Raw genomic sequence first — 56,170 nt, 5'->3', positions numbered from 1 at the left:
GCGCACGCGCCGAAGGCGCAAGTCTCGACGGCTCGGAAGCGAGACCAAGGGGGCCGCGAACACGCAGCGCCGCAGGCGCTGCCAAAAAACACAGCCAAAATTACGGCCGATCGAACTCGCCGTCGTGCACACCCGCGGTGAATGCGGCCCATTCGCCCGGGGTGAAGATCAGTACGTCGCCGTCGGGATTCTTGCCGTCGCGTAGGCCGACATGGCCGTCCTCGAGCAGGGCGACTTCCACACTGTCCTTGCCTGCGCCACTGCCTGCCTTGCGCCAGACCGCGCCGGACAGATCAACCTTCGAACCACGATCGATGCTCACGATTCGGACTCCTTCAGAATTCGCCACTCACCACGCGTGCGGTAAAACTTTCCCACTCGCCCTGGGTGAACAACAGCGCGGGTCCACCGGGATTCTTGCTGTCTCGGACGCCGATCCGGCCGCGTTCGAGGAATGCCACTTCCACGCAGTCCTTGCCCGCGCCGCTGCGCGTGCTCTTGAACCACTGCGCACCAACCAGATCCGTACTCATGCCACATACTCCTTCGCTACCTGTCGCAACAGGTGTCTACTGGGTTGAATATCCAGCGCGCTGCGCTGGAGGCACTCGTGAGCCCGACCGTACCGCCGCACATCAGCACATCTTTCGAGGTAGAGATCCCCGGTGAAACCCTCTGCGTAAACCACCGGCGGTTCGATCGGCTGGCCCTTGCTATCGGTTCCGAACTCCAGAACCGTGAACGGGCCGGTGGAAACTCCGAGCGGAACACCGGCCGCGAACGGCAGAATACGCAGTGAAATGTTGTCGCGGGTACTGAAATCGGCAAGATGACGAAGCTGCGCCGCCATCACTTTGGCGCAACCGACCACGCGGTGCAACACCGACTCGTGCAGCACCACATCGACAGTGGCAGGTGAGGCTTTCCTGGTGATCAATGCCTGGCGTTGCAACCGTAGCTGCACGCGCCGATCCAACTCCGCGTCGGAATCGTTCGGATAGCCGAGTCGATTGAGCGCCAAGGCGTAGTCGGCGGTCTGCAGCAGGCCGAGGACCAGTTCGGATTGGTAGGAGGTCAATTGCTGCGCGGAGGCCTCCAAACCGACGTAGACGTCGAAGTTTTCGGGGATCAGATCGCCATAGGCGTGCCACCAGCTCTTGACCGCCGCCTGCTGAGCGAGGCCCTTGAGCCCGTCGGCGAGTTCGTCGGGGATGCCGTAGATGCGGCAGAGCTCTTGGATGTCGATGGTGCGGATGCGGTCGGCCTGGCCTTTTTCCAAGCGCTGCAAGGTACTTGCGCCCCATTCCATGAGCTTGGACGCCTCGGCGATGGTCAGGCCCGCCTGGGTGCGCCAGTCACGCAGATATCTGCCCAGCTGGCGCCTGGGTAGCGTGGACGATGCGCTGTCAGTGGACAGTCGATCCGAACCTCCCGACGCTGTTGCGTAAGTCGTGGATCCGTTCGAAGATGCTTCCGAAATTGCCGATGATCTGGCCGAACTCGCTGACGCTCCTGCTGAACTCGCTGACACAGCACGCTCCGTTCTGCGCTCGGATGCTCACCCAAAGGGCGGTCCGGGGCGACCCGCACGCTCGGCTCCCCGTCACTTTGCTTGGGCAGAGGGCTCTTTCGTCCACTATGGAGAATCCTCCCCTCCCGGCTGGATTTCGTGCTGGGAATTCGCCTCAAATCTTTGGATATCCACCAAGGACGCCATCTGAGCCCAACCTCAATGGTGTGCTGGAAGTGTGCCCGAAGCCGAGCAGGTCCTCTCCCCTCCCCCTGCGAAACCTCCGGGCACACCAACTGAATCGCCCGTAGGAAACGAGGAGTCATGGCCGTACATGTCATAGCGTCTTCCTTGATGACCAGCGATTTGACCTCGCACAGCGCCCGCAGCGTCGGCCAGGAGAACTGGGTGGTTTCCTACCTACCAGGACGCACGCTGACCTGCGCGCAGGCAGTGGCCGCACTACAGGTTGCTGAAGTGGTGCCAACCCTGTTGGACACGGTCGGCGAGCTTGCCGACGAGGTCGGTCTCACCGCGCTGGAGGCAGTCGGGATGGCCGTCCGGCAATCACCGTGGGACGACCAGACCAGGCGACATCCGCGCCGACTACGGGCCGACCGGTGCCAGGCGGAGGTCGCGTGATGCAGCTACCCCACCTGAACATGCATGTAGCCGGACTGCTGATCTGCGGACGCGACCCCGGCATCATGACGAACGAACAAGCTCACGCCGCAATGCAATTGCACATCGACTGCACCGTCGACCTCTGCCGCGTTCGCCGCAGGGCCCGCACCACGCTGGTCGAAGCGGGCAAATGCGTGCTCGACGAGCGCGCGCTGCCATGCTGACCAGCGCTCGACCGCGCCTCGCCGGCATTCCTCGCGCCGTGCCCCTCCGTCTCCCGCACTGATCGGCCGATCCGCCTCGCAGTGCCACCCCGCACCTCGATCGCCACCCGGCAGCGATCGCGGGCCACGCGCGGGTCGCGTCCACCGACGCGATCCCGCGCGGCGGGTGTCAGTGCCAGGTGTGATCGGTGAGCGGGGTGCGCGGGCCGAACTTCGGTTTGTGGGCATGGCCGCTGATCTCCAGCAAGCGAACCGCCCGATAGCGGTGCGGGCGCAGCGGTTCCAGGTATTCGACCATGGCGTCGTCATCGAGGGGGTGACCGAGCAGCGTCCAGCCGACGACCGCGGCGAGGTGGTAGTCGCCGACCGACAACGCGTCGGCGTCGCCGAAGGCGCGTTGGCCGATCTCGGCCGCGGTCCACACACCGATCCCGGGCACCGTCTGCAGGCGGCGGGCGGCCTCGACCGGATCGTGGGCGGCAGCCTGCTCCAGCGCATCCGCGAGCCGGGCCGCGCGGACGATCGTCTGCGAACGTTGCGGACCGACGTTCGCGCGATGGAAGGTCCAGGACGGAATGCGCCGCCAGGTATCAGCGTCCGGAGGGAGCAGCAGGCCCGCGGGTGCGGGGCCCGGCGCGGGCGAACCGAACTGCCGCACCAGCTTCCGCCACGACGCGCGGGCGGAGACGGTGTGCACCTTCTGTTCCAGGACCGCGGGAACCAGCGCCTCGAAGACCAGACCGGTGCGCAGCATCCGCAGACCGGGAAATCGGCGGTGCGCGTCGGCGAGCTTCGGATGTTCGGGGGCGAACTCGGAGAGGTCCTCGTCGAGACACAGCATGTGGTCGAGGCGCTCGAGGAACTCGGCCGCGCCGTCACCCCACGCGTGGGCTTGTACCGAACAAAGGCCCGACTGGACGAGTCGGTAGGTGACCGGACCGGTCGGCATTCGAGATGCGTGCCAGTGCGCGCCGTCGGATGTCACGTGATGACAGGGGTCACCTCGGCCACGCGACAGGGGGGCGAGTGTCGGCGCGAGATCGATGGGCCGCGCGGCCGCCACCGTACGGCTCAGCCCGCCTCGGCTCACTTCCGGCTCGACCATTTGTTTGCGCACTGGTTCATTGTGCGCGGCGGGATCGGGCGGTGGGCCGGGGGTCACCGGAGTCACACCGGCATTCACCGGAATACCCGATATCGATTCGGCATCATCGCAGCTCCGCGCTATTTCGTAACGTGATCAATTAATGTGGCGATATCGGAGACGATTGGCAAACGATCGGCAGTCGCCGCGATGGAGGATTCGAATGATCACCAATGTGCTCAATTGGTTGCTCAATGCCTGGGGTGGCGTCTCCGCAGGTAGCTCGGGTTACCACATTCCGCCCGGCACGCTGCCCTTCGGCAGCTGACTGCTGTGCGTGCTCGCCGCGAGACGCGCGGCGAGTGCGTGAAAGCCTCACTCGTCCAGCAGGAATTGCACCAGGTGTCGGCTTTGCCGGTGCGCGAGCTGCGCGGCTTGGGCGCGGCACGAGAAGCCGTCGGCGATCAAGATCGAATCGTCTTGTGCGCCACGCAATGCGGGTAAGAGACCATTCTCGGCGACCGCGACCGATATGTCGTAGTGACCGGATTGCATTCCGAAATTTCCCGCGAGCCCGCAACACCCGGTGATCTCGGTCACCTCAACTCCCATTGCGGCAAATACTCGGCGATCCGCATCGAACCCGAGAATCGCATGATGATGACAATGCGGTTGCACCACAACCGAGCGACCGTGCCGCTGCGGCGGTCGCCACTGCGGCTGCTCGGCCAGGAACTCCGCCACCGTGCGCACGGCCGCGGCGGTGGCCGCCGACCTCGGATCCTCCGGCAGTAGCTCGAGCAGGTCCGAGCGCAGCACCGCGGTGCACGACGGCTCGAGGCCGACGACGACCCCGCCCTTGCGCACATGCTCGTCGAGCGCGGCCAAGCTCGCCCGCAATCGAGCGCGCGCGCCGTCCAGCTGCCCGGTGCTGATCCAGGTGAGGCCGCAGCACACAGTGCGTTCCGGTATCCGGACCCGATAGCCGAGCGATGTCACCAATTCTGCTGCGGCAAGGGCGATCTCGGGTGCGAAGGCGTCGGTGAACGTATCTATCCACAGCATCACCTCGCGCGCGGCCACCATCGGATCAGCGTCGGGCGGGGCGGCCTCGACCCGCGCGTTCATGTCGCGCCAGATCCGGCGAAAGCTGCGTTCCGCGAATCGCGGCAGCTCGCGGCGCGGATCGATTCCGGCGGCGCGCAACCCTATTCGACGCAGCCATCGGACATCGGCCAGCCGATTCGCGACGCGCGGCATCCGTTTCGCGACAGCCGACCATCGCGGCAGCCACCCGAGCGCATAGTGATCGATCGGCCGCGGACGGCGGTGATAGCGACGGTGGAGCGCCTCCGACTTGTAGGTCGCGACGTCGACGCCCGCAGGACAATCGGAACGACAGGCTTTGCAGGACAGGCACAAATCGAGGGACTGCGCGACAGCCTCCGACGACCACGGCAGCGCACCACGCACTACCTCCTGCAATACCCGGGCCCGGCCCCGGGTGCTGTCCTTCTCGTCCGCGGTGGCCAGGTACGACGGGCACATGAAACCGCCACTCGCACGAGTATCCGCGCGGCACTTGCCGACTCCGACGCACCGGTGGACCGCGGCCCCGAGGTCGCCGCCGTCGTGCGGAAAGGCGAAACCGCCGCCCCGTGGAGTGTTGGGTAATCCGACCAGGCGCAGATCACTGTCGACCGGCTGTGGCGCCACGAGGACTCCGGGGTTCAGCACGTTACCCGGGTCGAATAGCGCCTTGTACCCGGCGAATACGTCGAGCACGGCGGGGGAGTACATGACCGAGAGCAATTCCGAGCGGGCTCGGCCGTCGCCGTGTTCACCCGACAGTGAGCCCCCGTAGCCGACCACCAGTTCCGCGGCATCGAACAGGAAGGCGCGAAAGCGTTTCGGAGCCTGCGCGATCGGCAGATCCAAGCGGACGTGGATGCAGCCGTCGCCGAGATGGCCGTAGAGCAGACCGTCCACACCGTGCTGTCGCGTCAGCGCGCTGAAGTCACGCAGGTAGGCGCCGAGCCGTTCCGGCGGCACCGCGGCATCCTCCCAGCCGGGCCAGGCAGGCTGCCCGTCCGGCGTACGGCCTGCCAGCCCCGCGCCTTCGGCCCGAATATTCCAGAGTGCCTTGGCCACACCGGGATCGGTGACGATTCGTGATTCCAGCGCGCCGACCGATCGGCACAATATTTCCGCCGCGGCACGCGCCTCGGCCCGGTTCTCGCCCGCTGTTTCCACGAATAGCCAGCCGCTGCCGCGCGGCAGATCGGGCACCGCGCCGGAGCGCGCGCCGTGATGCACGCGCACGATGTCCACGAGACGCGCGTCGATACCCTCGACCGCGATAGGGGCGCACGCCAGCACCGCGGCCACATCGTCGGCCGCGCATGCCATGTCGGGATAACCGAGCACTGTGAGCACCGTGGCCGGTGGCAGTGCGACCAGATCGACGGTGGCATCGAGCAGCAGTCCGCAGGTGCCCTCGGTGCCCGCGAACGATTTCGCTACCGCCGAACCCTGTTCCGGCAGCAGGTGTTCGAGGCCGTAGCCGGATGCCTGCCGACCGAACCTGCCGAGCTCGGTGCGAATCACGGCGAGGCTCGCCCTGGTGAATTCGGGAAGTCCGGGAACTGCGGATGGGTCGGCCGCGAGGGTTCGCTGCGCACCTGTCCCGTCGAGGATGCGCAGTTCGCGCACGTTGTCCGAGGTGCGACCCCAGGCCAGGGCATGAGGTCCGCAGGCGTTGTTGCCGATCATGCCGCCGAGGGTGCAGCGATTCTCCGTCGATGGATCGGGTCCGAACCGCAGGCCGTGCGGACGAGCTCGGCGCTGCAGTTCCGAGAGCACCACTCCTGGCTGAACCCGCGCCACTCGTCGCTGCGGGTCCAGTTCCAGGACCGAGTTCATGTGCCTGCTGAAGTCGAGCACGATGCCCGCGCCGATCGCATTGCCTGCCACCGAGGTTCCCGCGCCGCGCGCGGTCACCGGCAGACCGTTGTCGCGCGCGAATTCGATTGTGGCCGCGACGTCGGCCTCGACCTGCGGAAATACCACCGCGGCGGGGAGAACACGGTAGTTCGAGGCATCCGAGGAGTACTCCGCACGGCGTCGTGCGGAGGCGTCGACCTCGCCGCGGAGTTCGCCCCGCAGCGCCTGCGCGATTCGGTCCTCGGTCACCCCGTCAGCCTAGGTGCGGTGGTGGGTGGGCCGCCTTATCCACGCTCGGACGAAGACGGGCCGGAAAGGCTCGCCCACTGGGGTTCGCCGAGCAGTGCGGGGCGCGTCGAGCGGGAGGGGGGGGGGTGGGGAATGAGCTTGCCCTCAACCTTTGTTTAGGTCCTAGTGTCGGTGGTCAGAGGTTTGATGGGTGGGGAGCGAGAGGGAGTTACGACGTGAGTATCGAGTCGGTGGCTTACAGCCAAATGTATCGGCGGATGAACGCGCCCGATGAACAGCGGCCGTTCCGGCTGGCCACCGCCAAGCGGATCCTGCGATTCGCCGGGCCGCATCGGCGCCGGATCAGCGCGTTCCTGCTGTTCAGTGTGGTTTCCGCGCTGTTGGCGGTGGCCACGCCGGTGCTGGCGGGGCGGGTGGTCAACGACATCGTCGGCGGCGCCGCACCGCGAATCGTGGTCACTCTCGCGCTCGTGATCGGCGGGCTCGCGGTGATCGACGCCGCGCTCGGCGTGATCGTGCGGTGGCTGTCCTCGCGGATCGGCGAGGGGCTGATCCTGGATCTGCGCACGTCGGTGTTCGATCACGTGCAGAAGATGCCGGTGGCGTTCTTCACCCGGACGCGGACCGGCGCGCTGGTCAGCAGGCTCAACAGCGATGTGATCGGCGCGCAGCGCGCATTCAGCGACACGCTCTCCGGGGTGGTGACCAATCTGGTGACGCTGGCGCTCACGCTCGCGGTGATGGTGCGGATCTCCTGGCAGATCACGGTGCTCGCGCTGGTGCTGCTCCCGGTCTTCGTGATTCCCGCCCGTCGCATGGGCAACCGGCTCGCCGGTCTGCAGCGCGAGGCGGCCGGTCTCAACGCCGCCATGAGCACGCAGATGACCGAGCGATTCTCCGCGCCGGGCGCGACCCTGGTGAAGCTGTTCGGCCGGCCGCAGCAGGAGTCCGACGAGTTCGCGCTGCGGGCCCGCCGGGTGCGCGATATCGGCGTGCGCACCGCGATGCTGCAGACCGTGTTCGTCACCTCGCTCACGCTGGTCTCGGCGCTCGCGCTCGCACTGGTCTACGGACTCGGCGGCTGGTACGCGCTGCGCGGCCAACTGGACGCGGGCGCGGTTGTGTCACTGTCGCTGCTGTTGACCAGGCTCTACACACCGCTGACGGCGCTGGCGAGCGCCCGGATGGAGGTCATGGCCGCGCTGGTGAGTTTCGAGCGGGTGTTCGAGGTGCTCGACCTGAAGCCGCTGATCGAGGACGCGCCGGGCGCTGTCTCGGTGCCCGAAGGCCCGGTCGCGGTGGAGTTGGACAATGTCACCTTCGGCTATCCCTCCGCCGACAAAGTGTCGCTGGCCTCGCTGGAAGATGTTGCGACGCTGGACAGTCGCGGCGGGGTGGAAGTGCTGCACCAGGTGTCGCTTCGGGCCGAGCCCGGTCAGCTGGTCGCATTGGTCGGGTCCTCGGGGGCGGGGAAGTCCACTGTGGCCCAGCTCGTTTCCCGGCTCTACGACGTGGACGGCGGCGCGGTGCGATTGAACGGCGCCGACGTGCGCGACCTGACCACGACCTCGATCCGCGAGACGGTCGGGCTCGTCACCCAGGACGGGCATCTGTTCCACGACACGGTACGCGCCAACCTGCTGCTCGCGCGGCCGGAGGCGACGGAAGCCGAGCTGTGGGACGCCTTGGAGCGGGCCAGGTTACGCACTCTGGTGGACTCGCTGCAGGACGGGCTGGACACTGTCGTCGGTGAGCGCGGCTACCGGCTCTCCGGTGGCGAACGTCAGCGTCTGACCATCGCACGACTGCTGCTGAAGCAGCCGCGGGTGGTAATCCTCGACGAGGCGACCGCCTCGCTGGATTCGACCTCCGAAGCCGCTGTCCAGGAAGCGCTTTCCGAGGCGCTGGCGGGACGGACCGCGCTGGTCATCGCGCACCGGCTGTCCACGATTCGCGCCGCCGACCAGATCCTGGTGCTGGAGGACGGCCGAATCGTTGAGCGCGGCACGCATACTCAGTTGCTGGCAGCCGATGGGCGCTACGCCGAGCTGTACCGCACCCAGTTCGCGGAGGATCCGGTCACCGTCGCGGCCTGAGCTCAGCGGTCGCGCCGGGAATCCAGCCCGTCCAGGATTCGATCGAGCCCGTAGGTGAACTGGCGGTCGCGCGCGACCGCCGGGTCCTGGTTCCACGTGCCGGTCGCGTCCGTCTGCTGCAATCTCGGGTAGTCGGTAGCTGCCTGCTCGGCGGCGGGCCGCAGGCTGGCGACCAGTTCCGTCTCGGTCTGACCACTGCGGGTCAGTAGGGTCAGCCACGCGGCCTCGCTGATGCCGATGCCGATGACATAGCTGATGACGGCGCCGATGGCGTCGCTGCGTTCATCCGCCGCGAATCTGCCCACTTCGAACAGCGCGAGCATGCGGTCGTTGAGCCGCATGACATTCGGGCCCAGGTAAGAGAGGCCGACCTGACCGAGCGTCGAGGCCATCCACGGGTGACGCAGGATCATCGCCCGCAGACTCGCCGCGCACTGCTCGGTGGCAGCGCGCCAGTCCGACCGCACCTCGATCTCGGGGACACGGATCTCGCCGTACACCTCGTCGACGACCAGTTCGATGAGCTCGTCACGGTTGGCCACATGCCGGTACAGCGAGGTGGCGCCCGCATTGAGGCGGGCGCCGAGCTGACGCATGCTCAGCGCTTCCATGCCTTCGGCGTCCAATAGCGCGACTGCCTCCGCCACGATCTGCTCTCTGGTCAGCGCGGGCTGTTCCCTGCCGCGCCGCGGGCGCGTCCACACCGATCCGACCTGCTGCTTCTCGACGGGCATGTCGACTCCTTTCGATGCCGCCAGCATAGCGCACAACGTTCCCCATTGCGAACGCTCAACATCTATGCGTACAGTGTTCGCAATACGAGAACATAGTACGCAACACCGTTGAGAGAGAGTTTCCGATGGACGCGATCGAAGCCCGTAACCCACGGCGCTGGTGGATCCTGATCGTGCTGTGCCTCAGCACCCTGGTCCTGGTCATCGACAACTTCGTGCTGGCGGTCGCGGTGCCGCCGCTGGCCGAGGATCTGGACGCGAGCGCCCAGGACATCCAATGGATCCTGGACTCCTACATCCTCGTGTTCGCGGGCATGCTGCTCACGGCGGGCAGCCTCGCCGACCGGTTCGGCAGGCGCCGGGTGATGATCATCGGCCTGAGCCTCTTCGGACTCGCCTCGCTGGTCGCCACCCTGGCCGCCAACCCCACCGAGCTGATCGCCGCGCGGGCCGTGATGGGTATCGGCGGCGCGCTGGTGCTGCCGAGCACGCTGTCGATCCTGATCACCGTGTTCGACGACGAGGAACGGCGCAAGGCCATGGGCGCATGGAGTGCCGCTTCGGTGCTCGGCCTGGTCGGCGGCCCCGTCCTCGGCGGCGTGCTGATCGCGCACTTCTGGTGGGGCGCGGCCTTTTTGATCAACATCCCGGTCGCGGCCATTGCGATCGTCGCGGCGCTGGTGCTGATGCCGGAATCCAGGGGCCCGTGGACCAAGCCGGACGTCCCCGGCGCGCTACTCTCCGCGATCGGCATGACCTCGCTGGTCTGGACCATCATCGAGTTCCCCCAGGGCGGTTTCGATCATGTCGGCACCCTGACCACGCTCACCATCGCCGTTGTCAGCCTGGCCACGTTCATCGTCTGGGAAAAGCGCGTCGAGCACCCGATGGTGCCACTGCGGCTGTTCGGCAACCGGGACTTCGCGGGCGGCAGCCTCTCGCTGACCCTGGTCCAGGTCGCCAATGGCGGTCTGCTGCTGGTGCTGACCCAGTACCTGCAGTTCGTGCTCGACTACTCACCGACAGCGGCCGGACTCGCCTTCATCCCGATGATGTTCGCCTCCATCATGTTCAACGGCCTCGGCGCGGGCCTGGGCACCAAGATCGGCAACCGCACCCTCGCGGTCACCGGCATGCTCACCACCGCCGCCGGTCTCGTCCTGCTGGCCAACCTGTCCGCCGACAGCGGCTTCCCCATGGTCGCGATCGCACTGGTTGTGCTCGGCGCGGGCGCGGGACTCGCGCAGCCCGCCGCCATCTCCGCACTGATGGGTGCCGTGCCCGCCGAGCAGGCAGGCGTGGGCTCCGCACTGAACGACACCATCCAGCAGGCAGGCGCCGCGCTCGGCATCGCTGTCCTCGGCAGCATCCTGTCCAGCACCTTCACCGGCGCAATGCCGGACTCGGCTCCGGAAGCGGCGCACCGCTCCATCAGTGACGCCCTCACGGTGGCCACGAGCACCGGCGACAACGCACTGGTCACCACAGCTCGCGAAGCTTTCGCTACCGCCATGTCGGCCAGCTTCATCGCAGGCGCCGCCGGTGTCCTCGCCGCCGCCGTCGTCGCCCTGTTCGTCATGCGCAACACCAAAACCGCCCACGAACCAGAGCCCCAGGAAGCAGACCCGGCTACCGAAGAACCCCGCTCTGAGCTGCCGATCACCAAGTAGCCCAACCCAAATGCACCGAAGCCAGGGTCGATCCCGATCGACCCTGGCTTTGGCCGATCGAAGGTAGTCGAATGGTGGTTCCGAATCGCCAGTCAACCGCCATTTCACTACCCTCGATAGAGAAAGCCCGAGAACGCCACCATTCGCTGATGTCGGACCGTCATAGTCGCAGCTCCGCACCAGATGTCCGCAGCCTGATCAGGCAGGCACACGGCTTCCAGCAGGCGGAACGGCCGTGGTTACGTTGTCGGACTGTCCGACTTGATCAGAATTCGCCCGCGACGCCGAAAACCGTTCGACCGGAGTGGGTGCCGCTCTGGATGGAGCGCACTACTTGTTCGGCGTCGGTGATGGGGGCGTAGTGCTCGATCGTCGAAAGATGCTGGGGGCGTAACTCGTTGCCGAGGCGGGCCCACAGGGCGCGGCGCTTGTCGCTGGGGACATAGGCGGAGTCGATGCCGAGGAGGGCGACGCCGCGCAGGATGAAGGGCATGACGGTGGTCGGCAGATCCGAGCCGCCGGTGAGGCCGCTGACCGCCACCGCGCCGCCGTAGCCGATGGCGCTGAGAATGTAGGCGAGGGATTTGCCGCCGACACTGTCCACGGCACCGGCCCACTTGGCCTTGGTCAGGGGGCGCAGTGTGGCGTCCGGGTCCTCCGGCAGCCTGCCGATCACTTCGTTGGCGCCCAGGTCGGCGAGTAGGTCGGCCGCGTCGGTTTTGCCGGTGGAGGCGACCACCTCGAAACCGAGACCGGACAGGATGTCGATGGCGACGCTGCCGACGCCGCCGGTCGCGCCGGTGACGAGCACCGGGCCGGTTTCCGGGGTGAGCTCGCGATCGAGCAGCCCTTGCACGCTCAATGCGGCGGTGAAACCGGCGGTGCCGAGCACGGCGGCGTCGCGGGTGCTCAGGCCGTCGAGCTTCACGACCCAATCGGCGGGCACCCTGGCATACTCGGCGAAGCCGCCGTTGTGCGAGACGCCGATGTCGTAGCCGTGCGCCACCACCAGATCACCGGGGGCGAAGTCGTCGTCCTCGGAAGAGACGACCTCACCGGTGATATCGATGCCGGGGATGATCGGGTATTTCCGGACGACGCCGCCGCCGGGGGTGATCGCCAGGCCGTCCTTGAAGTTCGCACTCGAGTAATGCACTTTGATCGTCACATCGCCGGGCCCGAGGAAGTCCTCGTCGACCTGTTGCCGCGTGAGCACGATCCCACTGTCCGATTCGTGTGCCACCATCGCCCAGAACTCCATGTCGACGAGCATACGAGCGTCCGAGTGCGCTGGGGCAGAACTTGCCGTCGAACCGGGTCGGCGGCAGGTCGCTCATTCCGGCACGAGTTCGAGACGAACACCGAGCAGCCGAATGGGGCGGTCCAGGTCGAAGCGGTCGATGATGCGGAGCGCCGTTTCCACGATCCTGGCGATATCGGCGGTCGGCTCCGGGAGCTTCGCCTGTTTGCTGCGGGTGTAGAAGGTGTTGGTGCGAACAGTGACCGAGACCCGGATGCTGATGCGACCGGCCTCGGCCATCTCCTCGGCGACCTCGGTGGCCAAGCGCGCGACCTGGGCGCGGATGTCGCCGGGATCGGTGAGGTCGTGCGGGAAGGTCTCGGACTTGCTGCGGCCCACCGGAACTCGCGGCTCGGTCGTCACCTCGGTGTCGCCCCTACCGTGCCCGAGCACCCAGAGGTACGGGCCGGTGTTGGGGCCGAACTCGCCGGCGAGGCGATGCCGGTCCGCCGCCATCAGATCGGCGACCGTCTCGATGCCGAGTTCGGCCATGCGGGCCGCGATCCGATTTCCGATGCCCCACAGGGCATTCGTCGGCCGGTGCGCCATCACCTCGGTCCAGTTCGCCGCGGTGAGCCGGAAGACGCCCTCAGCCGCGCCCGCGCCGTCGTCCGGTTCCGCCGAGGACTTGCCCGCGGACTTGGCGAAACCGGTGGCGAGTTTGGCGGTCAGCTTGTTGTCGCCGACACCGATGGAGCAGGTGAGATCCAATTCCGCGATGGCTCTGCGGATCTCGCGAGCCAATGCCTCCGGGTCGTCGGTGTCGGCGGCGAGGAATGCCTCGTCCCAGCCCCACACTTCGACGCGCCCAGGAAAGGTCCGCAGCAGCGACATCACCTCGTCGGACGCCTCCTCATAGGTGGCCATGTCCAAGGGCAGGAACACGCCGTCGGGGCATTTGCGCTGTGCACTGCGCAGGGCCATCCCGGCACGGACGCCGAACGCGCGGGCTGGGTAGGACGCGCAGGTCACCACCTTGCGTGGTTCGGTCGGGTCACCATTGCCGCCGACGATCACCGGCAGCCCGCGCAGCTCCGGATGACGGCGGAACTCCACCGCCGCCTGGAATTGATCGAGATCGACGTGCAACAGCCATCTGGCCACCTGTCCGTCATACCGCACGACACCGACAAGCAGCGGCTATTCCATCCAGACCCATTGCGTCACCCAGAAAACAGAACTAAATTCTGGATATGAAGATTCGAGATCGGTTGCTGCTGGCGGCCGAGCGGCAGTTCGCGGAACGGGGGGCGCTCGAGACGACGCTGACCCAGATCCGCGACGCGGCGGGTGCGAGCGTCGGCGCGCTCTACCACCACTTCCCGGACAAGGCCGATCTGTACCGCGAGGTGTGGGCGCACGCACTCGCCGACTATCAGCAGCACTTCTGGCACGCGGTCGGCGACAGCACCGACGCCAGGGAGGGCATCACAGCGGGCGTGCGCGAGCATCTGCGCTGGGTCACCGAAAATCAGTACCGGGCAAAGGTTCTCACCGCAGCCCGGCCGCCGGGAGTGCGCGAGAGCGAGAGCAACCGCGAATTCATGACGAATGTGACGCGCTGGTGGCGGACCCATGCCGGATACGGCGCGGTACGCGATCTGAGCCTCGATCTCGTCTACGCCCTGTGGCTGGGCCCCGCCCAGGAATACACGCGGCAGTGGCTCGGCGGTGACATGCGCATCGCACCACGGGATGTCGCCGACGAACTGGCCGAGGCCGCCTGGCAGGCGCTCGGCGTTTCGAATCACTGAGCAACCGGAACCGAAATCCGCACGAACGGAGGACCGATGACTGCCGATACGTTCACCCTCGACATCGAACTCGCCAAGCAGGTACTGGCGGGCCAGCCCTTCGCCCAACTGGTCGGCACCGAGATCACCGCGTTCGGCGACGGCGCCGCCACGCTGGTGGTCCCGATCCGCAAGGAACTCGGCCAGCAGTTCGGTTTCGTGCACGGCGGCGTGCTGTCCTATCTCGCCGACAATGCGCTGACCTTCGCGGCCGGAACCGTCCTCGGGGCGAACGTGCTGACCGGCGGTTTCACCATCACCTACCTGCGTCCGGCCGCGGGCGTACGGCTGCGCGCCGAGGCGGTCGTCAGCGGGTCGACCCGCCGCCAAGCCGTCGTCAACTGTGAAATCTTCGCCGAGAGCGACGATTCCGAGCCGGTGCTGTGCGCCCTCGCCCAGGGCACCACCCGCGCCGTGGAACGGGATCTGCCGAACAACGGCAGCTGATCGGTCCGCGATACGAAAAACGGGCCGTGCACGGAAATTCTCGTGCACGGCCCTTTCGGCCGGATCAGGCGGTGGCCGCCAGGGTGCGGCCGTCCAGCGCCGGCTCGGCGACCGGTTCGATGGCGTAGGCCAGGATGTCGGCGACGTCGGCGACGGGGCGAACATCCAAGGCGGCCAGCACATCTGCGGGGACATCGTCCAGGTCCGGCTCGTTGCGGGCCGGGATGAACACCGTCTTCAGACCGGCGCGCTGAGCGGCGAGCAACTTCTGCTTCACGCCGCCGATCGGCAGCACCCTGCCGTTCAGCGTGACCTCGCCGGTCATGCCGACATCGGCACGGACCTGCCTGCCCAATGCGAGCGACACCAGCGCGGTGACCATGGTGACGCCCGCCGAAGGACCGTCCTTCGGCACCGCGCCCGCCGGGAAGTGCACGTGGATATTGCGATCGAGCACCGACGGTTCGATGCCGATCTCTTCCAGGTGCGAGCGCACGTAGGTGAGGGCGATCTGCGCCGACTCCTTCATCACGTCGCCGAGTTGACCGGTCAGGGTGAGCGACCGCTCGCCCTCCGCGGCGTTGGCCTCGATGTAGAGGACATCGCCGCCGAGACCGGTCACCGCCAGTCCGGTCGCCACACCCGGCACCGCGGTGCGTTCCACCGAGTCGGGAGTGAATCGCGGACGGCCCAGGTATTCCTTCAGATCACCCAGGTCGATCGTCAGCGCGTCATCCGGAGCGGACTTCACCAGTGCCTCATAGCCCAGCTCTGCGCCATAACCCAGATCGGTCACCACCGATTCGGCCGCGGCCGAGTCGGTTCCGACCTCCGACAGCCGAGTCGCCGCCTTGCGCAATGCCTTCGCGATCAGCCGTTCCATCTGCCGCACACCGGCTTCCCTGGTGTAGTTCGCGGCGATCTCACGCAGCGCCGCGTCGGTGATGGTCACCTCGTCCGTGGTCAGCGCGTTGCGTTCCAACTGCCTCGGCACCAGGAAGTCGCGGGCGATGTCGACCTTGTCGTCCTCGGTGTAGCCGTCGACGGTGATCAGCTCCATCCGGTCCAGCAGCGGGCCGGGGATGGTGTCCATGACATTGGCCGTCGCGATGAACAGCACGTCCGACAGGTCCAGATCGAGGTCGAGGTAGTGGTCGCGGAAGGTGTGGTTCTGCGCCGGATCCAGCACCTCGAGCAATGCGGCCGCCGGATCGCCGCGGAAGTCGGAGCCGACCTTGTCGATCTCGTCGAGCAGGACAACGGGATTCATCGAACCCGCCTCCTTCATCGCACGCACGATCCGACCGGGCAGCGCGCCGACGTAGGTGCGCCGGTGGCCACGGATCTCGGCCTCATCACGCACGCCGCCGAGGGCGACGCGAACGAACTTGCGGCCCATGGCGCGTGCCACGGACTCACCCAGCGAGGTCTTGCCGACACCGGGCGGACCGACCAGCGCGAGCACCGCGCCGGAGCCGCGCCCGCCGACGACCTCCAGACCACGCGAGGCCCGCCGGGAACGCACCGCCAGGTACTCGACCATGCGGTCCTTCACCTCGTCGAGGCCGTGATGATCGGCGTCCAGTACCGCACGTGCGGCCGAGACATCGGCGCTATCGGTGGTCTTCACCGTCCACGGCAGCTCGAGCACGGTGTCGAGCCAGGTTCGGATCCAGCCGGATTCCGGGCTCTGATCGCTGGCCCGCTCCAGCCTGCCGACCTCGCGCAAGGCCTCCGCGCGGACGTCGTCGGGCAGATCCGCCTGCTCGACCCTGGTCCGGTAGTCGTCGGCGCCATCGGGCTCGTCTTCGCCCAGTTCCTTGCGAATGGCGTTGAGCTGCTGACGCAGCAGGAATTCGCGTTGGCTCTTCTCCAGGCCCTCGCGCACGTCGTCGCTGATCTTCTCGGTGACCTCGGCCTCGGCGATATGCGCCTTGGTCCATTCGATCAGCGTGGTCAAACGCTCGGCGGCCTCGGGGGTTTCGAGCAGTTCCCGCTTCTGGTCGTTGCTCAGGTACGGTGCGTAGCCCGCGGTGTCGGCGATCGCCGACGGGTCGGTCAGCTGATTGACCGCGTCGATGATCTGCCAGGCCTCGCGGCGCTGCAGCACCGAGACGACCAACTTCTTGTACTCGGCGGCAAGTTCTTTGGTGCGCCCGTCGGCCGCGGGCGGCTCGACCGCTTCGGCCTCGACCCACAGCGCGGCGCCGGGCCCGGTCACCCCGTGACCGATCTTCGCGCGCCGTTCGGCCTTCAGCACCGCGGCGGGTGCGCCGCCGCGCATCCGTCCGACCTGTTCGATGGTGGCGACGACGCCGTAGGAGGCGTAGCCCTCGGTCAGTCGCGGCGCGAGCAGCACCGCTTCGGTCTTCGCCGCCCGCGCGGCGTCGATGGCGGCCTGCGCCGATTCGTCCAGTTCGATGGGCACGACCATGCCCGGCAGCACGATCGGATCGGTCAGGAACAGCACCGGCAGGTTCTGTGGTGTAGTCACGTGTTCGACCCTTCCAAAAGTTGAGCGATGCCCAGTCAACCCCGGCGGTTCCACGTTTGTTCCGGCCTGCTCGCCGCGTTCGCTCAGGGCAAAAAGAACAAGAAGCGAGACTGGGAACTACTACCGGGCTCGGTACAGCGGATAGCTGCCGATCCGGGCGGCTTCTGCGGATGGCACAGGTCATGGCGACGGACATCCCGAGTAGTTCTCGTCACGGGAGGTCAGTAACGACTCGAGCCGTAACCCATGCGCGAGTGGATCGCGAAGCACGGGGAGCTCGGCTCAACCATGAGGTGTCGCGGCGATGGCTTGCAGTGCGGCGACAGCCGCCTGGCGCAGCGTCGACGCCAGTGCCGAGGGCGGCGTCTCGACCGTGCCGCGCACCCACTGCCTGCAGTATTCCTGGGCGGGACCGATCCAGATCGCGTGCGCGAGTGGGTAACCGATCGACGGGGTCAGGCCGAGCTGCTCGTAGCGGCTGCCGAGCGCCGCGAAGAATTCTCGATTCGGGTCGGTCAGTGCGGGCCGTGCCTCGCGTGCCACTTCCTCGGGGAGAGTCGCGAAGAGGAAGCGTGCCAGCTCGCGGTGCTGCTGCACCCAGTCCAGGTGGGCATCGAGCAGCGCGAGCAGCGCCGCCATCGGGTCAGTCGCCGAGTCCAGTGCCGCGAGCGCGGCGCGCTGGTAGTCGAGCATGCCGTCGACGTAGACGGCGGCGGCGAGTGCCTGCTTGGAGGGGAAGGCATGGAACATGCTGCCGCTGGACAGGCCGAGCGCTTCGCGGACAGCGGTGATGGTGAAGCGGGTGTAGCCGTTGTCGAGCATCTGCCGGGTCGCTTCGGCGCGGATCCGATCGCGAGTATTCATGTGGTGGAGGGGAATTCGGTGTCGATGCCGGAACGCACGGCGGCGAGCACGGCGGCGCGGACTCGTTGCTTGGTGCCCTGATGCGCGGCCATCACGAGGCCGGTCAACCGGGCCGCCTCCAACTGAGCCCTCGGTGCCAGTTCGGCCGGATCCGGCACCAGGTCGTCGAGGAAGCCGAGTCGCACCGCGTCCCGCGGGCCGTACAGCGAGCCGGTGAGGGTGGCGCGATCGAATCCGGGTGCGGTCAGCTTGTGACGGGCCACCTCGACGCCGTAGTGCGGAATCGTCAGTCCGATCGCGACCTCGTTGAGGCCGAATTTGAAACCGCCCTCGACCCCTATCCGCAGGTCGGCGGCCAGCATCAGGAACGCGCCCTGGGCAATGGCGTGACCGGTACAGGCGACCACGACCGGATGAGGGAAGCCGAGAATGCGATGTACCAGGTCGCCGCCGGCGCGCAGGGTCCTGGTGATCGCCTCGGGATCGCCCTCGAAGATGGCCAGGTCGTAGCCGGCGGAGAACACGCCGGGACGGCCCGTGAGCACCACCACCGCGGCGTCGGCCTCGGCGCGGTCCAAGGCGGACCGCAACGCGGCGAGCATCGGCTCCGTCATCACGTTGACCTTGCCGTCGTCCATTGTCAGCGTCGCGATTCCGTTGTCGAACCGGTAGTCCACGAGATCGGCCACGACTGCCTCCAGAATTAGAGTGACTCTCTAGAGAGACACTCTAGCCAGCTGGCAGGCAGAGGGGAAGGCCACCGGCGACCTGGCCGTGCTGCGCCAGAAAACGACCACGGCATCAGGGTTCGCGGGATCCGGTCTTGAACGGAACGGAGCATTCTGTTTTAATGAAACGGAACTAAACATTCCGCTCCATTCGGATCGGCTCGCTCCAGGAGGCGCACGTGACCGCTGTCATCGAAGATCCACAGGTCGAAACCACCACGGCCGCCGCCGAATCGGAGGTCGGGCAGCGCTACCCCCGCCGCTGGCTCGGCCTCATCGCGATCCTCGCCGCCACGCTGCTCAACCTGCTCGACGCCACCATCGTCAATGTCGCGGCGCCCTCGATCCGGGCCGAACTCGGCGGCTCGGCCGCCACCATTCAGTGGCTCGCCGCCGGATACACGCTGGCGCTCGCGGTCGGGCTGCTCACCGGTGGCCGGCTCGGCGACATGTTCGGACGCAAGCGGGTGATGCTGGTCGGACTGATCGGCTTTCTCGTCACGTCACTGCTGTGCGGCGTAGCAGGCTCGATCGAGACGCTGCTGATCGGCCGGGCGGCGCAGGGACTGTTCGCGGCGATCATGGTGCCGCAGTGCTTCGGACTCATCCGCGATCTGTTCGGCCGCGAACTCGGCAAGGCTTACGCGGCTTTCGGCCCGCTCATCGGCGTGGCGACCATCGCGGGACCGATCGTGGCCGGGTTGCTCGTCGACGCCGATCTGCTCGGCACGGGCTGGCGGTCGATCTTCCTGATGAACCTGCCGCTCGGCGCGGTCGCGCTGGCGCTGGGCAGCTGGATCCTGCCGTCCGGATCGCCGATCGAGGGGATGAAGCTGGACCTGCGTGGCGCGCTCATCGCGGGCGCCGGAATGAGCCTGCTGCTGTACCCGCTCGTCGAGGGTCGCGAGCTGGGCTGGCCGTGGTGGTCGGTGGCGATGTTGATCGCGTCGGTCCCGGTACTCGGCCTCTTCGCGCTCGATCAGGTTCGCCGGTCGCGCACCGGACGCACCGCGCTGATCGAGATGAGCGTCTTCGCCAAGCGGTCCTACACCTCCGGCATCGGATTCGTGATGGTCTTCTTCGGCGGCATTACCGGATTCTCGCTGTCGATCGGGCTGTTCCTGCAGCTCGGCCTCGGCTTCAGTCCGCTGAAGGCCAGCCTGACGATGGCGCCGTGGGCACTGGGCGCGTTCCTCGGATCCGGCGCGAGCGCCGCCCTAGCGCCCAAGCTCGGCCGCAAGGTGCTGCATGTGGGACTGCTCGGCATGATGATCGGTCTGGTGACGTTGTTCTTCCAACTCGGCGGCGGCGAGGCCCCGGCACCGTCGGCATTCGCACCGGCTCTGCTGGTTTACGGGCTCGGCATGGGTCTGATCTTCGTCCCGCTGTTCGGCATCATTGTCGGCGATCTGGAGGATCACGAGGTCGGCTCGGCCTCGGGGCTGCTCGAGTCCTTCCAGCAGGGCGCGGCGGCACTCGGCGTGGCGGGGCTCGGCTCGATCTTCTTCGGCCGGTTCGCCATCGGCGACGGCGTGGGCTCGGCATTGTCGGCGGCACAGACGATCACCGGGGTGGCGATCCTGCTCACCGTGGTGTCCTTCGCGGTGGTCTTCGGTCTGCCGAAGCAGGCCAACGAGCCGCACTGAGCCTGCGCCCGCATCGACGCGACCCCGGACTCCGACCGAGTTCGGGGTCGCGCCGCGAGCCGGTCACGACCGCATCGGGCCCGCGTTGACACCCCGCAGGAGCCAATGAGAATGTTGGGGCCTCGATATGTCACTACCCGGTCAGCACTAGGGGGACCCCGCGATGTCAGTGATCGCCTCCGGTGTATTCATAGACTGGGAAAATCTGACCGGGCAGTCCAAGTTCACCGTCGATCTGATTACATTCCCTATCTTCAGCGCATTGGCGGGCTGGCTCACCAACTGGACCGGCGTGCTGATGTTGTTCTGGCCGATCGTATTCCGCGGTATCCGAATCCCGGGCCTGCACGTGTTGTATCCCTATTTCCCGCGCCGGGTCCAGGTGCTGCCGACATTTTCGGGAGACGGTCGCAGGCTCGGATTCCAGGGATTCATTCCGGCACGCGCGGAAAAGATGGCGAGTATCTGTGTCGACAAGGCATTGATGCGGATCGGCAGCCCGAAGGATTTCATCCATGAACTGGATTTGGACGGAATCGCCGACTACATAGCGTTACTCGCGAGCAAACAGGTGCAGCCGTTGGTCGACGAGCTGATGTACCGGGAGAACCCGGAGCTGTGGCGCACCATGCCACGCGCGATGAAGCAGCTGGTCTATCAAAGAGTGGATCGCGAACTACCCGCACTGTGCAGGCGCGCCTTCGAATCGCTCGGCGACAATGTCGATCAGCTCATCGATATCAAGAGTTTCGTCATCCGGTACCTGCGGGAGAATCCATACATCCTGAAGGACCTGACCACCACCATCGCGGCGCCCGAGCTGAAGTTCATGGTGCGGGTCGGTTTGCTCGGCGCACCGTTCGGCCTGCTGCTCGCTCTGTATCTGCATGCGCACAGCCACATTCCGGTGCTCGGCTGGGTGCCGGGCTGGGTGATCGTGCTGCTCGCGGGTGCGGCGATCGGCGTCATCGTGAATGTCATCGCGGTCAAGATGGTGTTCGAGCCGGGTGATCCGCAACCGCGCTACAAGTACCTGTGGCGGCAGGCGCTGCTGGCCAAGCGACAGCCACAGGCCGCGACCGACCTCGCGCACATTCTGGCCTATCAGGTGCTGACCCTGCCGAATCTGTCGAAGGAACTCCTCGAGGGCCCCAACGGTGACAAGACTCGCCAGCTGCTGGAGCGGTTGATCGCCGACGAGATCCATCGCCAACTCGGCCCGACCACCTCGTTGGTGCGCGCGGCCTTCGGACGCCGCCAGTTCGACAACCTCAAGGTCGGCGCGGCAGGCGCGGCGGTCGGCTTGGCCCCGAGCCTGGTCGAGGACGAGGCGTTCACCCTCGAGCAGGCGAAGAAGATCGACGAATTCGCCGCCCGCAAGCTTCAGACCCTGACACCGGGTGAGTTCATGGAGATGTTCTACGCCTCGGTCGAGCAGGACGCCTGGCTGCTCTATCTGCACGGCGCGCTGCTCGGCCTGGTCGTCGGCGCGACCCACCTGCTCCTTTTCGGCTGGTAAGCACCTCACCCAAAATACAAGCACGCATGCTTGCATTTTTCTGAGCCCGCTGCGATGCTGAAGCGCGACGGCGCACCGAGCAGTGTGCCCGCGACCGGCAAGGAAACACATGGTTGACCTCGACGCGCTACTCGGCGACTTCGAAGCGGAATGCGCGGATCTCGAACTCCTGGTCGCGCCGCTGGCGTCGGCAGACTGGTCCACTCCCACGCCTGCGGCAGGGTGGAACATTTCGCATCAGATCGGCCATCTGGCCTGGACCGACGAGGTGGCCATCCTCGCCGCCGCCGACGGATCCGGCTTCGCGCACCTGCTGGCCGAGGCCGCACCGAAGGCGCTGACCTTTGTGGACGAGGCCGCCGAAGCCGCCGCCACCACGCCGCCACCGGAATTGCTCGACCGCTGGCGCCGGGGCCGGACCACCCTCGCCACCGCCCTGCGCGCGGTGCCCGCGGGCACCAAGCTGCCCTGGTTCGGCCCACCGATGAGCGCGGCGTCGATGATCAGCGCCAGGATCATGGAGACCTGGGCACACGGCCAAGACGTGGCCGACGCCCTCGGCGTGACCAGAACACCGACCGCAAGGCTGCGCACCGTGGCCCACCTCGGCGTGCGCACCCGAAACTTCGCCTACTCCGTGCACGGCAAGACCGCGCCTGCCGAAGAATTCCGAGTAGAACTCACCGCACCGGACAGCGCCCTGTGGACATGGGGCCCAGAGGATGCCGCACAGCGGGTCAGCGGATCTGCACTCGACTTCTGCCTACTGGCGACACAGCGCCGCCATCGCGACGACCTGGCGCTGGAGACCGTCGGCGCGGACGCCGCGGACTGGCTGGCGATCGCGCAGGCGTTTGCCGGAAACACCGGAGAGGGCCGAACAGCGGGTCAGTTCGCCTGACCCGCTGTACTTCCCGACCACCCGATCACAAGCTTCGGGAGCGGGCGAGCGCCACACTTGGGTGCGCCGTACGTGTCGACGGCCGGACGCCGTTGGCCGGGGTGTCTCGATGTGGCAGTCGAGAATGGCGCTCGCCAGCTATCTGGGTTTACCCGCCCGTCAGCTGCTGGAAACATCGAACACGCGAAAAATATGCGCGATCCCGGCGCTGATGACGCCCTTCGCCCGGCTTTGTGATGCTGCTCTCACCGATCGGCAGCCCCACAGGCAACACCGTAACCTGGACAAGTGTACGGCTTTCAACGATGCGGGCCGCGCTGCAAGGGGAGCAGGGGCGGAGGGAAGGAAAAAGCATCGTGACTGCACACAAGCCTGCTCAGGTCGTTCGGCATGCCGCGATCGTGCTCGCAGGCGCAGCCAGCCTCAGCCTCACCGTCGTCTCCGGGGCCTACATCGTGCACCAGATGGCCGACACCCACCGGGCAGGCAGCGAACTCTCAGCACCGCCCACCGCGACCGCCGAGGACATCACCCCCGACGCCGGCCCCACCATCTCCAAAGCCGTGCTGACCAGCGGAAGTCGCGATCTCCCTGCGCTATTCGTGCGCATACCCCCCGATACGACCGCCGCGTCCCCGAATATCGCTGCACCGCATAGTGATCCGGCCGTCGACACTTCGGCGGGCCTGGCCGGAAAGCTCCGGCTCGGCACCGCCTATGTCGGTGCGCAATTGACCCCGGTCCGCGCCGACACCGTCGTCTTCACCGTCGACACCAACGCACTGACCGTGCTGTCGGACTTCCTGCTGTCCGCACCGATCCGGGACCGGCTCGGCGTCGACAACGACCCCGCCGCGACGACGCAGGTGCGCACCGAACTCGACACCCACGGTCAGGTCACAGTGACGTTTTCCGACCCGGCCCTGGGTGAGCACGCGCTGCGGATGAACCGCTACCCCGCACCGACTCCAAAGGACGCGCCGAACGCGATGCCGCAGGAATCCGTAGTCACCAGCACGACGACAGGCGACACGGCGGCACCCGAAACTCCGGTCGCACCTGTGGACTCGACACCGCGCCCGACCCTGAAAACCGCGCCGAGCACCATCAACGTCTGACCTAAGCAGGACCACATCCAGTTGCCGACACACGGCAACAACTGATTTCGTATGCACATGGGTAACTCACCGGGCACGCCCAGAACCCAACCCCACCGCTCGACCGCCGGCCCGCGACGAAACGGTCACGGCACCGACGACCGGCAAGAATCGCGGAGAGGCGGGGGAGCTGACTCACCGGGCACGCCCAGAACCCGACCCAACCCCACGACCGCCGGCCCGCGACGAAAAAACCGTCGCGACACCCACGACCGGCAAGAATCGCGGAGAGGCGCGGGAGCAACAGACTTCTGCGTGATCGGTGGCGGGATCGTCGGCGTGGCGACGGCGCATCGGATTCTCGAGCGCCATCCTGGGGCCAGCCTGGTGCTCGTCGACAAGGCCGCGGCGTTGGCCACCCATCAGACCGGGCACAACAGCGGCGTCATCCATTCCGGCATCTACTATCCGCCGGACAGTTTGAAGGCGAAACTGTGCAGGCAGGGTGCGCAGTGGACGAAGGATTTCGCTGCGGCGCAAGGGATTCCGTTCGAGGTGTGCGGAAAGCTGCTGGTGGCCACCGACGCCGCGGAATACGAGCGAATGCTCGCGCTGCACGAGCGGTCAGTGACCAATGGGGTAGAGGTCGAACTGATCGACGGCGCCGAACTCATCCGCCGCGAACCGCACGTGACGGGGGTCGGGGCGCTGTTCGTGCCGAGCACCGGCATCGTCGACTACACCCGCATCACCACGGCGCTTGCCGAGGAGATCCGGCGGGCGGGCGGGCAGATCGTGCTCGGCGCCGAGATCGATGCGATCACCGAGACCGCTGACGCGGTGACGATCGCGGGCCCTTCCGGTTCCTGGACCGCGCGCACCCTGGTGGTGTGTGCCGGTCTCCAGGCCGATCGAATGGCCGCGCTCGCGGGCCTGCGCACCGATTTCCGTATCGTGCCGTTCCGCGGCGAGTACTACCAACTGCCTGCCGACCGCGCCGGGCTGGTTCGGACACTGATCTATCCGATCCCCGATCCGAACCTGCCGTTTCTCGGTGTACATCTGAGCCCGACCATCGACGGCGAGCTGACCGTCGGCCCGAACGCGGTGCTCGGCCTGGCCAGGGAGGGCTACCGCAAGGGCAGCGTCAATGTCCGCGACGCCCGCGAGGTGCTCGGGTTCCCCGGCGTCCACCGGGTGGCCCGCACCCATCTGCGCACGGGAGTGCGGGAGTTGCGCAACTCGCTGTTCAAACGCGGCTACCTGGCCGAATGCCGGCGTTACTGTCCCGAGCTGACGGTCGCGGACCTGCGGCCACGCGAGGCGGGGATCCGGGCGCAGGCGGTGCTGCGCGACGGCACTCTGGTGCACGACTTCATGATCGAGCGCACGCCGCGGTCGATCCACGTGCTCAATGCGCCGTCACCGGCGGCGACCTCGGCCATGCCGATCGCCGAGCATCTGGTCGATCAACTCTGATCCGACACCATCCGGCAACCAAGCAACCGCCCGGTTGCGACGCGGAAAGCCGTCCAACCGAATCCTCGGCAACCCCTCCAATAAAGAGGAGAACTGTAGTACTTTTAGCGGCAGCCGTGGAACAGGGAGGGCCTGATGGGCCACATCAAGTACGCGAGTGACGTCGGAGCGCCTGTCGAGGTTGCCTTCACCTACACGGACAACCATCTGTTCGTGCCGGACTGGATGTTCGCTGTCGCCGGCTTCGAGCCGACCGGGGAGATCGATCACGGCCTCGGGGCGAACTACACGACCACGGCGCGGCTGGCCTGGTGGCGGCCGACGGTGCTCTGCGAGATCACTGAGTACCGGCGCAATGTGGTGATCGGCTACACGCTGCGCGGACGGCTATCGGGAACACTGACACTCAGATTCGATCCACTCGGCTACGGACGGTCAGTACTGACGTCCGAGGCGGAGTACGCTCCACCGAGCGGCCTCGTCGGTCGCCTGTGCCTCGGTTTGGTCGACTCCGCCGTGAAATCGGCGCTGCGCCGCACCGAGTCTCAGTTGCGAAGGGAGATAGAGGAATTCCACGGTACCGATCTTGTCGGTCGGATTGCGTAGGGTGCCAGCCATGATCATCGTGAGCACCGACGGATCCTGCCTCCGCAACCCCGGTGGCGCCATCGGCTGGGCGTGGGTCAATCATCAGGGCTCTTCCCGCAGTGGCGGAGCCGCGTCCGGGACCAATCAGGTCGCGGAGCTACGCGCGGTGCTCGAGGCGATCCTCGCGCATCCCGGGGAAGAACCCCTGTTCATCGAGAGCGATTCGCTCTACGCGATCAAATGCGCGTCGGAGTGGATCTCGGGCTGGCGGGTCAACGGCTGGCGCACCTCCACCGGAGGCGCGGTGAAGAATGTCGAGCTCATCAGGCAGATCGATAGAGCCATCGCCTCCAGGCCAGGGCCGGTCCGGTTCCGCTGGGTCCGCGGCCATGTCGGCAATTACTTCAACGAGCAGGCCGACAAGCTGGCGGGCGAGGCGGCCAGACAGGCCGCGGTGACGGCCGCCGGCAGCGAAGTGGCGGCCGCGGAACTGCCAACGGTGCCCGAGCTGCCGACGGTGGTCGAACTGTCGAAGCCGGTCGAAATGGCCGAGCCCGTCAAAGAAAAGACTCCCGGGCCGCGGTCCGCGGGGAAGCCGGTCGCCCCGGCGGCGCCTCAGACATTGACCCTGTTCTGAGTCCGTCGGCGCGAACGGAGCGCAGGACCGCCCGAAAGACCTCCGGCGGTGGTGTCTCAACCCACCGCCGGAGGCGCTTCGACCGGGTCAGTTACTGCCGAGCTGCTTGAGGATCGGCAGGTCGAACTTGTTGACCAGCCACTTGTCGCCGTCCTTTTCCAGGCCCGCGACCACGACGAGTTCGACTCGGCTCGGCGGCTTGCCCGCCGCGGCGATGTTGACATTGGTGGTGGTCTGGCCGATCACCACAAGCACGGTGGCCTTGTCCGTGTCACCGGACTGGAAGCCGCACTGCATGTCGTAGGTCGACGACTTGGCCTTCGCATCGACGACCACACCTTTGAGGTCCTGGCCGAGCTTGCCGAAGGTTTCCTTCCACTCGCCGGTCGAGGCGGCGTCCACCTTCTTCAGATAGTCGTCGATGGTGTCCGGGTCATACGTGGAGATGAGACGGCCGTATTCGCAGGCCGCTTTGGTCGCGTCGGCTTGCGCGTCCAGCTTGTCGCCGCGGTCGGTGGCCTGCAGATAGAACACGACGACCGCGGCCACCGCGGCCACCAGCAGAATGCCCGCCACGAAGGCGGCGACCAACGGAACAGCCCCGAAGCCGCCCTTGGCGGTATCGGCGGCAGGCCTGGCGTTCGCCGTTTTCTTCTCGGCCGACTCGGTCTCGGCGGCAGCATCTTCGTCCGCGGCGGCAGTTGCCGCGGCCTCCGACTTTCCGGGCTCGACTGTCTTATCGTCGGCTACCGGGCTGTCGGGTGCTGCGGAGTCGGCGGCAGTGGTGTCCCCGGCCCCCGGGTCCCGCTTCGATTCGGGGTTGTCGGTTCCAGCATCATCGTTGGACATCGATACAATCCTGCACTTTCCCGGCGCGCTCTGGCACGCCGATTCAGCCTTGTCAGCTCGCATACGGCGAACCGTTCGCACTCTGCGGGCGAGTATCCCCGCCCGGCGCAAGCGCCGCCGAGGCGGGTTGTTCGAGCGACCTGCGAGCAGTCGCCAGCGGTGGTCGGCTCACCGCACCGGCGGGAGGGTCATTTCATTGGGATCCACGTTGGGCGGTATCTGGGCGCCATTGTCAGGAACGTTCGGTCGCGGTGCGTTCGCCGAACCACGAATCTGCAGTCCGGGCGGCGGGCTCTCGCAGTAGTTCCACTTGGGCAGCGAGCCGTCCTGGATGACCTCGTTGCGCAGTGGCACGTGCTTGTACTGGCAGATCGGCCGCACCCAGATGTCGGCGATGGTGAAGAATTCGCCGTCGTGCGCGGGCACACCCGCCGCCGACAGACCGACCGTCAACGAGGGGAACAGGGCCTGCAGCGCCGGGATGCGCAACTGCGCGGCCTTGGTCATCGCCGAGAAGTTGGCCGCCAGACTGGTAATCGGGTCCGCGGTCTTGTCCAGCACCGCGCCGAGACTGGTCAGCTGGCCGGGCGCCTGCTCGAGAATCGTCTGCAATTCGGCGTTGGCGTTGTTGAACTGAGTGAACAACGCACCCGAATTGCGGGTCAGCGTGGCCAGATCGGGCTGGGCGTGCGAGGTGGTGTCGGCGATGATGCGCAGATTGCTGATCAGGTTCTGCGTCTGCGGCAGCAGCGAATCGAAGCCGGCCATGGCCAGGCTGATGCCGTTCACCATGCCGCGCAACTGATCAGGGCCGCCGCTGAGCGCGATGTCGAGCTCGGAGAGGATGGCACCGAACTTGTCCGGGTCGATCTGCGCGATCAGCGCGCTGGAGTTGTCCAGCACCGACCACACCGGGGTCGGGGTCTTGATCTTCTCCGGATCGAACTTGATGACCGACCCGTCACGAAGATAGGGCCCCTGCTCGGTGCCGGGCCGGAAATCGACGTATTGCTCGCCCGCACCGGACAGCGCCTGCACCGCGATCGCGGTATCGACCGGAATCTTGTACTTCGAGTCGATCTGGGCCTTGGCGGCGATGGACTGGCCACGGTCGGTCAGCTCGATCGAGGTGACCTTGCCGATCCGGTATCCGCGCAGCGTCACATCGTTGCCTGGCTGCAGACCGCCCGAGCGGTCCAGATTCACCGTGACGGTGTAGTCGGACTTCAGCGGGTTCACCCGCATGACGCTCACCAGCAGATAGGAGGCGCCGACGAGGAACACCAGCACCAGACCGATGCTCGACAACAGGAGCTTGCGCCCGAACAGGTTCTTCAGCCAGGTCACTTGTAGGCCCCCGTCACTCGGGCTTGGATCAACTGCAGGACGGTGATCAGGCTGCCCGCGAGATCGCCCACGTCACGAAGATCCTGGATCTTGCCGTGCGCCGGGTCGCTCAGCACGCTGAGGTCGAGGTTCGTCGCGGTCGCGTAGACGGCGAGGCTGTTGCCGCGGAACGACGCGTCGACACCGGGTTTCATCGTGTGCAGCGCATCCAGCGCTGGTCCGAAATTCTGTTCGGTCCTGGCCAGCGCGTCCATCAGCTGGTGCACATTGTCGAGCAGGCTGGCGAGTTGACCGCCCGAGCTGCTGGAGTAGTCGCCCAGCGCCGCGCTGGTCGTCGAAATCTTGGTCAGCAAATCGCCGATGGCCCGGTTGTTCTCCGCGACGGCGCCGATCATCTGTGGCAGCGTGTCGGCGACCTGACCGAGTTCCGAGCGCCTTGTCTCGATGGTCGTCGCCAGCGCGCTGAACTGGTTGAGCACATTGTCGACGCGGGTGGTGTTGTCGTTCAAACTTGTGACGACACCGGTCATCTCGGTGATCAGATGTGCCATCTGTTCACCGCGACCGCCGACGATCGAATCCAGCTCCGAAGCCAGCTTGCTCAGCGCGGCGACACCGCCGCCGTTGAACAGCATGGAGACCGAGATGAGCAGCTCCTCGACCGTGGCGCCCGCCGAGGTCTTGTCGAGACCGAGCGTGTCACCTTGGTGCAGGATCTGCGTACCCGGCGCCGACTTCGGCTTGGACACCGAGATGAAGACATCACCGAGCGGTGTGGCCTGACGCAGCTCGGCGGTGCTGCCGAGGGGCAACTCGATGTCCTTGCGAATAGTCAGATCGACGATGGCCTGGAAATTCTTCGTCCTGATGTTGGAGACCACCCCGACATCCGAACCGCCGATCTTCACCTTGGCCTGATCCGGCAGGTTCAGCGCGTTCTCGAAAACCGCGTGCACGGTGTAGGTTTCGCCGCTCGCACCCGGCTTGGGCAGCGGCAGCTTCTCCACGGTCAATCCGCAACCGGAGGTCACGGCCACACCGGTCGCGACCGCCAGCGCGATCAGCGTGCGGCTTGCGTTCTTCATCAGCCGGTTGGTCATTTGGTCATCCCCAGCAGTGCCGCCGTAATTCCCAGGTCGGGTCCCAGGTCCTCGAGCCTCCCGGTTCGGCATCCGTCCGGCTTCATCTGAATCCGTTCGCAGAACACGCTCAACAGCTCGCCGTTGAGGAAGGTCTGGATATTTCCGTGCAGCCGGATGTAACCCATTTCCCTGTTCACCGACCGATCGAGGTTCTGCATGAGCAGCGGCGCGAGATCGACGACCTCGGTGACGCCGCGCGCATTGGCGCGCAGTTGGTCGGTCACCTTGGTCAGCCCGGCGAGCGAGCTCGACAGCTGATCCTGGTACTGCACGAACACCGAACTTGTGTTGTTCAGGAAGTCGTTGAGCTGCTGCAGCGTCGCCTGTAGGCCGGGCGCCTGATCCGCGAGCAGACCTGTCATCTGCGTCATCCGATTGCTGAAATCACGGACGGACTGGTCGTTTTCGGCCAACATCGTGGTCAGCTCGTTCAGCTGGACGATGATGTTGGAGACCGCGTCCTTGTTGTCGACACCGACCTTCAGCGCGCCGGAGAGCGCATTGAGTGTGTCGCGCATCTTCGCGCCCTGGCCGTTCACCATCGGGTAGAGCACCCGGCCCGAGAGTGGGCCGAGGCCTTCGGTACCGGGTTCGGGCTTCAGCGCGGCGGCGAACTGATCGATGGTCTTGATCATCGTGTCCAGCTCGACCGGCGTCCTGGTGCGCGCCTTCGGCAGGTGGGCGCCGTCGGACATGGCGGCGCCCTCGGTGTAGACCGGGGTGAGCTCGATGTGCCGATCGGTCACGATGGACGGCGAAACAATCGCGGCCATCGCGTCTTTCGGGATCTTCACCCCCGAGTCGATCGAGAGGTGAACCTCGACGAGAGTGCCCTTCGGAATGATCTTGTCTACCTTGCCGACTTCCAGTCCGAGCACCGTCACCGGATTGCCCTCGTACATACCCGCGATGTTCTCGAAGTCCGCGGTGATGTGCATTTGGTTGCCCAAGGCGTTGTTCAATGAGCTCGGCAGAATCGAGCAGCTGCCGACCGCGAGCGCCGCGGCGCTGATCGCGACGGTCTTGGCGATGGTCCTGAGGTTCATCCCTGGCATCCCTCGATCATGTGGGCGAAGCACAACCAGTTATCGGGGAACACCCACGGCAGGCCGACCTCACCGTAGGGACCGTTACCGAACGCATTGTTGAACTGGCGCACCGACACCGGCATGATCTGCAGCAGCCGGTCGAGATTGTCCTTGTTCTTCTGCAGACCCTCTGCCATGGTGTTCAGCTGCGTGATGGTCGGGCCGAGCTGGTTGTCGTTCGCGGCGCCGATCTCCTGCAACTGCCTGCTGAGCGTCGCGACATTGTCCAGCAGCTGGCGCAGCAGGCCCTGACGCTCCATCACCCGGTTGGCGATCGCCTCGCCCTGGGTGATCACCAGCAGCACGCTGTTGCGGTTGTCGCCGAGAATCTGGGTGACCCGGTTGAGATCCTTGAGCAGGCCGTCGACCTCGCCCTTGCGCGCGTCCATCACCTTCGCCAGCACGCCGATGCTGTCCAGCGCCTGTGCCGTGAGCTGCGGTGAATCGCCCATCTGCTTGTTGATCATGTCCAGCGAGGTGGCCAGCTTCTTGGTGTCGAGCGCCTCGAACTTCGGGGTGCCGATCTCGACCACATCGGCGAGGTTGTACGGAACCGAGGTGTTGGACAGCGGAATCCGATTGCCCTTCAAACCCGAACCGTCACCCGGCTCCAGATCCACGTACCTGGCGCCGAGCAGCGTGGCCATCTTGATGGAGGCCTTGGCGTCCGGTCCGAGCTCGATATCGTCATTGACGCTCAGGGAGAGCAGAATGTGCCCGCCCTCGAGCTTCGCATCCGCGACCCGGCCACTCGGAACGCCGGCCACATTGACCTTGTCGCCGACCTTGACTCCCGCGGTCTGGGCGAATTCGGCCTTCACCGTCTTCTCGCCGACACCGATCAGCCTGTAGGCACTCGAGCCGATCAGCAGCCCGAGGACGAGCACCGCGCCGATGACGCCGAGCCAGAAGTTCCGGTTGTTGTCGAACCTGGATCTGATTTTCGTCATCATGGGCGGCACACCGCCGACTGTCCGTTGCCGCCGATCTGGGTGAGCAGACCGCGCGGGAGCAGGATGCCGTACAGCGAGACATCCAGTTTGCACATATAGGCGTTCGCGTAGGCGCCGTCCTGGGTGGCCTTGCCGAGGTTCGAGAGCATCCCCGGCAGGTCGATGGCCGCTTGGTCGAGCTTGGCGCCGTTGGCGATCAGCAGCGTCAGCGCGGCGCTCGTCGAGTCCTGCGCCGTCTTCATCTTCGGCTGCACCACTGCGATCATGTCGACCAGGGCGCTGGTCGCATCCGCGATCTGCACGGTGGATTGCTGCAGGGACTGCCCCTGGTCGTACAGACCGCCGATCAGCGACCGCGTCTGGGTTACCAAGGTCTCCAATTCATCACCTCGCTTGGCCAACCCCTGCATCACGCCGCTGAGGTTGGTGATCACATCGCTGAGAATCGCGTCCCGGCGCTGGAAATCCGTGGCCAGGGTCGCGGCCTGAGTGATGAACGCGCTCAACGAGACACCGTCACCCTGCAATGCCTGGATGAAGGTCTCCGACAGCCTGTTCACCTGTTCGGGCTGCAATACCTGGAACAGCGGCTGGAATCCGTTGAGCAGCGCCGAAACGTCGAAGGACGGCTCGGTACGTTCCAGCGGAATGCTCGCCTTGTTCTTCAGTGCGGCCGGGCTCGCCGATTTGCCCGGCGCCAGCGCGATATACCGCTGGCCGATCAGGTTCTGGTAGCGGACAAGGGCTTTGGTGTCGTCGTACACCGTCTGGTTGCGCTGCACGATGAACGTCACCTTGGCGTCGTTCTTGCTGTCGAGTTCGATCTTCTCGACCTTGCCGACCCGCACGCCTGCTATGCGGACGTCGTCGCCCTCACGCAGACCGAGCACATCGGTGAACGTGGCCGTGTAGCTGTTGGTGTCACCGTCGACGACGCGCGCGAGGGTGTTCCAGATGACCACGGTCACCAGGATCGACACCAACGCGAACAGACCGAATCCGATCAGGGGTTTGCGAACGCTCACTTGCCCTCACCGCTCTCGGTGACCTGCAGGGTTCCCCCACGCAGCGCCGAACTCAGCAACAGATATTCGGCGGTCGTCGGTCGCCGCCCGAGCAGCGCGGTGATCGCGGCATCTCCTTCGTAGGCAATGGGACCGGCCGAGGGTACGCGGGCCGGCTGCGCGGGCAGCCCCGGCTCCGGCACCGGCACAGCCGCAGGCGCGGGGTTGGGGGAGCCGCCGGGTGCGGGCGGGAAAAGCTGGGGGAAAAGTCCTTCCAGCGGTGTGCCCGCGAACGGACTCGAGGATCTCGGCCCGTTCGGGCCTGGCACACCGGCGGCGTCCGCGGCGCCACCCGGAGTGGTCACACCCGGTATGTCCGGCAGACCCGCGGGCAGCGGCAGCCTCGGCAGGCCGGCCGCCGAATCCAGCGCCCGCGGCCGCATCGACTCCGGCAGGTAGCCCGGGTCGGCCAAGGTCGGTGCCGTGACGCAGCTCGGACCGGGCAGACTGCCGTAGCGAGGGCAGTCGTCCAAGGTGTACGGCTTGTACGGGGTGAACGTGACGCCTGCGTTCCACACCATCTGCCGCTGTGGGCCCCAATGGAAGGTCTGGTTCAGTTTGCGCAGCGAGGTGTTCAGGCTCTCGATCGCCTCCGGGATCGAGTTCGCATCGGCCGCGAGCGCGCCGAACATGTCGCTGGTGCCCGCGGTCACCTGCTTGCCCACGTCACCGTTGCGCGCGAAGAGCGCGTTCACGGTGTCCACCGTGCCCGCGCCGTTGGAGATCAGCGCGATCAGCGCGGTCCGCCGGTCGGCGATCGTCTGCGCGGTCTTCACCGAGCTGCCGAGCACGTCGAGCAGTTCCGGCGCGGACTGGTTGAGCGCCTGGAACGAGTGGGAGAAATCATCCAGCAGCACACCGAGATTCGGGATCGACTCGTCGACCGCGGTGAGCCAGCGATCCAGCCGTTCGACGGTGGAGCCGGGCATCCGGCCGCTGCCGTCGAGCGCCTGCGACAGCGTGCCGAGTACACGGCCGAACTGCACCGGGTCGATCTTGTCGAGGATGGTGCGGACCGTGGTCAGCGTGTCCTGCAGCGCGATGGTGCCCTGGCTGCGGTCCTCTTCGATCTGTGAGCCCTCGTGCAGGTACTGGTCAGCGGGTCCGTTGAAGACGAGCTCGACCGAGGTGACGGCGAACAGGTTGCTCGGCACGACGCGGGCGGTCACATTCGACGGGATGTCGCCTGCGAACTCCGGCTTCAGCTCGATCTGGACCTTCTGCTCTTCGCCCTTGGCGGCCACGTTGACGTTCTTGACGGCCCCGACGAGCACACCGCGGAACTTCACGTCGGCCTGGCTCGGCAGTCCGTCGCCCGTGGTGGTCAAATTGGCGACCACATTGACCTTCGGCACGAAATAGCCGCGGTAGCGGGCCATCAGGAAGCCCAGGATCAGCGCGAAGACGACCAAGCCGCAGACGCCCGCGATGAGCAACTGCCGCATGGTGGGTCCGCGCCCGCTCGGATCGATGATCATCTCGCCCTACCCAGAAATCCGGATGCCGGGGTTGACGCCCCAGATCGCCAACGTCATGAACAGGTCCGCGAACACCACCGCGATGATGGACATCTTGATCGCCCGGCCCGCGGCGACACCGACGCCTTCCGGCCCACCGGAGGCGAAGAAGCCGTAATAGCACTGGATGAACGTGGTGATCGCGACGAACAGCATGGCCTTGGCCAGTGAGTAGAGCACGTCCGTCGGTATGAGGAACTGATAGAAGTAGTGCGCGTAGGTGCCGCTCGACGTGCCTCCGATCAGCTGCACAGTCAGCGAGCACGAGATGTAGGCCATGGAGAGGCCGAGGCAGTAGAGCGGGACGATGGCGACCATCGCCGCGAACATCCGGGTGCTCACCAGGTAGGGCAGCGGCTTGATGGCGATGGAGTCGAGCGCGTCGATCTCCTCGGAGATGCGCATCGCACCCAGCTGCGCGGTGAATCGACAGCCCGCCTGTGCGGCAAATGCCAAGGCCGCCAACAGCGGTCCCAGTTCTCGGGTCGTGGCGAAGGCCGAGATGGCGCCGGTGATCGGGCTGAGGCCGAGCAGATTCAGCGAGGTGTAGCCCTGGATGCCGACCGTCATGCCGCCGAACGCGCTGAGGATCAGCACGACGCCGATCGTGCCGCCGCCGACGACCAGGCTGCCGTTGCCCCAGGTGACATCCGAGAGCAGCCGCCACACTTCCTTCGGATACTGCTTGAGCGCCGTCGGGATCGACGCGATCGACCGTAGGAAAAAGAACACCTGGTGGCCCAGGCGCGCGACCAGATTTACCGGTGCCTGCGCGGACTTCTTCAGTTGCTGAAGTGGCCGCAGCAGCGGCGGCACATAAGTTGATGACACCGGCTCAGACCACCTGTGGGGGGAGAAGTACGTTGTAGATCTGGGTGATGATGAGGTTCACTCCGAACAGCATGATCGCGGAGCTGACCACCGCGGAGTTCACCGAGTTCGCCACTCCGCCGGGACCGCCACGGGTATTGAGTCCGGTATCGCAGGCGATGATGGCCGCGAGCAACCCGAAGATCAGCGATTTCACCAGTGCCACAAGGAGATCGATGGTCACCGCGAACGAGGAGAAGGTGCCGACGTACGAACCCGGCGTACCGTTCTGTGCGAAAATATTGAAAATGTAGCCGGTCAGGAATCCGACGAAAACAACGAAACCGCAGAGCAGCACACTGACCAACATGGCGGCGCCGAGCCGAGGGGCGACAAGGCGGCGCAGCGGATCGACGCCCATCACCCGCATCGCGTCGATCTCCTCGCGGATGGTGCGCGAGCCGAGATCCGCGCAGATCGCCGAACCGACGGCGCCCGCGATCATCAGCGAAGTGACCAGCGGTGCGCCTTGCTGAATGATGCCGAGACCATTGGCCGCGCCGATGAAGGAGGTCGCACCGACCTGGCCTGCCACCGCACCGACCTGAATGGAAACGATGACACCGATCGGGATGGCGACCAACAGTGTCGGCGCCGCGGCGACGCTCGACATGAAAGCACACTGCTTGATGAACTCTTTGTAAGGAAAGCGGCGTCGGAATATCGCGATGAACAGCTCGGCAACAGCGGCGAATCCCATGGTGATCTGCCTGCCGAAGGTCTCGAGTGAACGCTTCGGATGGTCTTGCCAGTAGCCTTTAACCCAATCAACCGCATCACTCATCCGCGACTCCGACGGTGGACTCTTGGTCGACTGCACTGGCTAACCCCTCTCGACGCCGGTAACCAAACCCCGACGACTTGCATTGCTTGACGCACCTTACTACGGAGTAGTGCAGAACACACCATCGTCATGTGATCGCAGTCATAGATGCGTGTCACTGTTCGCGAAAAGCTATGAGACGCGGCACGGACGTTGGTACGGGGCCCAAAGTTAACCGTCCATCTTCTAGAACAAGTTACAGTTCACCTGCGCCGATCAGCGTCATGTTCAGTATCTCGGCGCAATTACGAGGATAATATTCATCGAAAATCTCATTTGTTTCGGAACACCGGACACGGCACAACGAACTTGTCACCGAAACACAAATTCGGTGCGCGATCGGTGTTACTTATAGAAGACTGCTATTACGGTAGTAAGAGACGCTCGACCTGAAATGTCGAAAAATGAGGTGGCCACTGCACCACCCCCGGCCATGGCCAGTACATGACGCGCCCGGGGCCGAATACTGACACGATGGGTGCGACAGATTGATATCGTGCGGATTTCCGACGTCTGGAGGGACATGTTCAGCAAACTCGCCAAGGTGGCCAACGCCGCCTTCGCCGTAGCTCTTGGTGCGGCGCTGCTCGGGACGGGCGCAGGGGCAGCGGACGCGGCACCCGCCCCGCCGGTCGTGGGCGGTGGTTCGGGGATCATCATCGACAATCAGTTCGAATGCACAGTCACCACAGTGGGTTACGACGGCGCCGGTCGACTTGTCGGCCTCACCGCCGGACACTGCGGCGACCCGGGCGCTCAGGTGTACGCCGAGGCAGACCGCGGCGCAGGCCAGATCGGCCGGTTCGTCTACTCCAACCACGATCTCGACTACGCCGTCATCGAGTTCGGGCCAGGCAAGATCACCCCGGTGAACCGCGTCGGCAACGTGACCATCACCGGAATCGGCGGCCCGGCCCGGTTCCCGATGATCGTCTGCAAGGAAGGCCGGACCACCGGCAACACCTGCGGCATCTCCTGGGGCGATGTCTTCGGGTCGAATATGGAGACCTGGTCGCAGATGTGTGTGGTGGAAGGCGATTCCGGCGCGCCGGTCGTCGTCGGCACCACGCTGGTCGGCATGGTCAACGCCTACCTCGCCATCGCCTGCTTCGGGCCCGAGGTCGGCACCAACATGAGCTCGATCATGGGTGACCTCAACGCGCGTGGCGGGATCGGCGCGGGCTTCAACCCGATCTGATCCACCGCTGCCGGAAATAATGAGCGGGCCGCGCGGCCCGCTCATTTTTCGTTGGCGGCCGCTTCGTGCAAGGCGGGCGCCACTGCCGGACCCGACATTCCGCACTGCGGCATACAGTCGACGTTGTCGAGCGACGGCGTATGGCGCGGCTGGCGCAGCAGCAACGCGGCCAGCAGCGCGCCCGTCACCAGCAGGCCCACACAGATCCACAGAGCGACACCGAATCCGCGATCGAATTCGACCGGGTCGCTGAGCGATCCGGAGATCCCGGCCAGCCCGGGCAGCGCGGCGACGGCGAGCAGCTGAGCGGTGCGGGCGACAGCATTGTTCACACCGGAGGCGATACCGGCCTCGCTGGAGGGCACCGCACCGAGCACCGCACCGGTGAGCGGGGCGACGAGCACCGACAGGCCGAGGCCGAACAACAGCACGCCGGGCAACACATCGGTCACATAGGTGGTGTCCGGTCCGATGCGCAGCAAGAGCACCAGTCCACCGGCGGCGAGCAGCGGTCCGGCAGTCAACGGGATGCGCGGACCGTGCACCTGGGCCCAACGGCCCGCGGGCGCCGAGAGCACCAGCATGATCAGCGTGACGGGGACGGTCGCGACGCCCGACATCAACGGCGAGTATCCGGCCACCAGCTGCAACTGCATGACCAGGAGGAAGAAGACGCCGCCGAGTGCGGCGTACACGGCCAGCGTTACCAGGTTCGCGGCGGTGAACACCCGTCCGCCGGAAGGGAACGGCCCGGAGGAGGCGGCTTGCGCAGCGCCCGCTTCCGTCGTCATCGACCCCGTGAACAGCGACGGCGGCACCAACGGATGGTCACTACGCATTTCGATGACCACGAACAGCGCGAGCAGCAACAGACCCGCGACAATGAGCAGCGGCATCGCATCGATCAAACCGAAGGTCAGCGCGCCCAGTGCCAGCGCGACCACCACCGCTCCCGGAATATCCAGGCGCGCGGCGGCATTCGGATCGCGACTTTCCGGCACATGCCGCAGTGCGACCAGTACGACGACCAGGGCGAGCGGCACATTGATGAAGAAGATGGACTGCCAGCCCGCCACGTCGATCAACCAGCCACCGAGGAACGGGCCGAGCGCACCGGCGACGCCGCCGAACCCCGACCACAGCCCGATCGCCGCACCCTGGTCGCGCTGATCGATGGACGAGGAGATCAGCGCCAGGCTGCCCGGCGTCAGCATGGCGCCCGCCACACCCTGCAGGATGCGGGCGACGACCAGCATCTCGATATTCACCGCGGCCCCACACAGCACCGAGGCGATGGCGAAACCGATGGTGCCCCAGACGAAGACCTTGCGGCGGCCAAGGCGATCACCGAGCGATCCGCCGAGCAGGATGAACGACGCCAGCGTGAGCGTGTAGCCGTTGAGCGTCCACTGCAGGCCGGCGACATCGGTGTTCAACGACTCACCGATGCGCGGCAACGCGATGTTGACGACAGTGGCATCGAGCGAGGCCACCGACGACCCGAGAATGGTGGCCAGCAGGATCCAGCGGCCCTTGGCCGAATGTAAGCGGGGCAGCTCCGGGGTGCTCACCCAACCAACCTAGCCGCAGGGGCCGGGAATCCGCTGGTAACCGCTACTGGGGATACCCCTCTTGCTCAGAGCTCCTGAACGCAGACCACGAAATGCCTGACCGGGTAGGTGAATCCGGTGCCGCTGGTACAGGCGCCCGCATCGTCGGCGTTCTGCTGGATGTTGGTCACCTTCACGCGCTGGGTGCCGCGCTCGGTGCAGTCGATGCGCTTGGGATCCTCGCCGCCGACATCCATACAGCCGCCGACGACCCAGTCGATATCGAGACAGAGCGCGCCCTGCTCGGTGCCGTTCAGAGTTTCCGCGTAGTAGTTGTCGCGGTCGCTGATGCACTGGCTGTTGTTCGGAGCCTTGCCGACCACCTTGTAGTTCGATGCCCGGCTGCCACAGGACGCCTTGGCGATGGTGGCGTCGGACACCGTGCCGCCCAGGGTGACACAGTCACCGACGTTGGCCTGGAAGTCGGTGCTGCCGCCCCGATCCGCCGAGGTCGGGGTGGGCCTGCCGGTCGTCGGCCTGGCCAACGAGGTTTTCGGAGTGCTTGTTGTCGATATCGCATCGACCGTTCCATTGCTCATCGCAGGCTGTGCGGAACCACTGATAGTGGAACCACATCCCGCCACAAAGATTGCGGCGACAGCGGCAACCGCCGCGACGGCGGCAACAGCGAGCCGCCCCGAGTGAAGTCGACCAGACACGTAACAGTCCTCCCGAGCTGTAACGCTCCGAACTCACACCCCCGTCAGAATCCGAAGTTGATAATGCAGAGCTTGAAATACCACGCCATGCATACACCATGCGCGGCGCGCACGTCGAGTCGAAGACGGCGCAGCGCCAGGTCGGTACCCGCGGTACCGCTGCGGCGCGGCGGCCCACCAGCGGAATCGCGTTTCCAGCAACCGATCTGAGTATGGTGGAAATTCCACCGTGAAAGGAGTTGTCCGTGAAGCTGATCAGCGCAATCGTCTGCACGACCGCCACGTTGGGCACCTCCTTACTGCTGCCGGCTGTGGCCTCAGCAACCGATGTGCATTGCGCATCGGACCAGGGAATCGACATCACCGTCATCGATGGGCGCACCGCATGCCGGGCCGCGAGCGATACCTTCAGCCGAGCCCTCGCCGCGGGGTACGACGGCGTCGGCTACGCGAACGCGACCTTCGGCACGATCGCGTTCGGGATCGGCGCCGCCGGTGGCGTCGGCGCGAGCGAAGGTGCAGGCGGGATTCCGATCGCGATCGGAATCGGCAGGGACGCGCTGGCCATGACCTCGACTTCCGATCCGGGCGGGCGCGGTACCGGCGCGCCGATCCTCGCGGCGTCGATCGCCTTGGACGGTTCGCGCGCCGGTGTCGAATCCGCGGATAACGCCGTGGTCTGCCTCGGATCGGCGGCCCTGGCCTGGAGTTCGGCGACCGGCGCCACCTGCCTGGCGACTCCGTTCGGTCGCTGGCAAACCGCACCCGCCGCGATAGGCTGAACATCCGGCCGCTGAGTTCGTGCCCGCTTCGGCCGTCCACACGGTCAGGAGGTGCGACGCATGGTTTCTGCCTTCCAACCATCAGGCAGGCGACTGGCAGCGCCCAGGGAAATGCTCGTCGACCCGAGGTTCGTCCGGCTGGCCGACCACTTCTTCGGCATGTTCACCCAGCCCAACCGCGGCGGCGGCGCCCTCGCGATCTATCTCGACGGGCGGCCCGTCGTCGATATCTGGGCCGGGTGGGCGGCCAAGGATCGCCGCTGGAACGGCGGCAACGTGGCGCTCACCTTCTCCACCGGCAAGGGCGTCGCCTCCACCGTGGTGCACCGGCTGGCCGAACGGGGGCTCATCGACTACGACGTGCCGGTGGCCGAGTACTGGCCGGAGTTCGCCGCACACGGCAAGGCCGACATCACGGTGCGCGATGTGCTGTCGCACCGGGCCGGGCTGCACCGAGTGCGCGGACTGGTGCCCGGCCGCGAAGGCATCCTCGACTACGACGCGGTGGTGCGGGCCCTCGCCGAAAGTCCGGCCGACCCGCGCCGCATCCGCTCCTCCGGCTATCACGCGATCACCTTCGGATGGCTGGTTGCCGAGATCGTGCAGCGGGTGACCGGTGATCCGTTCACCGACGTGCTGCGCAGGGAAATCGCCGTACCGCTGGGCAGCGACGAATTCTGGTTCCGGGTACCGGAATCCGAGCGCTACCGGATCGCGAAGATCTTCCCGCACCTGAGCCCGCCCGGAATCCGCTGGAACACCGCGTCCTCAGTGCTGTCGTGGGTGCGGCCGATCCGCGGACTCGCCGAGGCCGGCATGCCCGAGAGCTTCGATGAGCTGGTCCGCGATCCCCGGGTGCACGATGCGGTGATGCCGGGATGGAACGGCGTGTTCTCGGCGCGCGCACTGGCCAAAATGTACGGTGCGCTCGCCAATGGCGGGCGGGTCGAGGTGGACCGCGGCACGCAGGGGATCGAAACCGTGCAGTTCCTGAAGCCGGAGACGATCGAAACCATCAATCAGGTGCAGCCGTCCGAACACCGCGACTACGTGCTCGGATTTCCGCTGCGCTTCACCCTCGGCTATCACCGCCCGGTGTTGATGTCCAAACAGCAGCCGCGAAAAGCCTTCGGGCACTATGGCATCGGCGGCTCGGGCGCATATGCCGACCCGCTGCTCGGCATGTCGATCGCCTTCGTCACCAACCGGCTCGGCAATGCCGTCACCGCGCTCGGTGACGCTCGGCTCGCGAAGGTCGCGGCCATGGCAGGCAACACCGTGCGCAAATATCGGCAGGCCACGGAGGTCGTGGTCGATCCGATCGAGCCGTCGGCTTGATGCGGCGCGTCGAACCGCGAAGCCGATGAGTTCGTACCTATAGGTATGGACGTTGGTGCACCGCGGCATGGTGAATCAGCACCGGACGCCCCACGGGCGCCGAGGCTGGTTGTCGCACACGCACTTGCGGCGGGCATCGATTTCGAGCGGTACTTCCGCTGGCGACGCGCGCACGAGGGAGATCCGTTCTTCGTGCGCTTTCCCGGCCTCGGTTCGGTGCTGTTCACCGGAACGCCCGAGGGCGCCCGCGAGATGTTTCGCGCACCGACCAACCTGCTCGAACCGCCGCGTCCGAATCCGATCGAACCGCTGGTCGGCAGCGCGTCGCTCATCCTCGTCGCGGGCGAGCGGCACCGGCAGGACCGGACTTTGCTCGCGCCCGCCTTCCACAGCGCCCGCATCCGCGCCTACGGTGAGCTCATCCGCGATTCGGCGCTGGCCGAAATATCCGGTGACACAGCAGAATCCGGTCCGGCTTGGCGGCCGGGCACGCGCATCGATTCACGGGCGGCCGCGCGGGCCATAACGCTGCGGGTCATCCTGGAGGCCGTCTTCGGCGTGGACAGCCATGAGCAGCGGGCCGCCTACACCAGCGCGATCGCCGAATTCCTCACCGCGTTTTCCGGGCCGCTGATGCTGCTGCCGGTGCTGCGCCACGGACTGTTCGGACAGGCGCCGTGGGACCGGTTCGTCGCGGCGCGCGACCGGCTCGACGCACTGATCCTGGCCGATATCGCCAGGCGCAGGACCGAGGCGAGCCGATCGGCCGACATCCTCGGGATGCTGCTGACAACGTGTTATGACGACGGCACCGCGATCTCCGACGCCGATCTGTGCGAGCAGCTGCGCACCCTGCTGGTCGCGGGGCACGAGACCACCGCGACCACGCTGGTGTGGGCACTGTTCCATCTGCATCGGGAACCCGAGGTACTGGGGCGGCTGCGCGCGGAAATACAGGCCGCAGGCCCCGGGGCGCCGCCGCTGGAGCTGGCGGGTCTGGCCTATCTCGACGCCGTGTGCCAGGAAACGCTGCGTCTGCATCCCACGGTGCCGATCGTGCTGCGCCGGGTCACCGCGCCGTTCTCGCTGCTCGGAGTCCCACTCGCGGCAGGCGACACCATGGGCGTCGCGGTGCCGCTGCTGCATTCCGAGCCGGGGGTGTGGTCGGAGCCCGAGCGTTTCCGGCCCGAGCGATTCCTCGAGCGCCGGTACGGGCCGTTCGAGTTCGCACCGTTCGGCGGAGGTCACCGGCGCTGCGTCGGCGCAGCGCTGGCCGACTACGAACTGCGGATCGTGCTGGCCACGATCCTCGGCCGGGTTCGGCTTCGACTGGCGCCGCGCTACGCGCGTGGGCGGGCGCCGCTGTCGGTGCCGCACAACATCGCGACCGGTCCGCGACGGTCGATCCCCTTCGATGTTGTGGCGTGATTTACATCACGAACCTGTTTGGTGTCAGCTACAACCGTCCACGCGGTCTGCCGCGCATCCGCATCGAGACTCGCCGGTGTGACCGGGAACTTTTACGAAAGTCGGTGACCGCCAACGGCATATGTGGCGCACGCCACATTGTGCGCGCGGAGCGGATCAATGTGAAAAGCGGGTGGCTTCGAGCCGCGACCGACGGTAGGAATGGACGTCAGGGGCGGGTGCGTCAAATGCCTGCGGGGCCGCGTCATGGGCTCCGCGCTTCATCCGCGGGGCCGTGTCACTGGTTCCGCAACACATTCGTGGGGTGCCTCCAGAGGCTCCGCGCCTATGAAAGATCTCGCTCGCGCTACACGCGGGTGAGAAATGGAATGGACGAGAAACCTATGCATGTCGCTTTGCACACCAGGTCGTTGCCGTCTGCACACCGGGGAGCGCAGCTAGCCCGCCGGATCCGGCAGGGCGTCCTGTTGTCCGCGGCGATCGCGACGGCCTGTGCCGCGCTGGTCGCGCCCGCCCAGGCCGCACCGCTGCCCGGCGGCTCCGGCTCCTCCTCCGCCGTGGCCACCGATCCGACGCCGAAGGCGAACTTCGCGCCGCCGTCGATCAACATCGCCGACGGCGAGACCGTCGGCGTCGCGCAGCCGATCATCATCAACTTCACGGACCCGGTCACCGATCACGCCACCGCCGAGAAGGCCATCAAGGTCACCTCGTCGACCCCGACGCCCGGCCACTTCCGCTGGGTCAGCGACAAGCAGGTGCGCTGGCGGCCGAACGACTTCTGGCCGGCCAACACCGACGTGACCGTGCAGGCGGGCGACACCCGCAGCGCCTTCCGCATCGGCGACGCGCTGGTCAGCACCGCCGACGACACCACGCACACCATCACGATCACCCTCAACGGTGAGGTCGTGAAGGAAATGCCGACCTCGATGGGCAAGACGAAGCACGAGACCCCGAACGGCACGTACTACGTCGGCGAGCAGCTGCGCAAGATGACGATGGATTCGTCCACCTACGGCGTCCCGATCACCGATCCCGAGGGCTACAAGCTCGAGGTCGAGTACGCCACGCGGATCTCCACCAGCGGCATCTTCGTGCACGCCGCCCCGTGGTCGGTTTCGCAGCAGGGCGTTTCGAACGCCAGCCACGGCTGCCTGAACGTGAGCACCGAGAACGCCAAGTGGTTCCTGGAGAACACCAAGAAGGGCGACCCGGTCATCGTGCAGAACACCAACGGCGGCACCCTGAGCGCGGGTGACGGCCTCGGCGACTGGAACATGTAGCACGCCGATCAGGCAAACTTGGGTAACCTACCTCGGATTCTGATTCGAGGTAGGTTACCCGCATTCACCGCCATGACCGACCAGATCGCCGGTACGCTCCCGAAATAGTTGCGACGCGACAACTGATTTCGGGAGAACATGGGTAACGCAGCGGGTACACCCAAAACTCAACCAGCCGACCGACCGCCGGCCCGCGACGGCACCCCCGAAATACCCGACGTCCGGCAGAAGGCGCGGAGTCGCGGGGGAGCGTTTGAAAAGTTCAGCAGGTCGGCAGGTAGTGTTAACCGACAGTTTGCTAGTTTCCGTAGAGTGCGCGCTGTGCGAACCAGCCCCGAGCGTGTGCTTCCGCAACCCCGAGGTCGCGGACTACGAGGGCGGCCGTGGCAGGACTACGCGCTGTTCTTCGTGCTGCTGGTACCGAATCTCGCGTTGCTGACGCTGTTCGTCTATCGACCGCTGCTGGACAACATCCGGCTGTCGTTCACCGACTGGAACATCTCCGACCCCTTCGTGACCTACATCGGGTTGGACAACTACCGCGAGTGGTGGGGCCGGTCGGATTCCTGGCAGATCGTCACCAACACAGTGGTTTTCACCCTGGCCGCCGTCGTCGGAAGCATGGTCATCGGCCTGGCGCTGGCGCTGCTGCTCGACCGTAAACTCTTCGGCCGCAATGTGGTCCGCTCGGCCATCTTCGCGCCATTCGTCATCTCCGGCGCCGCCATCGGCGTGGCGTTCCAGTTCATCTTCGATCCCAGCTTCGGCTTAGTACAGGATGTGCTGCACCGCATCGGCGTGGACAAGGTGCCGGATTTCTACCAGGACCCGCACTGGGCGATGTTCATGGTGACGGTGACCTATATCTGGAAGAACCTCGGCTACACCTTCGTCATCTATCTGGCCGCGCTGCAGGGCACTCGGGCCGATCTGATGGAGGCGGCCGAGATGGACGGCGCGAGCCGGTGGACCACCTTCACCACAGTGCTGCTGCCGCAGCTGCGCCCGACCACGTTCTTCCTGTCCATCACGGTGCTGCTGAACTCGCTGCAGGTCTTCGACATCATCAACGTGATGACACGGGGCGGGCCGCTCGGCACCGGGACCACGACGATGGTCTACCAGGTCTACGAGGAGTCCTTCCGGAATTTCCGCGCCGGATACGGCGCGACCGTGGCCACCATCATGTTCCTGGTATTGCTGACTATCACGCTCATCCAGGTGCGGATCATGGATCGAGGCGAGCAGTGAAACACGTTGGACCGACCACGTCTTCGTATCAGGCGCGGCAACGGCTGGTGCGGCTACTCGGCTACGCCGCCATGCTGTGCGTGCTGATCATCGTCGGCGTGCCGCTGTTCTGGATCATCATCACCTCGTTCAAAGCACGCCCCGACATCTACACCCAACCCGCCGTGTACTGGCCGCACAGCTGGCATCCGGAGAACTACGAAGAAGCCACCACCGCGCTGCCGTTCTGGACGTTCCTGCGCAACTCGCTGATCGTCACCGGCGTGATCGCCGCGGTCAAATTCGTGCTCGGTATTTTCAGCGCCTACGGGCTGGTGTTCCTGCGCTTCCCCGGCAAGAACGTGGTGTTCCTCGTCATTATCGCCGCGCTGATGGTGCCCAACCAGATCACCGTGATCTCCAACTACGCGTTGATCGCTCAGCTGGGCTGGCGAAACACCTTCCAGGGCATCATCGTTCCGCTCTGCGGCGTCGCCTTCGGCACGTTCCTGATGCGCAACCATTTCCTCTCGCTGCCCGCGGAGGTGATCGAGGCGGCCAGGATGGACGGGGCGAATTGGTGGCGACTGCTCACCAGGGTGGTGCTGCCGATGTCCGGGCCGACCATGGTCGCCTTCGCCGTGGTCACGCTGGTCAACGAGTGGAACGAATACCTCTGGCCGTTCCTCATGGCCGACGACACCACTGTCGCCACCCTGCCCGTCGGCCTCACCCTGTTGCAGAACACCGAGAATCCGAGCGTCACCAACTGGGGACCGGTGATGGCGGGCACGCTGCTCACCATGCTGCCGATTCTGCTGGTGTTCCTGCTGCTGCAGCGCCACATGATCAAGGGCCTCACCTCGGGTGCGGTCAAGGGTTAACCGATACAGGAGAAACCACGTGTCCACTTCACAATTCCCCGCACTGTCGCGGCGCGGATTCATCGGTCTGGCCGGCGCGGTCGCCGCGGGCGCGGCGCTCACCGCGTGCGCGGGCAGCGGCGGTGGCGGCAAGCAGTCCGGCGATGCCAACACCATCACCTTCTGGTCGAACCACCCTGGTACCTCGAAGGAACTCGAGACCGAGCTGATCAACCGATTCCAGGCCGAACACCCGGACCTGAAGGTCAACCTGGTCGACGCGGGCAAGAACTACGAGGAGGTATCGCAGAAGTTCAATGCGGCGCTCTCCGGCGGCGACCTGCCGGATGTCGTTGTGCTGTCGGATGTCTGGTGGTTCAACTACGCCCTCAACGGCACCATCGAACCGCTCGACGCGCACTTCGGCGACGCGGGTGTGAAGCTGGACGACTACGTCGACTCGCTGGCCGCCGACTACGTGTTCAACGGCAAGCACTACGCGCTGCCCTACGCTCGCTCGACACCGCTGTTCTATTACAACAAGGACGTGTGGTCGAAAGCAGGCCTCCCGGATCGGGGACCGCAGAGCTGGCAGGAATTCGACGAGTGGGGCCCCAAGCTGCAGCAGGTCGTCGGCGACGGCAAACTCGCGCACGGCTGGGGCGACGCGAAGAACTACCTGGCCTGGACCTTCCAGGGCCCGAACTGGACCTTCGGCGGCGCCTACTCCGACCAATGGACGCTGAAGTTCACCGATCCCAAAACCATTGCGGCGGGCCAGTTCCTGCGCGACATGATCCACACCAAGAAGTACGCGGGCATCAAACCGCAGATCGCGGTCGACTTCGGCACCGGCGTGATCGCCTCCACCATCGCCTCCACCGGCGACCTGAAGGGCATCAAGAAGAATGCCGAGGGCAAGCTCGAATTCGGCACCGCGTTCCTGCCGCACCCGAACGGGCCCGGCGTCACCACCGGTGGAGCGGGCCTTGCCATTCCGGCGCGCATTCCCGACCAGCGGAAGGTGAACGCGCTCACATTCATCGAGTTCATCACCAATGCCGCGAACACGGCGTACTTCTCGCAGGGCACCGGATACATGCCGGTGCGCAAGTCGGCCGTCACCGATCCGAGCGAGGTGGACTTCCTGGCGAAGAACCCGAACGCGAAGGTCGCCATCGAGCAGTTGCCGCTGACCAAATCGCAGGACTACGCGCGAGTGTTCGTGCCGGGCGGCGACCAGATCATCGGCACCGGGCTCGAGCAGATCGGTCTGCAGAACGCTGACCCGGCAACGGCTTTCGCCAATGTCTCCAGCCAGCTGCAGGCGATCATCGACCGGCAGATCACACCGAAGCTGCCCAAGTAATGTCACCAACCGCTCATCGGACAACGCGCGAGCATCCGGCCGGGCGCCAACCCGCGTGACCGCGCAGGCAATCTCACAAGGAGATCGACAGTATGGCAACAGTGCACTTCGACGGGGTGACGCATCTGTATCCCGGTGCGCCGACGCCTGCTGTCGATAGCCTCGACATCGATATCGCCGACGGGGAATTCATCGTCCTCGTCGGCCCGTCGGGCTGCGGCAAGTCGACCAGCCTGCGCATGCTCGCCGGACTGGAGTCGGTCGAGGCGGGCCGAATCCTGATCGGCGGCAAGGACGTCACCGGGCTGCCGCCTCGGGCGCGGGACGTGGCGATGGTGTTTCAGAGCTACGCGCTCTACCCGAACATGACCGTCGCGCAGAACATGGGCTTCGCCCTGCGCAATGCGGGAATGAGCAAGGCCGACACCATGGTTCGCGTGCGCGAAGCAGCCAAGATGCTGGAGCTGGAACCGCTGCTCGACCGTAAGCCCGCGAAACTCTCCGGCGGCCAGCGTCAGCGAGTCGCCATGGGACGCGCCATCGTTCGGCGTCCACAGGTGTTCTGCATGGACGAGCCGCTGTCCAATCTGGACGCGAAACTGCGGGTGAGCACCCGATCTCAGATCGCCGCCCTGCAGAAGCGGCTCGGCACCACCACGGTGTACGTCACCCATGATCAGGTCGAGGCGATGACCATGGGTGATCGGGTCGCGGTGCTGCGCGACGGCAAGCTGCAGCAAATCGCCGCGCCGCGCGAACTCTACGACAATCCGGTGAATACCTTCGTCGCCGGTTTCATCGGCTCGCCGGGCATGAACCTGCTCGACGCACCGGTGCGCGACAATGCCGCGGTGCTGGGCGACCTGCGAATTCCCTTGCCGCACAGTGTGCAGACCGATCGCGTTGTCGTCGGCGTGCGCCCGGAATCCTGGGAGGTCACCACCGAACCCGACAGCCTCGCCGTCGCCGCAGAACTCCTCGAGGAACTCGGCGCCGAGTCCTTCATCTACAGCCACGGCGTCACCGAGGAGTGGAACAGCCGCTCCGGCAAGGTGGTTGCCCGCGTGGACCGCCGCTTCCAGGTCGCCCTCGGCGATCATCTGCGGCTGCGGCCCAAACTCGACGAGATCTTCTTCTTCGACGGCGCCACCGAGCTGCGCCTGCGCTGACATCGGCCTATCAGGAGCACCCCGCATCCCGGCGTGACCCGGGATGCGGGGCTCGGTCGAGCAGCTACCAGATGCGGACGCGCTCGGCCGGGTCCAGATACAGGCTGTCGCCCGGCCTGACGTCGAAGGCTTCGTGGAAGCTGTCGATATTGCGAATCACAGCGTTGCAGCGGAATTCGGGCGGGGAGTGCGGGTCGACGGCGAGACGGCGGATCGCTTCTTCGGTGCGGGCCTTGGTGCGCCACACCTGGGCCCAGCCGAAGAAGACGCGCTGCAGGCCGGTGAGACCATCGAGCTCCGGTGCCTCAGCGCCCGCCAGCGAAATCTTGTAGGCCGCGAGTGCGATCGACAGACCACCGAGATCACCGATGTTCTCGCCGATAGTGAACTCGCCGTTCACGGTGTGCTCGTCGGGCAGGTCCTTCGGCGAAAGCACGCTGTACTGATCGATCAATGCCTTGGTGCGCTTGCCGAATTCGGTGCGGTCGTCGTCGGTCCACCAGTCGATCATGTTGCCGTCGCCGTCGTACTTGGCGCCCTGGTCGTCGAATCCGTGTCCGATCTCGTGACCGATCACCGCGCCGATACCGCCGTAGTTGGCGGCGTCGTCGGCATGCATGTCGAAGAACGGCGGCTGCAGAATGGCTGCGGGGAAGACGATCTCGTTCATGCCGGGGTTGTAGTAGGCGTTCACCGTCTGTGGGGTCATGAACCACTCGTCGCGGTCGACCGGGCCGCCGAGCTTGTTCAGGTCGCGGTCGTGCTCGGCGGCATAGCCGCGCCGGTAGTTGCCGACCAGATCAGCGGGATCGATGACGATGCCGGAGTAATCGCGCCACTTGTCCGGGTAGCCGATCTTCGGCGTGAACTTCTCCAGCTTGGCCAGCGCGGCCGCCCTGGTATCGGGGCCCATCCAATCCAGTTCGGCGATATTGCGCCGGTAGGCCTCCTGCAGGTTGGCGACCAACTCCACCATCCGCGCCTTGGCCTCGGGCGGAAAATGCTCGGCCACATACAGTTTGCCGACGGCCTCGCCGAGCAGGTCCTGCACCAGCGAGACGCCGCGCTTCCAGCGTTCCCGGTTCTCCTGCGCACCGGTCAGGGTGCGGCCGAAGAAGTCGAAGCTCTCCTCGACCACCGCGTCGGTGAGATACGCCGCACGCGAGCGGATCACCCGCCATGCGGCCCAGGCCTGCCAGTCGGCCATCGACTCCGCGGCCCAGGTCTGCGCGAAGGTGCGCACATAATCCGGCTGGCGCACAATCACTTCCGCGAAGAGCTCGGGGCCGGTCGCCGTGACGCTTTCGGCCAGGGCCGAAGTCCACGCGGTCCAATCGAATTCGGGGTTCTGGGCGGTCAGCTCGTCGAAGGTGGTCAGGTTGTAGCCGAGTTCGGCGTCGCGGCGGCGCACCACATCCCAGTGCCCGGCCGCGAGCTTGCGCTCCAGCTCGAACACCCGCTGGGCGACGGTGTCCAGGTCGTCCGGTAACAGGCCCGCGAGCTGCGGATCGGCGGCGGCCAGCGCGAACATGCGGCCGATGTGCGCGATGTACTTGGCGCGGATCTCGGCGAATTCGTCCTGCCGATAGTAGGACTCGTCGGGCAGGCCGATCCCGGACTGGGCGGCATGCACCAGGTACCGGTTGGAGTCCTTGTCGTCGGTATCGACGTAGAAGCCGAGCGCGCCGCCGACACCGGTGCGCTGCAGTCGGCCGAGCAGTGCGGCGAAGGCGCTCAGATCGGCGACCTCCTTGATCGCCGCGAGCTCGATGACGATCGGCGCGAGCCCGACGGCCGTCACGGCCTCGGTGTCCATGAAGCTCGAGTACAGGTCGCCGATCTTGCGGGCATCGCTGCTCGGCTCGGATTCGGATGCCGCCGCGTTCTGGATGATCGTCTGCACGTCGAGTTCGGCCTGGTCGTACAACGTCCGGAAAGCGCCGTCGACCGCACGATCCGCCGGTATCTCGTGTGTGTCGAGCCAAGCGCCATTGACGTGCGCGAACAGGTCGTCTTGTACCCGCACGGCCGCGTCGAGGTAGGACAGGTCGATACCGGAGGGACTGGTCAGCTCGGAAGTCACGATCTCCAGTATGCCGATCGCAGCGACCGGGTGCCGGAGAGTTGCCCCGGCCGCGGCGCGGCCGGGGGAGTGATCATGCGGGCAGAATGATGCGGTTGAATTCGCCGTCGTGAACGCCGGCGAGGAATGCGTCCCACTCTTCGGGGGTGTAAGTGAGGGTGGTTTCGCCGCGGCGGAGCGTGGTGTGCCCGTCGGCGGAGGTGCTCGCGGTCAGATCGCTGTGTGTGCGCCCGCGAACAATGCTGTCCAGGAACGAGGTCCACTCGTCGGCAGTGATGGTGATGATGGGCTCTTCAGCGGGGTGATTGGCCGGGTTGCGGCGGTATTTGCTGTCTCGGATGAGGACCGCATCACCATCGAACCGGACCTCGACGCATTGGTTGCCGTTGTTCGATCGAGTCGATGTGAACCAGCCGGTGAAAACCGACCGGGCGGTAGCGGTGGTGGCCATGGGCAGAATTTTACACTCCGGAATACCGGCTGATCAGGGCCAATGACTCGTCACGGTTCAACGATTGCTCGAGTGCGCGCACGTACGCGAAGCTCAGATCGCGCACCTGTTCGGGATCGTCGACGGCGCCGCCGAACACCGCGCTCTCCGCCCAGCCGAAGGTCGGCAGCTGCTCGCCCGCGAAGTCGATCAGATGGAAACTCGAGCCGCCGAGCACCGCGCCCGCCGTGGCGGCGAAGGGGATGACGCGCACCTCGATGCTGTCGAGCTCCTCGATCAGCGCGGCGAGGTGCTCGAGCTGTCCGTAGAGAACTTTCGGTCCGCCGGTCTGCTGCAGCAGAGTGCCCTCGCCGATCACGGCGGTCAGCTCGATGCGGTTCCTGCCGCGCAACCGCTCCTGGCGGCGCATTCGGATGGCGACCAGCTGCTCGACCTGCACGGGCCTGATCATCACATCGGCGCTGATCAGGGCTCGGGCGTAGTCCTCGGTCTGCAAAAGCCCCGGCACGACGAGGCTGTCGTAGCTGCGGATGCTCTGCGCGCCGGACTCCATGCCGTAGAGCCGCTGCAACTCCGGGCCGATCAGCGCGGAAGACTTCGCCCACCACCCGCGCTGCTTGCTGCCCTCGAGCAAGGCGAGCAATTCCTCGCGCTCCTCGGCGTCGACCTCAAGCAGCTCCAGCACCGGACCGATGGTGTTGGTCGTCAACACCCGTCTGCCCTTCTCGACATGCGACCAATTGGCCGGGGTGAAGCCGACACGCTTGGCGAAGGTGGCCGAATCGAAGCCCCGTTGTTCGCGCAATTCGCGCAGGCGAAGCACCAGTTCCCAGCGGGCAACAGTAGGCGAGACGGGTGCCATGACAGGTGATGCTACGCCGGTCGACTTACCGGCGTGTGACTATTGTCAAGCATGTTGTGCAGGTCTAGGGTCGATTTCAGCGGCCGTTCCACGAATCATTTCGATCCACTTCATTTCGATCCACTGAGCATCGAGGCGAGGTTCGTCATGAGCACAACAGATAGCCACGAAGTGATCGGACAGATCCGCGTGCATCCGATGTCGCCCGGACAGGATTTCGCGGCCGTCCAAGAAGCCATCACGCGCTGCCGCAGCTACCGCAAGGACCACGGGCTCTACGGTGTCGTGGATCCCGCGCTCGGGCGCATCATGCTGGAAGTCGGGGCAGTCGGGGCCGTGGTCATGCCCGCGGTGCTCGGCGAGCAGGTGCGCGACCAGCTCGCCGCGCGCAACGGCCCGATCATCGCGCACCCGCGCTCGAGCCGCTGGACCTTCCTGACAGGGCCCACCGACAATTCGTACCTGGACATGGCCCTGTTCTCCGACCTGTTCCGGGTCTGCGCCTCGGTCGCACTGCCGGGCAGCAGTATCGTGCTGCCCTCGCCCGCGGACGAACACAGCGGTTACCGAACCTGGATCGCGGCGCCCGAGCTCGACTTTCGCCCCGAACTCGCCGAGGTCGTCGCCGCGACCCGGGCTTGCGCGGGGCGCCGACGGGTCAGCGGGTCGGGGTAGGCGTAATAGTCACGCTGTACTTGTTCTCCAGCGTCTGGTTCCACTCCCGCGCGCACTGGTCGACCTTGGCTTGATCGTCGCCCGCCTTGTTGACGCAGTCGAGAAAGTCCTTGCCACCGGAGTTGACGAAAAAGCTCCAGCCGACAATCGACAGCAGGATCGCGGCTGCCAGCGACAGCACACCGAGGATAAGACCGGTGACGGCCATGCCGGTGCCGCCCGCGGTGCCCGAACGCGTCTTCACGAACGCGATCAGGCCGAAGATGATCGCGAAGGTGCCGAAGAGGTAGCCGCCGACGAGAGTCCAACAGGTCAGTAGGGCGATGATGCCGAGCACGAGCGCCGTGATCGCCAAGCCCTTGCCCTTGGGCGACTCTTGCCAATAGTTGGGCTGCCCCTGCTGGTACGGCCCCTGCGGCGGGTACTGCCCGGGTGGTGGATATTGGCCGGGTGGTGGATATTGGCCAGGCGGTGGATATTGCGACATGGACTTCCTCTCAGTCCTGCGGGACGTGCGCGCACGGCAGTCCCCTACTGATCGCGCTCCCTACTGAGGGATGTTAATGCCGCGAACACCGCTCCGATGTTGAACACGGACTGAAACCCTACGCTCGGCCCGAGCGAAGGCGAGGCCACCGCCTCTCGAACACAGCCCGACGAAGTCGGTCACTAACCGCGCTTGGCCCGAGCGCAGGCGAGGCCACCGCCTCTGGAACACCGCCCGACGAAGTCGGTCACTAACCGCGCTTGGCCCGAGCGAAGGCGAGGCCACCGCCTCTGGAACACAGCCCGACGAAGTCGGTCACTAACCGCGCTTGGCCCGAGCGAAGGCGAGGCCACCGCTTATTGAGCACCGAGGCGCGCATGCATCTCCCAGACCAGCACTTCGGAGGGCCTGCGCGCGAGGACACGCTGGCCACCGGACCTGGTCAGGCGCACGGCGTCGCCCTCATAGAGCGTTCCGACGCCTTCCATTTCGACCTCGCCGCGCGCGACGAACACATGGAGGTAGGGCGCGTCGGGTAGGTCGACGGTCTGCTCGGTGTCCTCCGGCTCCGATCCCGCCATTCTGGCCACATGCAGCGCGGAATGACTGCTCGCGATCGCGATGGCGGTCTTGTCGCGGTAGCGCGCCAGCCCGGAGGCTACCGTCACAAGGCCGCCGCCGGCCAGTTCGTCGTCGATCTCGAGCTGCTGGTAGCCCGGCGTCAGCCCCGGCTCGTCCGGAACCACCCACATCTGCACGAAATGCACGGGCTCGTCGTGTTCGGCGCTGTTGCCGTCCAGCCGCCAGGAGTCATTTTTCTCCGAGTGCAGAATGCCGGTGCCCGCACTCATCCGCTGCGCGAGACCGGGGTAGATGATGCCACTGTGGCCGAGCGAATCCTGGTGCACCAGGCTGCCGCCGAGCACCCAGGTGACGATTTCCATGTCCCGATGCGGGTGGGTATCGAAGCCCTGACCAGGGGAAACAATATCCTCGTTATTGACGAGCAGCAGGCCGTGATGGGTGTTGTCCGGGTCGTAGTGCTCACCGAAGGAGAACGAGTGCTTCGAATCGAGCCAGGACACGCGCGTTTTCATGCGGTCCCCGCCACGATGGACATCGATGTGTGGTGTCGTGAGTGTGGACATCAAGGTCCTCCTCTCGGGACCGTGCACCGATCACCTTTCAGGGTAGGAGCACTTCAGTCGCGGTACTCCGAATTCCTAGTAAATTGTCCTGCACTCGGCATTTTACGCGAGCGACCAGCGGGTGAACGGCAGGCGAGCAGAACCGAACGGAAGGTCGCATCGTCGAGCCGACCGGCTCGACACCGGAGCAGCACACCCCTCCGCCGGTGGCCGACTTCATAACATGATGTGCCACAACGGAACCGGAGGTGAGAACCAGATGCGACCCGAAGCGCTCGCCGACATCGAGCGGCAGCTGCGCGACGAGGCGCGCCGCGACGACATCTCCGATTTCGTTGTCGGCGTCGCCGTGTTCCGCGACCACAAACTCCTCGTGGTGCGCCGCGTCCCGGACGACTACCGCGGCGGCATGTACGAACTGCCCGGCGGCGGAGTCGAATCCGGGGAAACCTTCGCCGAATGCGTGGCGCGGGAGCTGTTCGAGGAGACCGGCCTGCGCGTACGCCGCATCACCGACTTCCTCGGCGGGTTCGACTACGCCACCCGAACCAAGGCCAGGGTCCGCAAGTACAGCTTCGTCGCGGAGGTAGAGCCAGGCGAGGTGGCCCTTGCCCCCGGCGAACACGACGCGTTCGCATGGATCGACGCCACCGCCCTCCCCAACCTCCCGATGGCGCCCGACATGCGAAGAACAGTCAGCATGCTCGTCGACATCTCCTGACCCCGCCCCCTACTGACGACTCTTACCAGTCCGTTCACAACCAACTCACGCGGCAAGTGCATCCAACAACGCCACGAGAGCACCACCCACCCTCCGAGCGACACCCTCGCGAGCACAGCAAGATCGCCGAGCAGCCGAAGTTCACCACACAGTCGCAACATCGCCACCGCCGCACCCCTCGGCACGATGATGTCTTCCGAACACAGCGAAACCGAGCACCAGAGTTCACGGCCCGTCCCCACCTCCACAGCCGCCGAAGCGCATCCACCGAAGTCGCAAGCTCAGCTACCAGCGCCTCCACTAGGCACGATGATGTCTTCCGAGCGAAGCGAGACCGAGCATTAGAGTTCGCGGCCCGTCCCCACCTCCACAGCCGCCGAAGCGCATCGACCGAAGTCGCAAGCTCAGCTACCAGCGCCACCACTAGGCACGATGACGCCTTCCGAGCGAAGCGAGACCGAGCACTAGAGTTCGCGGCCCGTCTCGCTTCCGAGCCGTCGAAGCGCACGCGACGAAGTCGCAAGTCTCGAC

At 66.0% G+C, this 56,170-nt stretch carries 51 protein-coding genes; 24 read left to right on the top strand and 27 right to left on the bottom strand.

The features are described from left to right. Positions 1-100: 100 nt before the first annotated feature. From ACFU4Z_RS35070 to ACFU4Z_RS35060, 3 genes are read right to left on the bottom strand one after another with little or no spacing between them, the layout of a single operon-like run. Positions 101-322, bottom strand: a complete 222-nt coding sequence (locus ACFU4Z_RS35070) for a DUF397 domain-containing protein (protein ID WP_379072313.1) — start codon at positions 320-322, stop codon at positions 101-103. 13 nt (positions 323-335) lie between these two features. Beyond that, positions 336-533 carry a DUF397 domain-containing protein gene (locus ACFU4Z_RS35065; protein WP_379072310.1) on the bottom strand — a complete coding sequence of 66 codons (198 nt, stop codon included), beginning with the start codon at positions 531-533 and terminating at the stop codon, positions 336-338. Then, positions 530-1,417, bottom strand: coding sequence for a helix-turn-helix domain-containing protein (locus tag ACFU4Z_RS35060; protein ID WP_379072333.1), 888 nt, complete (start codon positions 1,415-1,417; stop codon positions 530-532). Before ACFU4Z_RS35060 ends, ACFU4Z_RS35065 begins: the two co-directional genes overlap by 4 nt. Before the next feature lie 447 nt (positions 1,418-1,864). Here ACFU4Z_RS35060 and ACFU4Z_RS35055 point away from each other — a divergent pair, with 447 nt between their 5' ends. Both ACFU4Z_RS35055 and ACFU4Z_RS35050 read left to right on the top strand, forming a co-directional pair. Then, positions 1,865-2,152 (top strand): hypothetical protein, encoded by a 288-nt coding sequence (locus ACFU4Z_RS35055; RefSeq protein ID WP_379072308.1) that lies wholly within the window; start codon positions 1,865-1,867, stop codon positions 2,150-2,152. After that, positions 2,152-2,358 (top strand): hypothetical protein, encoded by a 207-nt coding sequence (locus ACFU4Z_RS35050; RefSeq protein ID WP_379072330.1) that lies wholly within the window; start codon positions 2,152-2,154, stop codon positions 2,356-2,358. The genes ACFU4Z_RS35055 and ACFU4Z_RS35050 overlap by 1 nt, the downstream gene beginning before the upstream one ends. A 169-nt stretch (positions 2,359-2,527) precedes the next feature. On the opposite strand, the gene ACFU4Z_RS35045 is transcribed toward ACFU4Z_RS35050, so the two are convergent. Both ACFU4Z_RS35045 and ACFU4Z_RS35040 read right to left on the bottom strand, forming a co-directional pair. Continuing rightward, entirely contained in the window at positions 2,528-3,463 is a 936-nt protein-coding gene (locus ACFU4Z_RS35045) for a DNA-3-methyladenine glycosylase family protein (protein ID WP_379072327.1), read from the bottom strand. Positions 3,464-3,817: 354 nt separating this feature from the next. After that, positions 3,818-6,634, bottom strand: coding sequence for an FAD-binding and (Fe-S)-binding domain-containing protein (locus ACFU4Z_RS35040; RefSeq protein WP_379072305.1), 2,817 nt, complete (start codon positions 6,632-6,634; stop codon positions 3,818-3,820). 215 nt (positions 6,635-6,849) lie between these two features. On the opposite strand from ACFU4Z_RS35040, the gene ACFU4Z_RS35035 reads away from it, so the two are divergent. Then, entirely contained in the window at positions 6,850-8,730 is a 1,881-nt protein-coding gene (locus ACFU4Z_RS35035) for an ABC transporter ATP-binding protein (RefSeq protein ID WP_379072301.1), read from the top strand. 2 nt (positions 8,731-8,732) lie between these two features. On the opposite strand, the gene ACFU4Z_RS35030 is transcribed toward ACFU4Z_RS35035, so the two are convergent. Then, complete coding sequence (locus ACFU4Z_RS35030; RefSeq protein WP_379072298.1) at positions 8,733-9,464, bottom strand: TetR/AcrR family transcriptional regulator; 732 nt, start codon at positions 9,462-9,464, stop codon at positions 8,733-8,735. Positions 9,465-9,589: 125 nt separating this feature from the next. Here ACFU4Z_RS35030 and ACFU4Z_RS35025 point away from each other — a divergent pair, with 125 nt between their 5' ends. Continuing rightward, positions 9,590-11,134, top strand: coding sequence for an MFS transporter (locus ACFU4Z_RS35025; RefSeq protein ID WP_379072294.1), 1,545 nt, complete (start codon positions 9,590-9,592; stop codon positions 11,132-11,134). Between the two features lie 265 nt (positions 11,135-11,399). Here ACFU4Z_RS35025 and ACFU4Z_RS35020 read toward each other — a convergent pair whose 3' ends face one another. Both ACFU4Z_RS35020 and ACFU4Z_RS35015 read right to left on the bottom strand, forming a co-directional pair. Next, complete coding sequence (locus ACFU4Z_RS35020) at positions 11,400-12,395, bottom strand: oxidoreductase (RefSeq protein ID WP_379072291.1); 996 nt, start codon at positions 12,393-12,395, stop codon at positions 11,400-11,402. Between the two features lie 72 nt (positions 12,396-12,467). Beyond that, positions 12,468-13,538, bottom strand: a complete 1,071-nt coding sequence (locus ACFU4Z_RS35015) for a DNA polymerase IV (protein ID WP_379072288.1) — start codon at positions 13,536-13,538, stop codon at positions 12,468-12,470. Positions 13,539-13,627: 89 nt separating this feature from the next. Between ACFU4Z_RS35015 and ACFU4Z_RS35010 the strand changes: the two genes are divergently transcribed. After that, a complete protein-coding gene (locus tag ACFU4Z_RS35010; protein ID WP_379072285.1) occupies positions 13,628-14,188 on the top strand; it encodes a TetR/AcrR family transcriptional regulator in 561 nt (186 codons plus the stop codon). 36 nt (positions 14,189-14,224) lie between these two features. Continuing rightward, the gene (locus ACFU4Z_RS35005) at positions 14,225-14,674 is read left to right on the top strand and encodes a PaaI family thioesterase (protein WP_379072282.1); all 450 of its coding nucleotides are present in this window, start codon (positions 14,225-14,227) and stop codon (positions 14,672-14,674) included. A gap of 64 nt (positions 14,675-14,738) precedes the next feature. Here ACFU4Z_RS35005 and lon read toward each other — a convergent pair whose 3' ends face one another. The 3 genes from lon to ACFU4Z_RS34990 all read right to left on the bottom strand — a co-directional run bounded on the left by lon (position 14,739) and on the right by ACFU4Z_RS34990 (position 18,721). Beyond that, the gene (gene lon / locus ACFU4Z_RS35000) at positions 14,739-17,108 is read right to left on the bottom strand and encodes an endopeptidase La (RefSeq protein ID WP_379072324.1); all 2,370 of its coding nucleotides are present in this window, start codon (positions 17,106-17,108) and stop codon (positions 14,739-14,741) included. A 342-nt stretch (positions 17,109-17,450) separates the two neighbouring features. Continuing rightward, on the bottom strand, positions 17,451-18,032 hold the full coding sequence (locus ACFU4Z_RS34995) for a TetR/AcrR family transcriptional regulator (RefSeq protein WP_379072280.1): 582 nt from the start codon (positions 18,030-18,032) through the stop codon (positions 17,451-17,453). Continuing rightward, positions 18,029-18,721, bottom strand: a complete 693-nt coding sequence (locus tag ACFU4Z_RS34990; protein WP_379072277.1) for a crotonase/enoyl-CoA hydratase family protein — start codon at positions 18,719-18,721, stop codon at positions 18,029-18,031. The genes ACFU4Z_RS34995 and ACFU4Z_RS34990 overlap by 4 nt, the downstream gene beginning before the upstream one ends. A gap of 218 nt (positions 18,722-18,939) precedes the next feature. Between ACFU4Z_RS34990 and ACFU4Z_RS34985 the strand changes: the two genes are divergently transcribed. The 7 genes from ACFU4Z_RS34985 (at position 18,940) to ACFU4Z_RS34955 (ending at position 26,627) form a co-directional block, all read left to right on the top strand. Next, positions 18,940-20,406 (top strand): MFS transporter, encoded by a 1,467-nt coding sequence (locus ACFU4Z_RS34985; protein WP_379072274.1) that lies wholly within the window; start codon positions 18,940-18,942, stop codon positions 20,404-20,406. Positions 20,407-20,569: 163 nt separating this feature from the next. Beyond that, complete coding sequence (locus ACFU4Z_RS34980) at positions 20,570-21,925, top strand: hypothetical protein (protein WP_379072271.1); 1,356 nt, start codon at positions 20,570-20,572, stop codon at positions 21,923-21,925. 109 nt (positions 21,926-22,034) lie between these two features. Next, a complete protein-coding gene (locus tag ACFU4Z_RS34975) occupies positions 22,035-22,826 on the top strand; it encodes a TIGR03084 family metal-binding protein (RefSeq protein ID WP_379072268.1) in 792 nt (263 codons plus the stop codon). Between the two features lie 356 nt (positions 22,827-23,182). Continuing rightward, positions 23,183-23,944, top strand: coding sequence for a hypothetical protein (locus ACFU4Z_RS34970; protein ID WP_379072266.1), 762 nt, complete (start codon positions 23,183-23,185; stop codon positions 23,942-23,944). Between the two features lie 294 nt (positions 23,945-24,238). Further along, positions 24,239-25,402 (top strand): L-2-hydroxyglutarate oxidase, encoded by a 1,164-nt coding sequence (gene lhgO / locus ACFU4Z_RS34965; RefSeq protein ID WP_379072264.1) that lies wholly within the window; start codon positions 24,239-24,241, stop codon positions 25,400-25,402. Positions 25,403-25,537: 135 nt separating this feature from the next. Continuing rightward, the gene (locus tag ACFU4Z_RS34960) at positions 25,538-26,008 is read left to right on the top strand and encodes an SRPBCC family protein (protein ID WP_379072260.1); all 471 of its coding nucleotides are present in this window, start codon (positions 25,538-25,540) and stop codon (positions 26,006-26,008) included. A 10-nt stretch (positions 26,009-26,018) separates the two neighbouring features. Next, complete coding sequence (locus ACFU4Z_RS34955) at positions 26,019-26,627, top strand: ribonuclease H (RefSeq protein ID WP_379072257.1); 609 nt, start codon at positions 26,019-26,021, stop codon at positions 26,625-26,627. A gap of 87 nt (positions 26,628-26,714) precedes the next feature. On the opposite strand, the gene ACFU4Z_RS34950 is transcribed toward ACFU4Z_RS34955, so the two are convergent. The 9 genes from ACFU4Z_RS34950 to ACFU4Z_RS34910 all read right to left on the bottom strand — a co-directional run bounded on the left by ACFU4Z_RS34950 (position 26,715) and on the right by ACFU4Z_RS34910 (position 36,241). Continuing rightward, positions 26,715-27,476, bottom strand: coding sequence for a hypothetical protein (locus ACFU4Z_RS34950; protein ID WP_379072255.1), 762 nt, complete (start codon positions 27,474-27,476; stop codon positions 26,715-26,717). A 168-nt stretch (positions 27,477-27,644) separates the two neighbouring features. Then, complete coding sequence (locus ACFU4Z_RS34945; RefSeq protein ID WP_379072321.1) at positions 27,645-28,814, bottom strand: MlaD family protein; 1,170 nt, start codon at positions 28,812-28,814, stop codon at positions 27,645-27,647. 5 nt (positions 28,815-28,819) lie between these two features. Beyond that, a complete protein-coding gene (locus ACFU4Z_RS34940) occupies positions 28,820-29,923 on the bottom strand; it encodes an MlaD family protein (protein ID WP_379072253.1) in 1,104 nt (367 codons plus the stop codon). Then, positions 29,920-31,011, bottom strand: coding sequence for an MlaD family protein (locus tag ACFU4Z_RS34935; protein WP_379072251.1), 1,092 nt, complete (start codon positions 31,009-31,011; stop codon positions 29,920-29,922). Before ACFU4Z_RS34935 ends, ACFU4Z_RS34940 begins: the two co-directional genes overlap by 4 nt. After that, complete coding sequence (locus tag ACFU4Z_RS34930) at positions 31,008-32,006, bottom strand: MCE family protein (RefSeq protein ID WP_379072249.1); 999 nt, start codon at positions 32,004-32,006, stop codon at positions 31,008-31,010. The genes ACFU4Z_RS34935 and ACFU4Z_RS34930 overlap by 4 nt, the downstream gene beginning before the upstream one ends. Next, on the bottom strand, positions 32,003-33,031 hold the full coding sequence (locus ACFU4Z_RS34925) for an MCE family protein (RefSeq protein ID WP_379072247.1): 1,029 nt from the start codon (positions 33,029-33,031) through the stop codon (positions 32,003-32,005). Before ACFU4Z_RS34925 ends, ACFU4Z_RS34930 begins: the two co-directional genes overlap by 4 nt. Next, the gene (locus ACFU4Z_RS34920; protein WP_379072245.1) at positions 33,028-34,548 is read right to left on the bottom strand and encodes an MCE family protein; all 1,521 of its coding nucleotides are present in this window, start codon (positions 34,546-34,548) and stop codon (positions 33,028-33,030) included. The genes ACFU4Z_RS34925 and ACFU4Z_RS34920 overlap by 4 nt, the downstream gene beginning before the upstream one ends. A 6-nt stretch (positions 34,549-34,554) precedes the next feature. Next, entirely contained in the window at positions 34,555-35,418 is an 864-nt protein-coding gene (locus tag ACFU4Z_RS34915) for an ABC transporter permease (protein ID WP_366528488.1), read from the bottom strand. A 4-nt stretch (positions 35,419-35,422) separates the two neighbouring features. After that, positions 35,423-36,241 (bottom strand): MlaE family ABC transporter permease, encoded by an 819-nt coding sequence (locus tag ACFU4Z_RS34910; protein WP_379072241.1) that lies wholly within the window; start codon positions 36,239-36,241, stop codon positions 35,423-35,425. Positions 36,242-36,803: 562 nt separating this feature from the next. Here ACFU4Z_RS34910 and ACFU4Z_RS34905 point away from each other — a divergent pair. Continuing rightward, the gene (locus ACFU4Z_RS34905; protein ID WP_379072238.1) at positions 36,804-37,478 is read left to right on the top strand and encodes a S1 family peptidase; all 675 of its coding nucleotides are present in this window, start codon (positions 36,804-36,806) and stop codon (positions 37,476-37,478) included. A gap of 41 nt (positions 37,479-37,519) precedes the next feature. On the opposite strand, the gene ACFU4Z_RS34900 is transcribed toward ACFU4Z_RS34905, so the two are convergent. Together ACFU4Z_RS34900 and ACFU4Z_RS34895 are read right to left on the bottom strand one after the other, a co-directional pair. Next, the gene (locus tag ACFU4Z_RS34900; protein WP_379072235.1) at positions 37,520-39,049 is read right to left on the bottom strand and encodes an MFS transporter; all 1,530 of its coding nucleotides are present in this window, start codon (positions 39,047-39,049) and stop codon (positions 37,520-37,522) included. Between the two features lie 65 nt (positions 39,050-39,114). After that, the gene (locus tag ACFU4Z_RS34895; RefSeq protein WP_379072233.1) at positions 39,115-39,627 is read right to left on the bottom strand and encodes a hypothetical protein; all 513 of its coding nucleotides are present in this window, start codon (positions 39,625-39,627) and stop codon (positions 39,115-39,117) included. Positions 39,628-39,992: 365 nt separating this feature from the next. Here ACFU4Z_RS34895 and ACFU4Z_RS34890 point away from each other — a divergent pair, with 365 nt between their 5' ends. From ACFU4Z_RS34890 to ACFU4Z_RS34855, 8 genes are all read left to right on the top strand, one after another. Further along, positions 39,993-40,529, top strand: a complete 537-nt coding sequence (locus ACFU4Z_RS34890; protein ID WP_379072230.1) for a DUF6764 family protein — start codon at positions 39,993-39,995, stop codon at positions 40,527-40,529. A gap of 60 nt (positions 40,530-40,589) precedes the next feature. Continuing rightward, positions 40,590-41,867, top strand: coding sequence for a serine hydrolase domain-containing protein (locus ACFU4Z_RS34885; RefSeq protein ID WP_379072227.1), 1,278 nt, complete (start codon positions 40,590-40,592; stop codon positions 41,865-41,867). A 45-nt stretch (positions 41,868-41,912) separates the two neighbouring features. After that, entirely contained in the window at positions 41,913-43,295 is a 1,383-nt protein-coding gene (locus tag ACFU4Z_RS34880) for a cytochrome P450 (RefSeq protein ID WP_379072224.1), read from the top strand. Between the two features lie 368 nt (positions 43,296-43,663). Further along, on the top strand, positions 43,664-44,581 hold the full coding sequence (locus ACFU4Z_RS34875) for an Ig-like domain-containing protein (protein WP_379072221.1): 918 nt from the start codon (positions 43,664-43,666) through the stop codon (positions 44,579-44,581). 321 nt (positions 44,582-44,902) lie between these two features. After that, positions 44,903-45,832 carry a carbohydrate ABC transporter permease gene (locus tag ACFU4Z_RS34870; RefSeq protein ID WP_379072218.1) on the top strand — a complete coding sequence of 310 codons (930 nt, stop codon included), beginning with the start codon at positions 44,903-44,905 and terminating at the stop codon, positions 45,830-45,832. Positions 45,833-45,903: 71 nt separating this feature from the next. Then, positions 45,904-46,695, top strand: coding sequence for a carbohydrate ABC transporter permease (locus ACFU4Z_RS34865; RefSeq protein WP_379072318.1), 792 nt, complete (start codon positions 45,904-45,906; stop codon positions 46,693-46,695). Positions 46,696-46,714: 19 nt separating this feature from the next. Then, the gene (locus ACFU4Z_RS34860; RefSeq protein ID WP_379072215.1) at positions 46,715-48,043 is read left to right on the top strand and encodes an ABC transporter substrate-binding protein; all 1,329 of its coding nucleotides are present in this window, start codon (positions 46,715-46,717) and stop codon (positions 48,041-48,043) included. Between the two features lie 92 nt (positions 48,044-48,135). Continuing rightward, a complete protein-coding gene (locus ACFU4Z_RS34855) occupies positions 48,136-49,212 on the top strand; it encodes an ABC transporter ATP-binding protein (protein WP_379072213.1) in 1,077 nt (358 codons plus the stop codon). A gap of 64 nt (positions 49,213-49,276) precedes the next feature. Here the strand turns inward: ACFU4Z_RS34855 and ACFU4Z_RS34850 are convergent, their stop codons facing one another. The 3 genes from ACFU4Z_RS34850 to ACFU4Z_RS34840 form a co-directional block, all read right to left on the bottom strand. After that, positions 49,277-51,304, bottom strand: coding sequence for a M13 family metallopeptidase (locus ACFU4Z_RS34850; RefSeq protein WP_379072315.1), 2,028 nt, complete (start codon positions 51,302-51,304; stop codon positions 49,277-49,279). A gap of 64 nt (positions 51,305-51,368) precedes the next feature. Next, complete coding sequence (locus ACFU4Z_RS34845; RefSeq protein ID WP_379072210.1) at positions 51,369-51,746, bottom strand: DUF397 domain-containing protein; 378 nt, start codon at positions 51,744-51,746, stop codon at positions 51,369-51,371. Positions 51,747-51,756: 10 nt separating this feature from the next. After that, a complete protein-coding gene (locus tag ACFU4Z_RS34840) occupies positions 51,757-52,608 on the bottom strand; it encodes a Scr1 family TA system antitoxin-like transcriptional regulator (RefSeq protein WP_379072206.1) in 852 nt (283 codons plus the stop codon). Positions 52,609-52,755: 147 nt separating this feature from the next. On the opposite strand from ACFU4Z_RS34840, the gene ACFU4Z_RS34835 reads away from it, so the two are divergent. Next, positions 52,756-53,283: a hypothetical protein gene (locus tag ACFU4Z_RS34835; protein ID WP_379072204.1), complete on the top strand. Its 528-nt coding sequence runs from the start codon at positions 52,756-52,758 to the stop codon at positions 53,281-53,283. On the opposite strand, the gene ACFU4Z_RS34830 is transcribed toward ACFU4Z_RS34835, so the two are convergent. Together ACFU4Z_RS34830 and ACFU4Z_RS34825 are read right to left on the bottom strand one after the other, a co-directional pair. After that, complete coding sequence (locus ACFU4Z_RS34830; protein WP_379072202.1) at positions 53,267-53,770, bottom strand: DUF4190 domain-containing protein; 504 nt, start codon at positions 53,768-53,770, stop codon at positions 53,267-53,269. The genes ACFU4Z_RS34835 and ACFU4Z_RS34830 overlap by 17 nt on opposite strands. Before the next feature lie 356 nt (positions 53,771-54,126). Then, the gene (locus tag ACFU4Z_RS34825) at positions 54,127-54,918 is read right to left on the bottom strand and encodes a pirin family protein (protein ID WP_379072200.1); all 792 of its coding nucleotides are present in this window, start codon (positions 54,916-54,918) and stop codon (positions 54,127-54,129) included. A 259-nt stretch (positions 54,919-55,177) separates the two neighbouring features. Between ACFU4Z_RS34825 and ACFU4Z_RS34820 the strand changes: the two genes are divergently transcribed. Then, on the top strand, positions 55,178-55,639 hold the full coding sequence (locus ACFU4Z_RS34820; RefSeq protein ID WP_379072197.1) for an NUDIX hydrolase: 462 nt from the start codon (positions 55,178-55,180) through the stop codon (positions 55,637-55,639). Positions 55,640-56,170: the final 531 nt, after the last annotated feature.

Source organism: Nocardia sp. NPDC057440 (assembly GCF_042802915.1).
Classification (GTDB): domain Bacteria; phylum Actinomycetota; class Actinomycetes; order Mycobacteriales; family Mycobacteriaceae; genus Nocardia.
Note: the sequence above shows the minus strand (reverse complement) of the source record. Positions and strands in the feature narration are given on the sequence as shown.

Bases quoted from the DNA above. Each gene is read 5' to 3' on its own strand.
- ACFU4Z_RS34845 (WP_379072210.1), bottom strand. From the start codon at position 51,746: ATGGCCACCACCGCTACCGCCCGGTCGGTTTTCACCGGCTGGTTCACA.
- lon (WP_379072324.1), bottom strand. From the start codon at position 17,108: ATGGTCGTGCCCATCGAACTGGACGAATCGGCGCAGGCCGCCATCGAC.
- ACFU4Z_RS35065 (WP_379072310.1), bottom strand. From the start codon at position 533: ATGAGTACGGATCTGGTTGGTGCGCAGTGGTTCAAGAGCACGCGCAGC.
- ACFU4Z_RS34855 (WP_379072213.1), top strand. From the start codon at position 48,136: ATGGCAACAGTGCACTTCGACGGGGTGACGCATCTGTATCCCGGTGCG.
- ACFU4Z_RS34910 (WP_379072241.1), bottom strand. From the start codon at position 36,241: ATGAGTGATGCGGTTGATTGGGTTAAAGGCTACTGGCAAGACCATCCG.
- ACFU4Z_RS34980 (WP_379072271.1), top strand. From the start codon at position 20,570: ATGTCAGTGATCGCCTCCGGTGTATTCATAGACTGGGAAAATCTGACC.
- ACFU4Z_RS34975 (WP_379072268.1), top strand. From the start codon at position 22,035: ATGGTTGACCTCGACGCGCTACTCGGCGACTTCGAAGCGGAATGCGCG.
- ACFU4Z_RS34935 (WP_379072251.1), bottom strand. From the start codon at position 31,011: ATGAACCTCAGGACCATCGCCAAGACCGTCGCGATCAGCGCCGCGGCG.
- ACFU4Z_RS34895 (WP_379072233.1), bottom strand. From the start codon at position 39,627: ATGAGCAATGGAACGGTCGATGCGATATCGACAACAAGCACTCCGAAA.
- ACFU4Z_RS35020 (WP_379072291.1), bottom strand. From the start codon at position 12,395: ATGGAGTTCTGGGCGATGGTGGCACACGAATCGGACAGTGGGATCGTG.
- ACFU4Z_RS34995 (WP_379072280.1), bottom strand. From the start codon at position 18,032: ATGAATACTCGCGATCGGATCCGCGCCGAAGCGACCCGGCAGATGCTC.
- ACFU4Z_RS34930 (WP_379072249.1), bottom strand. From the start codon at position 32,006: ATGATGACGAAAATCAGATCCAGGTTCGACAACAACCGGAACTTCTGG.
- ACFU4Z_RS34940 (WP_379072253.1), bottom strand. From the start codon at position 29,923: ATGACCAACCGGCTGATGAAGAACGCAAGCCGCACGCTGATCGCGCTG.
- ACFU4Z_RS34835 (WP_379072204.1), top strand. From the start codon at position 52,756: ATGAGCACAACAGATAGCCACGAAGTGATCGGACAGATCCGCGTGCAT.
- ACFU4Z_RS34905 (WP_379072238.1), top strand. From the start codon at position 36,804: ATGTTCAGCAAACTCGCCAAGGTGGCCAACGCCGCCTTCGCCGTAGCT.
- ACFU4Z_RS35010 (WP_379072285.1), top strand. From the start codon at position 13,628: ATGAAGATTCGAGATCGGTTGCTGCTGGCGGCCGAGCGGCAGTTCGCG.
- ACFU4Z_RS34820 (WP_379072197.1), top strand. From the start codon at position 55,178: ATGCGACCCGAAGCGCTCGCCGACATCGAGCGGCAGCTGCGCGACGAG.
- ACFU4Z_RS34920 (WP_379072245.1), bottom strand. From the start codon at position 34,548: ATGATCATCGATCCGAGCGGGCGCGGACCCACCATGCGGCAGTTGCTC.
- ACFU4Z_RS34960 (WP_379072260.1), top strand. From the start codon at position 25,538: ATGGGCCACATCAAGTACGCGAGTGACGTCGGAGCGCCTGTCGAGGTT.
- ACFU4Z_RS34825 (WP_379072200.1), bottom strand. From the start codon at position 54,918: ATGTCCACACTCACGACACCACACATCGATGTCCATCGTGGCGGGGAC.
- ACFU4Z_RS35005 (WP_379072282.1), top strand. From the start codon at position 14,225: ATGACTGCCGATACGTTCACCCTCGACATCGAACTCGCCAAGCAGGTA.
- ACFU4Z_RS34880 (WP_379072224.1), top strand. From the start codon at position 41,913: ATGGACGTTGGTGCACCGCGGCATGGTGAATCAGCACCGGACGCCCCA.
- ACFU4Z_RS34865 (WP_379072318.1), top strand. From the start codon at position 45,904: ATGCTGTGCGTGCTGATCATCGTCGGCGTGCCGCTGTTCTGGATCATC.
- ACFU4Z_RS34840 (WP_379072206.1), bottom strand. From the start codon at position 52,608: ATGGCACCCGTCTCGCCTACTGTTGCCCGCTGGGAACTGGTGCTTCGC.
- ACFU4Z_RS34955 (WP_379072257.1), top strand. From the start codon at position 26,019: ATGATCATCGTGAGCACCGACGGATCCTGCCTCCGCAACCCCGGTGGC.
- ACFU4Z_RS35055 (WP_379072308.1), top strand. From the start codon at position 1,865: ATGACCAGCGATTTGACCTCGCACAGCGCCCGCAGCGTCGGCCAGGAG.
- ACFU4Z_RS34830 (WP_379072202.1), bottom strand. From the start codon at position 53,770: ATGTCGCAATATCCACCGCCTGGCCAATATCCACCACCCGGCCAATAT.
- ACFU4Z_RS34885 (WP_379072227.1), top strand. From the start codon at position 40,590: ATGGTTTCTGCCTTCCAACCATCAGGCAGGCGACTGGCAGCGCCCAGG.
- ACFU4Z_RS35030 (WP_379072298.1), bottom strand. From the start codon at position 9,464: ATGCCCGTCGAGAAGCAGCAGGTCGGATCGGTGTGGACGCGCCCGCGG.
- ACFU4Z_RS35045 (WP_379072327.1), bottom strand. From the start codon at position 3,463: ATGGTCGAGCCGGAAGTGAGCCGAGGCGGGCTGAGCCGTACGGTGGCG.
- ACFU4Z_RS34950 (WP_379072255.1), bottom strand. From the start codon at position 27,476: ATGTCCAACGATGATGCTGGAACCGACAACCCCGAATCGAAGCGGGAC.
- ACFU4Z_RS35025 (WP_379072294.1), top strand. From the start codon at position 9,590: ATGGACGCGATCGAAGCCCGTAACCCACGGCGCTGGTGGATCCTGATC.
- ACFU4Z_RS35050 (WP_379072330.1), top strand. From the start codon at position 2,152: ATGCAGCTACCCCACCTGAACATGCATGTAGCCGGACTGCTGATCTGC.
- ACFU4Z_RS34875 (WP_379072221.1), top strand. From the start codon at position 43,664: ATGGACGAGAAACCTATGCATGTCGCTTTGCACACCAGGTCGTTGCCG.